Origin of the sequence: Natronosalvus amylolyticus (assembly GCF_024298845.1) — an archaeon.
GTDB classification, from domain to species: domain Archaea; phylum Halobacteriota; class Halobacteria; order Halobacteriales; family Natrialbaceae; genus Natronosalvus; species Natronosalvus amylolyticus.
In genome coordinates this window covers 2,108,924-2,165,647 of record NZ_CP101156.1, presented here as the reverse complement: position 1 = coordinate 2,165,647, position 56,724 = coordinate 2,108,924, and the positions used below count along the sequence as shown (strand labels likewise).

Sequence of the window (56,724 nt, the reverse complement as noted above, 5' to 3'; positions counted from 1 at the left end):
ATTGAAGCAAAACTATGGCTTGCCCTGCTAATCCCTATAGTTCTCTCCGTTGTCCAGTTCCTCGAGGTCCGCGGCAGTCGGATTCTCCGGCAGGGCCTCGATACATGGATAACAAAGCAGATGACTCGAGCCGTCCTCGAACTCGAGGGTCATCGCGGAGCCGTCGCTTCCGTCGCGGTCGCCGAACGTCCAGAGGTTGGCGATGCCGCCGGCGATCGAGACCGGTCGACCACAGCCGTCGCAGGTGCTTCGGCCCATACGGTACCGTTAGCAAGCGAGGCGGGTAAGTGTTGTACTCCCTTCTGGAACTGTCGAGACGGTCAGGGGAATCTGCTGGCTGTCTGAGTGCGTTCGACTGTTTGGAGGAAGTCACCGATGTCGGCCGCGGATTGATACCGATTGACGACGAAGCATCTGGTATGCGGGTGTCCTGTCAGGGCTGTGCCGGCTGTTGTATCGACTGGCGACCGTTGCTCGAGGGCACTTCTCAATCCGACACCGGCGACGCACACGACGAGACGACGCACAAACGGGAGCCCAGACGACGCGCGGCGCTCGATGACGTGTACAATCTCGTCCCGCTCAGTCGCGACGACGTCCGCGAGATGCTCGAGGCCGGGTACGGCGACGTGCTCGTGCCGCGACTCTGGGCGGCCGACTCGAGTGACGATTCGGTGAGTATCGACGGCTACGAACTCGCTGCTATCGGCGGCCGGCCGGTGTTTTTCGTCGGCCTCGCCAAACCGCCGAAGCCGGTAGCCCCGTTCGATCGCGCAGAGCCAGCGTGGCTCCCGAGTTGTGTCTTCCTCGATCCGACGACGCTGCAGTGTCGCATCCACGGTAAAGACCACTATCCCGAAGAATGTGCGGAGTACCCTGCTCACAACGTCGCCCTCGAGCACGAAACCGAGTGTGAGCGCGTCGAGTCGGCGTTTGGGGGGACACGTCTGCTTCGGGATGACGATGACTCGAGCGACGAAACGCCCTCGAGCGAGCCCAAATCGGGGGTTGATACACCGTTCCAGACGGTCGAGGTCGACGAGGGTGCCGTCGATGGCCTCTTACTGGGCCCGCAAGCTATTGGGCAGAAACTGTTCGTTCACCCGGGGCCCGACGAACTCGAGGGACGTATCGAACGCCTCGCTGCGGGCGAACCGACGGTCGAGGATCGGGCGACGTTCGTCGCCGTCGCGGCGGGGTCGGCTCCCGGCACGGTCGCGCTCTCAGAGCCACACCGCGAACGCGCCTACGAGTCGGTGCTGGCGGCTGACTCCTGGGCCGGAAAGGCAATCGACGAGTGGGGTCGGGTCGCGGCGGACGAGCCACCTGACCCGGCGCTGGCAGCCGCCCTCGAGAATGCACGCGGTGCACCGGAAACCTTCGGCTGGTAAGGGTGCGGTTTGCTCGCACGCAAAATGCACGCGACGCTCTCGGTCCGTTACTGGCTACCGAAAACCGTCGATACGCTAGTTGGATTTGATCTCACGGAACGTATCGAGCAGTGCGTCGGTCGAATCGCCCGAGTCGTACTCTATCTTTCCGTGGTGGATCGTTCGCTCGTCGTCGAAGTCAGCGTCGACTTTGGAGGCCTGTCGTTCGCGGCGCTCGTGTTCGTCTTCGTCATAGGCACCCATTGACATGGTAAGTACACACATCGTAGGCAGTTGTCGCTTATGAATGTAACGGTCGTTCACATTCTACGGTCCGAAAGAAAGGAACACGTATCACTGCTCGGGGCGTACTGGTACTCGTGGCACGGCCGCTTCGCTTTCGATACTCGCCCCAGTCCTGGAGCGAGCAACGGGTCAGACAGGAGATTTTCAAACCGCTCGATAGTAACCTCGGCGCTCGAGACGCCGGTCCATGGTACGCCATCGGCGGTTCGTGGGACACGCACCGCTTCGAAATGGCAAACGGTGACCTCGCGCTGTTCGCCCGCTCGGGCAACGAAGCCTACTGGATGGGCAACACCGAAACGCCGTCCTCGCTGTGGCGAACCGACAAGGTCGACTGGGAAACGGTTCCCTACCAGGTCTCGCGCTGGGCCCAGCGCGAACTGCTTGCGACGCTGCACGAGCGCGACCCGTGGCTCGCGGACTATCCGTACATCTCGTGGTTTTTCCTCCCGGTTTTCATGTCCAAAGATGGCCGCGAGTCCACCCGTGCGTTCTTCCGCGAACACGCAGCTGGATTCCCCGATGCGAGCCGTCGGGAGACGACCCGGTTCATCGAGAACATCCTTCAGACCGGTGCGCTGGACGACTACCGACACGTGATGGCGGGCAAGCTCGGGACGAGTTCCCACGTCGATCGCGTTCGGATGAGTGCAGCGATGGCGGAGTTCATCGCGGCCAAAATCCTGGTCGACGCCGACTACGAAATCACGCCAGAAATCGAGGTAGCGACGGGACACTCCCTCGACTACCGAGCCGTCGATCCGACCGCGAATACGAACGTCCTCGTCGAAGTTACCCGCCCGCAGCCGCCGGCAAACCGTGCGGCTGCTGGCCCGGTTGCGGCCGTCAGAGACACGGCCGAGACCAAAACGAGCGGGCAACTCGCCAACCACGGCGGTGGTGCGACGCTCTTCGTCGACTGCTCGAGTTTCCCCGACGACGCGTGGGCGATGGTTCGAGGCGAACAGCCCGACGTCAGACATCGCCCTGCTGTGGTCTATCGGACGCGGCCGAACGGGCACGTCGAGGGGTACCGAAAGGGATCGGTGCCGCTGGCGCTCGAGGACGTTATTTCGTTCGTCGGGTAGTACCCTCCCAAACCGGCACCTGTTGGTGAAACCGAACTGCACCGCATGACTTCACCCACAGGTGCCGGTTTGGGAAGCCACTAGTACTCCGTCAAGCGTCGACGTGTGGGCCGAACCTGACAACCGCTATCGGTTCGGGCCACACGTTCAGGCTTGACGAACCACTAGTTCGTTTTCACGAGCGTGTTCCCGCGCACATGGTTCACCCACTTTGCATGGAGGGCGAACCCGGAACAGTCGGCGGGTTCGGTCGTTTTCTCGATGCCTGACGGAGTCGGTGGAGACTCGAGCGGTGTCTATGGGGGACGGCGCGAGGATTTGGGTGTCCGCTGGTGACAACTGCGATGACAGTCGTGACTGTCCAGATGTTTGTTGTATGATAGCTTTATGCTCTGTTCCGTCGCCGGGACTGGCGGAGACATGCACACCAACGAGAGCGGCGCAACCAGCGGGACAGTTCGATTCGATCGACGGTCGGTCGTACAGGCTATAGGCGCAGGCGCGGTGCTTGCCACGCTCGGCACCGGCTCGGTACTGGCGGGTGACGACGAGGAGCGTGACGAAACAGACGGCACCGACGAATCGGAAAACGACTCGTGGGTCGATCGGTCGGGTGACGACGTCCATCCAGTATTCGGATTTTCGGCGTTGACCGGAGACGTCGAATTCCCGGTCGAACCCGATCATACGGTCGACGCATACATCGCACCTCGTGACGACCGCGAGATTCCGGAGTTTTACTTCGAACCGACGGGACTCGCCCTCGAGCCCGGGGAGACAGTGCAGTTTCAACTCGTCACGCCACACCACAGCGTGACGGCGTTTCACCCGGCACTCGGCATCCAACAACGGGTTCCCGACGGTGTCCCGCCGTTTTCCTCGCCGGTCCTGCCGGTCGGCGCGTCCTGGCTGTACACGTTCGAGGAACCGGGCGTGTACGACGTACACTGTGGCCCCCACGAACTGTTTGGACACGTTGCCAGACTCGTCGTCGGAGAGGCGAGCGGGCCGGGTGCCGAGCCGATTCCCGAAATGGCGAACGGACACGGGAACAGCAACGACGAGAACGGGAATAACGGGGGCGGCAACGATGAGAACGGGAATAACGGGGACGGCAACCACGAGAATGGAAACGATGAAAACGGGGCTGACGAAGACGAATCAGGGGAGGCCGAAAATGGCCCACCGGAACCCCGGCCACCGGTCGGTGCGGCGGTGACCGTGCTGAACGACCCTGCTCTCGAGCCGGACCGAATCCTCGAGGAGGGACAGGTGTCCTGGGACGAGATCGACGACGCGAACAAAGCGATCGAACTTTGACATCCACCCACGACTCAAGTCGTGGACTTTCTCCTTGACTTTCTGTAATATCCCAACCACGGTCGGGATTCCCGCGTCTTCAGGCGCGGGAGGATGTCAATTTAGAACGACATCGGCTCGGGTGCATACGGGCTCCCGAGCGGTGTCGGATCGCGATCGGAGTAGCCGACGCGGCCGACCGCCTTGTTACTCACCGCAGAGTAGACGGCCATTCGGGCGTCGTCCGCGGATTCGAACGTCTCGCTCTCGAGACGGCCGAGTACGTCTGCGATACGTTCGGAGCCGTTTGGCAGTTCGAGACGCTCTTCGCCGTAGGCCTCGATCAGTTCCGCCGTCGTCGCAGGGTACTGGTGGGCATCGATCCGCTCGCCGGTTCGGTTACGCAACATCACACCCAAACCAACCTGAACGATAATTATAAACATTGTCCATAAACAACCTACGAGGCGTCCCAATACCTTCGAGTCCTTATATGCCATTGTACAACACTCCTCGTTCTCGGTCACAATCGCTTTAGGAGCCCACAAACACCCTCGAGTATGCCGTACGCAGATTTGCACGTCCACACGACGCGCTCGGATGGCTCGCTCGCGCTTTCGGACGTGCCCGCCGTGGCCCGCCGTGCCGACGTTTCGGTCGTCGCGATCACCGACCACGACCGAATCCAGCCCTTCGATGGTCCATTGATCGAACGCGAGGGAGTGACCATCGTCCACGGTATCGAACTTCGGGTGGAAACCGAGACCGGTCAGCGAATCGACCTGCTCGGCTACGGCGTCCAGGCGACGGACGCACTCACGGCGGAAGTCGAACGCATTCAGCGAAACCGAATCGAGCGCGGGCGAGCCATCGTCGAAAACGTCGAATCCCGCCTCGAGATCGACCTGAATCTCGACGTCGAAACCGGATTCGGGCGACCACACGTCGCGCGCGCCATCGATGCCCATCCCGACACCGAGTACGACTACGAGGGAGCGTTCGATCACCTCATCGGCAACGACGGCCCGTGTTTCGTCCCCAGAGACGTGTGTCCGTTCGACGCAGGTCGCGAAATCCTCTCGGAGGCCTGTTCGGTCGTCTCGCTCGCCCACCCGCTCCGGTATCCCGATCCGGAACACGCCCTCGAGTTGACGGAAAAACTGGACGCTGTCGAACGCGAGTACGCCTACGGCGGCCCCGTCGACCTGACGCCCGTCGACCGCGCCATCGAGCGTCACGACCTGCTGGTCACCGGCGGCAGCGACGCCCACGACGACCGTCTCGGTCTCGCTGGTCTCTCTCGAAACGCCTATGACGCACTCGAGTTGCCATCGCCGTAATCGGGAAACCTCGAGTGAACGGACAACGAGTTTCGATTTTGGGTACCTCGAGTGTCGAGAACGCAGGGTTCAATGCAACTGACTACGTAGGGACGAACATGAACTGTCACTACTGCGACCAGGAGGCGGCGTTTGCCGCCGAATCTGACGGTCTCAGGGTCGGGCTCTGTGAGGAGCACTTCCGCGAGCGGTTGCAGGAACTCGCCGAGGCGGATGGCCTCGAGACGCTCAAAGAGCAGGTCAACGTCGACCGTGCGGAATAAGGGTCTTTTTCAGGCTGTTCGACCTGCGTCTACGTCGATTGCATCGACGGGACAGACGTCGACACACAGCATGCAGTCGATACACTGGGCCTCTTTCGTCGGTTCGGCTTTGCGCTCGCTTTCGGGGTGGCCGGGCGTGTCGACCCAGCTAAAGACGTCGACTGGGCAGTCCTCGAGACAGGCACCGTCGGCGATGCAGATGTCGTAGTCGACGGCAACGTGCGTGCCACGGATGCCCAGTTGCTCGGGTTCGTCGATCGGTCCCCAGACGGCAACACCGTTTTCCTCTCCGACTTTCTCTCGATTCTCGTTGAACTGCGGGTCTATGGCCATTGCTAGCAGACCCGTTGTCCGATGGATACTTAAGTATATCCCTCAGTTTCCCCTCGAGTGTCGACGCAGGGGGTGGGTTCTCTCTCGAGTCCGTGCTGGCTAGGACCACAAGAGATATACCAGCCGGTTTACACTCTGCAAGCAGATGCAGCGTGACGTTCGCTCGACGCTCTCGGCACTCGGGGCTCGAGCACGGGGCAACCTCGAGCGCTCGATAGGGATCGATACCCGGACCCTGGCAGTGTTTCGTGTCTTCGTCGGCGTACTGATCGTCGCCGACGTGCTCGCTCGCTCGCGAAACTTCTGGTATTTTTACACCGACGAGGGCGTCGTTCCTCGCTCGCACGCGATGGCCGTTACCTCGGATACCGCGTTCTCGTTCTACCACATTTCAACGGACCCGACCGTTATTGCGGGCCTTATGGTAGTGCAGGTACTGATCGCGATCCAGTTGATCGTCGGCTACCGGACCCGTATCGCGATGATCCTTTCGTTCCTGTTCGTGATCTCACTCGATTATCACAATCCCTTCATCACCAGTTACGCCGACGTTCTGTTTCGACTGCTCCTGTTCTGGGCGATCTTCTTGCCACTCGGTGAGCGTTGGTCGATAGATGCCGTTCATCGCGAACGCCGGCCGCGGGCAGCTATCGCGAGCATTGCTTCGGGGGCTATCCTGTTTCAGATGGTCTATATGTACTTCTTCAATGGCTATCACAAACTCCAGTCCGACGTCTGGGGCACCGGCGAGGCGGCCCCGCTGGTCCTCGGCCTCGACGATATGACGTTTTTCCTGGCTCCCGTCGTTCGACAGTTCCCGACGCTGCTCGGGATCGGTGGTCTCGTCTGGTTCGCCATCCTCGTCATCTCGCCGTTACTGATTATTCTCGTCGGGCGAAAGCGGATGGCACTCATCAGCATCTTCGCTATTGGCCACCTCTCGTTCGCTATCACCGTCCGTATCGGCGCGTTCGCCTACGTCGCGCTGGCGGGCTTGCTGTTGTTTTTGCAGGCGGAGTTCTGGGAGGATTCGAAGGCCGTTGCAGAGTATCTCGGCCTGGACTTGGAAGGGGTTTCACGACGAGCGGACAGACTCGAGGCGGTCGCGCGGTCGGTCCCCGACGTGCGGATCACCGACGAGAGCTACGTCCAGATGCGCAAACAGCTCTACTCGCTCTCGATTGCGGTTATCGTGCTCACCGTGCTTCTCTTTTCGGTCGGCCCGTATCTCCCGGCGGGCGCCCTGGTCGATAGCGATTCGCCGCACAAACAACAGATCGAGCAGACGGCGAACGATTACATGATCGACCAGCCGGACTGGACGGTGTTCGCGCCGAACCCACGGACCACGGATCGGTACTACGTGTTCGTCGCTCAGACCGAAGAAGGTGAACTGCTCGATGTCTATAACGACCGGCCATTGACGTTCGACCGGCCCGACGAGCCACTGCAAACGCAGTATGGGACCTATCGGGAACGGTTCTACATGAACAGCGTCCGGCGGGCGAGTTCGAGCAGTAATACGCCGACGTTGCTCGCCCATCATCTCTGTCAGACCTACGAGGACGAACACGGAATCACGATCACGAACATCGATATGTACGTGGTCACCGAGGACGTGACCATGGAGACGATGGACGACTTCGAGAACCGTGAACGAAACTCGAGGTTCCTGCACTCACACAGCTGTGACGGGGGCGAACCGGAACGGGTCCCACTTCCCGAGGGAATGCGGCCCTGACCGAGTGCCGATTAGTTTTCCTGTTCAACTCTGAGTAGCAACGCGATCACGTTGCCGTCGTGCTCGAGACAGGGGACTGTGTGGCTACGTGTTGCGTCACTCGCCGCTCTCGCCCCACGAACGTAAGCCTCGGGGACGCCGTCCGTGACGCCGGTGTCGTCCTCGAAAACCGACCGATAGGCGGTTGCTGCCTGCTCCCCCTCGTCTGTTTCCGGCCCGGTGGTCGCTGCTATCGCTTCCGCACCGGGTTCGGCACCGTCGTACCAGGTTTCGGGCGGGTTGTCCTCGAGATAGGCGAACGCCTCTCGAAAGAGGGTGACGTCGTCGAATCGCTCGTCGTCCATCGAGAGACAGTCGGTGTCGTCTCCGTCGTCCGGATCGACCCAGTATAACACAACGTCGAGATACTCGGTACCGCCTTCGGTGGTACTCATTGCGTCATCAGTCCCATCGTCCGTTTTGGCTCCGTCATCGGTTTCCTCCGTATCAGGGTCTCCCTCGAGGCACCCCGCAGCGACTGTCTGGAGAGCGAGACCGCTAGCCAGGAGGACTGCTCGACGTTTCATACTATCGACACATTGTTTGGTGTGAATAAGTTTTCTGGTGGCACTACTGGGAGAGATTCCAACGCGAGAGCAGTCTCCGTGAATCGCCTCGGGGCATTCTCCTTGCACTGCTGTAAACCTCTCTGTAGACGGGCGACGCACGAGTCATCCGACCCGGAGGTGTGTACGGCTTCGATCACTCGAGGTCGAGACCGACCGTTCGCCACCGCTCGAGGAGATAGTAGCTAGCGAGCAGCGGCTGAAAAACGGGGACGAAGAGACTCGCGAAGGCCAGACCGAGGTAGATTCCCGGGTTCGGTCGCCATCGTCGCCCCTTCCCTGTGACGTAGGCTGCGTCTTGATAGAGCGCGATTGGGAACGCACCCAACGCGACTGCGCCAGCCAACCCTGCGGCCGTGATGAGGAGGGTCGGGAGTTGGTACACGACGGCGATAATCACGGCAAAGAGACCAAAGAGTGTGGTTCCGAGCGACACGGCGACGACGAGCCACCAGTGTGGCCAGCCGGCTGGAGTCCCGTGAACTCGGTGTCGTCTCGAGAGGTAGACGACTCCGGCCAGAGGTGCCAGAAGCACCGCGAGAGCGAGGTATACGCCGGGATTCGGCTCCCACGTACCGCCCTTACGCTGGGTTCGAATATCGGCGTACAACGCGACAGCGAGCCCGAGGGTCAACAGTGTGTAGCCAAAGGAGGCCACGAGAAAGAGCGCCTCCTGTAGACCCGGCACTCCCGGACCGAGTTCGCCGACCACGCCGATTGCGCCCACGCCGATCACCGGCGGGTACAGAAAACACAGTCGCTCGAGCAGGACTCGCCACTCGAACGTGGCTGTTTGCGATCTATTCGCCCCGTCCTGACCGGCCATCTCGCGTGACCGTTCAACTGGCGTGGCAAAACGTGTGGCGTTCTCGTCGTCTCCGCTGGCGCTCGAGCGCTCGGACAAAGGCCTTAACCTCCCGGAAGCGCTAGGCCAGGGTATGCAACACGTGAAGATTCCGCAGGATCGAATTGGCGTTCTTATCGGCGAAGGTGGTGAGACCATGCGTCGGATCGAATCTGAAGCCGAGGTGCGACTCGACATCGATTCCGAGAACGGCTCGGTCGCGATCGAAACCGTCGGCGACCCGGTTCGTGGCCTCAAAGGCCCAGAAATCGTCCGTGCGATCGGTCGCGGATTCGCCCCCGAGGACGCACTTCGACTGCTCGCCGACGATATGATGCTGTTCGATCTGGTCGACATCGGCGCCGCTTCTCGGAACAAAAACGACCTCCAGCGACAGAAGGGTCGACTCATCGGCGAGAACGGACGCACTCGAGAACTCATGGAGGAACTGTCCGGCGCGTCGGTCGTCATCTACGGGTCGACGCTCGGTATCATCGGCACACCACCAGAAGTCGATGCGGCCCGAACGGCTACCGAAATGCTGCTCGAGGGTGCACCACACGGGGCGGTTTACTCGTTCCTCGAGGAACGACACAACGAGATGAAACACCAGGGAATGCAGTATCACCGGTACCCTGGGGGAACGGCCGGCGAAGACGCCTGATCGTTCTTCTTGGAATGTCGTGACACTCGAGGGGTATCGGGTTGCCTCGAGTAATCTCATTGTGGTTTGGTTATCGTAGCCAGTGAACTGATTTACATACCTACCGCGACGCCATCATTCGATAGGATGTGTACTGACTTTCACTGGCTACTATAGCTGCTCTCCGGCGAGAGGTTTTATCTCATTGAAGCCATTACATCGACAGGATGGAGGGGTCGACCGGGGTCCGTTTCTGTGCTGTCGTTCTCCTCGTCGTGCTCGCGGGCTGTAGTGGCGCATTTGGCGACGGTGTCGAGCGGGAGAACTACGGCGTCGAGACACCCATCGAGCCTGAGCAGTCGGTCGAAACGGACGTGCCTGGATTGACCACAGAAGGGGTAACCGACTGGACGGCGCTGTGGTTCGCCCACGTCGAATACGTCGGCGGATCGGCCTACGAACTGACTCGAGAGACGACCTACGTCGATTCGAACGGGAGCGTGCTTTACAACGAGACCGTGCGAGTGACGGTGGCCAGTGATGGCACCGAGCGGATCGTCCAGCGAATCGAAACGCCCGTTCATCACAACGAGTCGAACGGGAACGAAACGACTCGAATGGACCAGCGGACGCGAGAACAGTGGCGAACCGATGAGCGGACAGCCGTTCGGGAAACCATCTCCAACGAATCGACCGTTCACACTGATCGGCTACTCACTGAAACGGGAACGCAACTCCCCGTCAACCCGAACACACTGTTCCCGGCGGTCGACGACGTGCAGACTGTTACGACTGATGGGTCGACGCAGTATCTGTTAACAGGCTCGGGGACCTTGCTCTCCTATCAGGAGGCGACGTTCTGGGTTCTTATCGCCGAGGAAGGCTACATTCAGGCGTTTCACCTCGAAGGAACGACGACCCACGACGGCGAGCAAGTCACGGTTACCGTCACGTCGACAGTAGAGGGCGTCGGTGAACCGATCGATCTCGAAGCGCCCGAGTGGGTCGAGTCCAGCGGGGACTGATACCCTCCATCGTCCGCTCTTCGCGGAACTCGCTTTCGAGCGAGTATCGTTTCCTCACCACTTTCGCATATATACTCTCGAGTGAGTGATTGGCGAATCGCCACCCTCGAGCGGTGTGTTTTCCGTTCACACACGCAAGAGCAAAACGTTTATATAGAATAGCAAACAATCAATCCATGACTATGGCACAACAGATGGGCAACCAGCCGCTTATTGTACTTTCCGACGACAGCCAGCGAACGTCCGGAAAGGACGCACAGTCGATGAACATCTCGGCCGGGAAGGCCGTCGCCGAAGCGGTCCGCACGACGCTCGGACCGAAAGGCATGGACAAGATGCTCGTCGACTCCACAGGTAACGTCGTCGTCACGAACGACGGTGTGACCCTCCTGACGGAGATGGAGATCGATCACCCAGCCGCGAACATGATCGTCGAAGTCTCCGAAACCCAGGAAGAGGAGGTCGGCGACGGGACCACGTCCGCCGTCGTCGTCGCCGGTGAACTGCTCAAACGCGCCGAGGAACTCCTCGAGCAGGACATTCACGCGACCACCCTCGCACAGGGATACCGACAGGCGTCGACCAAAGCCAACGAGGTCCTCGACGAGATCGCTATCGACGTCGACGCGAGCGACGAGGAAGTCCTCCAGCAGATCGCTGCCACGGCGATGACCGGCAAAGGTGCAGAGAACGCGAAAGATCTGCTCTCCTCGCTGGTCGTCCAGGCCGTTCAGACCGTCGCTGACGATGACGGCATCGACACGGACAACGTCAAAGTCGAGAAGGTCGTCGGTGGCTCCATCGACAACTCCGAACTCGTCGAAGGCGTCATCGTCGACAAAGAGCGCGTCAACGACAACATGCCGTACTTCGCCGAGGAGGCCAACATCGCGCTCATCGACGGCGCCCTCGAGATCAAAGAGACCGAAATCGACGCCGAAGTCAACGTCACCGATCCCGACCAGCTTCAGCAGTTCCTCGAGCAGGAAGAAGCCCAGCTCAAGGAAATGGTCGACAAACTCGCCGAGGTCGGTGCTGACGTCGTCTTCGTCGATGGCGGTATCGACGACATGGCCCAGCACTACCTCGCCGAGGAAGGCATCATCGCCGTCCGCCGTGTCAAATCCAGCGACATGAGCCGACTGGCTCGCTCGACGGGTGCCCGCGCGGTCAACACCGTCGACGACCTCACCGAGGACCACCTCGGCTTCGCTGGCAGCGTCGCCCAGAAAGACATTGCCGGCGACCAGCGCATCTTCGTCGAGGACGTCGAAGACGCCAAAGCCGTCACCCTCATCCTCCGCGGTGGCACCGAGCACGTCATCGACGAAGTCGACCGTGCCATCGAGGACTCGCTCGGCGTCGTTCGCACGACCATCGAAGACGGCCAGGTCGTCGCCGGTGGCGGCGCGCCGGAAGTCGAACTCTCGCTTGCCCTGCGTGACTACGCTGACTCCGTCGGAGGCCGCGAACAGCTCGCCATCGAGGCCTTTGCCGACGCTCTCGAGGTAATCCCACGCACGCTCGCCGAGAACGCTGGACTCGACCCCATCGACTCGCTGGTCGAACTCCGTAGCGCTCACGACGGCGGCGACGTCGCGGCCGGACTGGACGCCTACACCGGAGCAACCATCGACATGGGCGAGGAAGGCGTCTACGAGCCACGCCGCGTCAAAGGTCAGGCTATCGAGTCGGCCACCGAGGCCGCTGTCATGTTGCTCCGTATCGACGACGTGATCGCAGCTGGCGAACTCAAAGGCGGCGGCAGCGACGACGGCGACGACGAGGAAATGCCACCAGGCGGCGGTATGGGTGGCATGGGCGGCATGGGCGGCATGGGTGGTATGGGCGGCGCGATGTGAGATAGGTCACATCCACTCACGCTCGCCGTACCCCGGTCACATACCAATCAGATTTTTATTAAAGGACGTCACGCTATCGTGCAGAACGGTTCCGGAGACGCTTCTCCAGTCTGGAACCTCGGTACGGTCTACCTCGAGCAGGTCGGCCCACACCCCGAAACGACGCTCGGATTGCTCCGACGACGGTACTCCACCATTCGCGGCTATAACGACGATGCCCTCGAACAATTGCAGGCGGCACCGTCGCTCGAGGTCACGGACGTTACATACGACGTCCACGGCGCGAATCCGTTGCATCCGCTGACGCGGATTCGATGGCGAGTCAGATAGTCGATTTGACGGCTTCACTCGAGTGCTGGCGCCTGCGCGCCCGCCGGCGTTCAGTATGAACTAAGTACGGTCCCGCAAAATTCGCGTCTATGCAAACGCTCCTATTGGATAGCGAAGACGTAGACGAGAACGCCCTGATGGAGGACGTCATCTGGGCCGTCGAGGACGCCTTTGCCGCCTACGAGTACGGCAACGCCCAGATGCCGGCCAAATCGTATATCGATCTGCCACAGTACAACGGCGACTTTCGCTCGATGCCGGCGTACATGGACGCGGGCGAGTGGGACGCTGCCGGCCTGAAGTGGGTCAACGTCCACCCAGACAATCCCGGCGAGTACGAGCTACCGACCGTCATGGGAACGATGATCTACTCGGATCCGGAGACGGCGTTTCCGCTGGCCATCATGGACGGCACCGAACTCACGATGAAACGAACGGGGGCGGCCGCGGCCGTGGCCACCGACTATCTGGCCGTCGAGGACGCGACCAGTCTGGGTATCGTCGGTGCCGGCGTTCAGTCGTACACCCAACTCGACGCCATCGCCGCCGTGCGCCCCATCGAGGAGGTCGTCGTCAGCGACCTCGACGACGGACGAGTCCAGCGATTTATCGACGCCTACGGCGACGACTTCGACGTTCGCTCAGGATCGATCAGCGAGGCCGGTCACTGTGACGTCCTCTCGACGGTGACGCCAGTGACCGACCCCATCGTGGGCCTCGAGGATGTCGGCGAACACACTCACATCAACGCGATGGGGGCAGACGCCGAAGGCAAACACGAACTGACCGACGACCTGCTCAAGGCGGCCCGCATCGTCATCGACGACCACAAGCAGTGTACCCACTCGGGTGAGATCAACGTCCCGTACAACGCGGGCGTCCTCACGGACGAGGACATCTACGGCGAAATCGGTCAGATCGTCGTCGGCGACAAATCGGGCCGAGACGCGGATACCGGCGTCTCCGTCTTCGATTCGACCGGCCTCGCGATTCAGGATGTCGCGGCCGCCCACGTCGTCTACGAACAGGCCTCGAGTGCCGACAACGGTTCGCCGTTCGACCTGGTCGGCGTCCACGACGGGAACTGACCGGCGAGTCGGCGGCTCACACGAGAGGGAGTTCACTGCAGTGGTCCCCGGGTTCCGGGACGTTGCTCTGGTTCCAGGGAAATCGGTTTTGCTAAGGCTTCAGTAGCAAATAACTCAAATTATACTATCGTATGCTATCGATTCTGTATAAAAAACTATTGTGGGAATAGCAAGGCTCGAGGCAATCAAAACTGTCGATAGCCAAAAACGTCTCGACGGCTACTGAATGTGGCCTTCTCGACGGAGCTGGTCGGCTTCTGCCTTCTCGTAGCGCCAGGTGATGTCGGCCTTCTCGTCTTGCCAGTCCCAGGGCTCGACGAGGACGACGTCGTCCTCGCGGATCCAGATTCGCTTTTGCATCTTGCCGGGAATACGAGCGGTTCGTTCCTCGCCGTCGGCACATCTGACCGTGACCCGGTTTGCACCGAGCATGTTCGTGACGGTCGCGAAGACCTCGTCATCGTCGGGCATGCGAAGGTTCTTCCGACCACCCTCGTCGTCGCTCATATCTCGGCGTTGGCTCTCGGACGGGTTAAGCTTTTATTGCTGGCTTCGCGTCGGCGACCGATTTGCACACTGCCTCGAGTCACCTGACGACGAAACACCCTTAACCCTCTCGGCGAGACTGTCCGGATATGCGACCCAATCTCAGCCCCCTCGGTATCTTCGGTATCCTGCTCGTCGGTGCTGGTATCGCGTTGATCGCGTCCCAGAACGTACTTATCGCCGCCGGTCTCGCACTGCTGCTCGCAGGTGTGGCACTGGTCGTCAAATCGATTATCTCGGGAATGCTCTCGTCGTGGGGGATGATGTAAGCGGTCGAACTCTGTCTTCCACCATCTGAAGGGACTGTACGTGGCCTTGCGAGGACGAACTCGCCCGATACGGTTTGCTGTACTTTTTCGGGTGATTGCCCACTCGAGTGTGGCCTCCGGATCGAGGCGTGCCTCGAGTGTCGAACTAAGCCTCGTTGTCCCCGGCGCGATGCTCGCTGATGAGGCGGTCGACCATCTGGGCTTTCTGGTCGCGTTCTCGATCCTGGGCGCGCTCGCGCCAGTCGTCGATCACGGCTTCGACGTCGGCCTCTCGAGCGACGGCCAACTCGTCGACTTCCTGCATTGCTACGTCTTCGGCGGGGCCGACCGGGATGTCCCGGTCGAACAGGATCGACCTCGCGATATCCGACAGCCCGCCGTCTTTGAGGACCACCCGTGGCTCGAAACTCGCGAGGAGTTCGGCCGTCGAGCGTCCGGCCCCGCTGGCGTCACGCACGTAGACGACGTCGTCGGTCGCGATGCCGTAGGCCTCGTCAGCTTCCTGAATCGCCCCTCTGGTGAACTGTTCGACGACTTTGACGGGGACGAGTCCCGCCTGCTTCTCCGAGACGTCCGCAAAGTTCGAGTGGTCGAGTTTCCAGAGGGCTTTCATCCGCTCGACTTTCTGCTCGAGGCCCTCGATCGTGTCCCGTGCCTCGTCGCGTTCGTTTTCGAGGCGTTCGGCTTTGCGCTCGAGGCGGCTGACCTCTCGGTCTTTACGGACCTTTCGACGCTCTTCGCGCCGGGTCACGGCGAGTTCGGCCTCGAGGTCTTCGATCTCCTCGTCGCGGTCCTCGATTCGACCTTCGAGGGTGTCGACGTGGTCCTCGAGGCGCTCGACCTGTCGCTCGAGGTCCCGGATTCGTCGTTCTTCGGGGGTTAGCTCGCGTGGCTCGTGTTCGGTTTCGTCCTCGTCGGGTTCGTCGTCCTCGCTCAGGTCCTCGAGAACGGTTTCGACAGTTTCGCCGTCGGTGACGACGCGGGCGGTTACCTCCCCGCGGTCGATACCGGCAGGCAGTTTGCGGGCGATGCGCTCGAACTGGTCGGTGTGATCGTCGACAGCGTACAGCGCTGCCGCCAGGGCGTCTCGCTGGTGGTCGTCTTCGTAGGGAAACTCCCGGGTGCGGTGTTGTTTCTCGTCGATCGGGAGGTCACGCTCGGGTGTCCAACCGGCGGCGTCGAAACTTCGGCGGAACTTTTCGACGGTTTCGGGCATCGGCGTCACGTCGGCGGCGACGATGATCGGGCGACCACGCTCGACGATCCACTCGATCACGTCGGCGGTCGTCGACATTCGGGAACTCCAGACGTCGAGGACGTCGCCCTCGAGGCCCACGATGGCGACGGCGGTGGTCGTCCCCGGGTCGATGCCGACGACGACGTGATCGCGACGTTTGGCGAGCGGGCGAAACTCGATACCGTCGCGGCGCTCACGTTCGATCTCGACGCGGACGTCACCCGACCGCGATCGTGAAACGGGGATGTCAGCCGGTTGTGCCTCGACGGTGAAGACCGCGTTGGCAAAGCCGCCGTAGGCCTCTCGTACCTCGCGTTCGAACTCGAGATCGGCGTCTTCGAGCGCGCTTTCGACCTCTCGAGCGCGGCGTTTGACTGAACCGTGAATGCGTCGCGTAAACCGGTCGGCGCTCCACCCGCCTTTCCCGGTCGAACGGCCGCGCGAGACTTTGACTTCGGTGGTGTCGGTGAACGCAGAGACTTCGTGACCGACGTTGTGTGCGGCGAGTCTGGCGGCGGCTTCGGCCTCTTGCATCGGCTCTTTGCCGTAGGGGATGCCGTGTCGTTTGGCGACTCGAGAGAGCGTTTCGGGCTGTTCGTCGCCAGTCACCTGGACCAGTTTGGTGTTCGAGGGGAGCGAGCCCAGAAAGTGAATCAACTGGTCTTTGTCCGCGGCCAGTTCGTACATGTTGTCCGTCGCGATGATCGCCGGTTCGACGTCGGCGATCAGTCGCTGGAGCTTTCGATGGGAGACCACGTCTCGCTCGAGGTTCTCGTCATCGCCGTCGTAGACGACCAGGGCGTAGGAGGGGGCATCGCCACGAATGTCACCAGACTGGATGTCGACCCCGAAAACGACTGCATCGAGCGCACTCGTTCGCGTACTCACGCGAGAGGCTAGGGGATATCTGAATATAAATCCACGGCGGGATTTCACCGTGCTCGAGCGGCGTCACCGTCTCGAAATCGACCGTTGGTGAACGGGAGAAATCGCTCTCGTCTCGCTGTGTTCTCCTTATGATACGAAGAGTTGCGACACTCGAGCCGTGACGAAAATCGGTGGGTTTGGGCATGTACGTGCCTGTCCCGGCAACTCCCCACCGACCAATTGCTACGATTCCAGACTGACAGGTAATCCAGTATTATTAATACGGAGTCATGAGGAGAGGAGGTATGGCAGAAGATACCACCGCTGATGAAACTACGGACGAAGTACAGGAAACCGAACCTGAGCCAGAAGCGGTCACACCGGCTGTCGAGGATGACGGCGACTCGGTCGTCGATCTCGCTCAACAACCGATCGTGGTGGACTGGATCAAATATGTTTCCTCGCTGTTTGCGTTCCTCGCTGTCGGTTTAGGGCTGTTTACCCTCCTGATGGATGTCGTTGACCCGGACACGATCGGGATCAGCGAGGGCGGTCCGGACTTTGCTGATACGATTGTCAGTCAACTGATTCTCCTTACGCCCGTGCTCGCTATTACGATTGCCGTCTTCCTCGGTGCATTCCTCGGTTGGAAACTCGAGACTGACGACACGACGACGTTCCTCGCTGCTGGGCTAAGCGCACTCGTCGGACTGGTGGTCTTCTGGGTACTCGGGACGATCCTCGGGACGGTCTTTTCGAACTTCTCGCTCGAGTTCGGCGACCTGTTGATCAACTCGATCGTCGCCGGTATCGCCGCTGCGGTTACCGCAATCGGTGGCGTCTGGGCGAGCCGTAACCTCGCGCCAGCGACGCTCGGTTCGTCGTCGGATATCACCGGTGAAAGCGCCGCCACTCCAGCGGACGACTGATCACAAACCCTTTTTACCGACTCAGTCCTCGAGCAGTGGCAACTCGAGGCTGTCGCCATCGCTCGGCACAAAGACATCTTCGTCGTCACCCGAAAACGCTTCGCGGGCTTGCTCGAGGTGATCACCTGATTGTCCGGCATACCGCGAGGAGAGGTGGACCAGTGCGAGTCGTTTTGCCCCCATCTTGCTTGCGATCGACCCGGCCTGTCTGGCTGTCGAGTGGGCGGTGTCGGCGGCGCGCTCGACCCGGTCGTCGGCGAATGTGGCGTCGTGAATCAACAGGTCGGGTTCGTCGACGACCTCGAGCGTTCGGTCGCTCGGTCGCGTATCGCCGGTGTAGACGAGCGAGCGGCCGGGACGGGGTTCGCCGACGACTTCTGCGGGGTCGACGACCGTGCCGTCCTCGAGTTCGACGGCTTCGCCAGCGTGGAGTTTCGAGAACGCGGGGCCGACGGGGACGCCGAGTTCCTCGGCACGCTCGCGGTCGAACCGACCCTTGCGGTCGTCCTCGACCAGCGCGTAGCCGACCGAGCGAGTGTCGTGGTCGGTCTCGAACGCGCGTACCTCGTACTCCTCGCCACGGGAGGCAACGTCGCCGTCACCGACCTCGTTGATCGTGACGGGGAAGGTTGGATGGTTGCCGAGGAGGGTGACCAGCGACCGCAGGTCCCGTCTGGTGCCGCGTGGACAGTGAATCGTCAGCGGGGCCTCGCGGTCGTTGAAGTCCATCGTCTGGAGTAAGCCGGGAATTCCGAGCACGTGGTCGCCGTGTGTGTGCGTGATGAAGATGTGCGAGATGGAAAAGCCGGTGCTGTAGCGCATCATCTGGCGCTGGGTGCCTTCGCCGGCGTCGAACAGGAGTTGTTCGCCCTCTCGAGCGACGAACAGGCTGCTCGGATTCCGTTGCGTCGTCGGAATCGCCCCACTCGTCCCCAGAAAGGTCACAGACAGCTGCATTACCTCCCTTTGTGTGCCGGTCGACTAAACCCGCTTCGACTTCCCCCGTCGGTCGTGGGTTGCGTTGCGAACCGGGTTGGCTCCCGGCCACCTCGAGGCCACTGGCGGACCAAAAACTGTTCAGCGCCACGAACGAAATCGGTCGCCGAACGTTTCAGTAGCAATGACTGATAAACGACGAGAACAGTCAATAAACGCTATAAACTGTTCTGGGGTCGTAAAAACGAACGTCAACCGTTCCCAACTGCTGACGGGGTTTATACATCATCTGCCCAGTGGTGGAGGTGTAGATGAAACGCCACACACTTGTCGCAGCGATGTTGGCTGCGGCCATGATCCTCTCGGCGCTGGCGCCGCTCGGTGCGGCTGCCGCGGCGACAGACAACGGGGAATCGGACTTCACGATTGACGTCGAACAGAACGGCGAAATCGTGGTTACGGTCGAACAGAACGATAGCGCACTCGAGAACGCGACCCTCGAGGTGAGCGTCGATGACGAAAACGCCTCGTATGCGGACGCGGGCAATCACACGACCGACGAGAACGGTACGGTAACGCTCGACACGCCGGAAGAATCGGTCAACGTGACCCTTTCCGTTGACAACGTAACGGAAGATAAAGAAGTTCTCCTCGAGGCCGCCGATGACGGTGAGGAAGACGACGAGGAGAAAACCGACTCCTTCGGTACGTTGATCTCACAGTTCGTCCAGAGCCACCAGGGTGAAACTGACGGACCGCTTGGCATCGCCGTGGCGAACTTCGCGGTAGAGAACAACCCAGGTAACGCGCCGGACCACGCGGGTCCACCGTCACACGCGGGCCCATCCGATGATGGCGAGCAGGGTCCACCAGCCCACGCTGGCCCGGGCGGTGACGACGAGGATAGCGACGAGGGAGACGACGATGACGACCGTGGTCCACCAGCCCACGCCGGTCCGGGCGGTGACGACGAGGAAAGCGATGACGGAGACGAGACTGAGGAGGAAGAGGAAAGCGATGACGGAGACGAGACTGAGGAGGAAGAGGAAAGCGATGACGGAGACGAGACTGAGGAGGAAGAGGAAAGCGATGAAGAGGAAGGCGACGATGAAGACAGCGATGACGAGGAAGGCGACGATGAAGACAGCGATGAAGAGGAAGGCGACGATGAAGACAGCGATGAAGAGGAAGGCGACGATGACGACAGCGACGAAGAGAATGGCGACGATGACGACAGCGACGAAGAGAATGGCGACGATGACGACGGCGATGACGAGGATGGCGACGATGACGAAACCGACGATGACGCTGACGCCTGATCACTCGAGCAGTTAGCACACAACCGTATTCCCGACTGACGGGGCCTCCCGTTTTCGCTGACGTGACCAGCTTACCCAGTTGACTCGAGGGTGACGTCCTCGAGTCTGGGTAAATTCGTTGGCGACCCGGCGAGCATCCGGGTGTTGTCAGAGGCACGTACGCGCTCGCCGCTTGCCGACACTTTTGTTTTACAAACTGGCGTGTCCAGTAGCGCTGACTGGACGACGTCCGCACGGTCTTCGGTAGGGTTTTGACTGCCCTCGCCTTCTATCGAGCCATGACCGAGTATCCGCCGATCAGCGAACAGCTTTCGGGCGACGACCTCGAGTCGGCTCGCACGGAGGGCCGACGCAAGATGGACTGGGCCGACCAGCACATGCCGATCATGAACGCGCTTCGTGAGACCTTCGAAGTCGACCAGGTCCTCGAGGGCGAGCGAATCGCGATGGCGATGCACGTCGAAGCGAAAACCGCGATTCTCGTCGAGGTGCTCGCCGACGCGGGAGCAGAAGTCGCTGTCACCGGCTGTAACCCGCTTTCGACCCACGACGACGTGAGTGCAGCACTCGACACGCACGAGCGCATCACGAGTTACGCCAAACGCGGCGTCGACGACGAGGAGTACTACGACGCCATCCACGCGACCCTCGACCTCGAGCCGACGATTACCGTCGACGACGGGATGGACCTCGTCGCTGCGGTGCACGAGGACTACCCCGAACTCATCGACGGCATCGTCGGTGGGGCCGAAGAAACGACCACGGGCGTCCACCGCCTGCGCGCGATGGACGACGACGGCGCACTCGAATACCCCGTCTTCGCGGTCAACGATACGCCGATGAAACGGTTGTTCGACAACATCCACGGCACCGGCGAATCCTCGCTGGCGTCTATCGCGATGACGACGAACCTCTCGTGGGCCAGCAAGAACGTCGTCGTCGCCGGCTTCGGCTACTGCGGCAAAGGCGTCGCCCGCAAGGCGTCGGGCCAGAACGCGAACGTCATCGTCACCGAAGTCGAGCCACGCCGAGCGCTCGAGGCACACATGGAAGGCTACGACGTGTTGCCGATGGCTGAAGCCGCCGAAATCGGGGACGTGTTCATCACGACGACGGGCAACCGGGACGTCATCGTCGAGGAACACTTCGAGGACATGAAAGACGGTGTGTTGCTCGCGAACGCGGGCCACTTCGACATCGAAATCGACCTCGAGGCGCTTTCGGACCTCGCCGTCGACACCTACGAAGCGCGCGACGGCGTCGAGGCCTACGAACTCGAGGATGGGCGACGGCTGAACGTGATCGCCGAAGGCCGCCTCGTGAACCTCGCGGCTCCGGTCTCGCTCGGACACCCGGTCGAAGTGATGGACCAGAGCTTCGGCGTCCAGGCCGCCTGTGTGCGAGAGATGGTCGAAAACGGCGACGAGTACGGCCCCGGCGTCCACGACGTCCCCGACGAACTCGACAAAGAAATCGCCGAAATCAAACTCGAGGCCGAAGGCGTCGAGTTCGATTCGCTGACCGACACCCAGCGCGAGTACATGGGCTCGTGGGACCACGGGACGTAACTGTCGAGTGAATCCCCTGACGAGCGGTTACGTGACTGCTTCTCTTCCGAGCTGATCGAATCCCTCTCTTCGACTCTTACTCTTCGCTCGAGTACGTCCCAGCCACGCTCTCGTCGGCATCGACTACGAACACGAGTGCCCCGTCCTCGAGTGCGGTAATCGTCGTCGTCACCGACACCGGCTCATCGCCGGCAGTCGTCCCCTGGCAGGTTCCTTTCCACCGCCAGCCGTCGGTCGCCGCGGGGATGGCGGTCGACTCGAGATGGCGAACGGTTTCGCGTTCGTACTGGTCGTGCCAGTGACGACCCAGTACCGACTCGAGGCCGACCCCGAACTTCCTGGCGTAAGCGGGGGTCGCTATTTGGACCGTTCCCGTGGGATCGGTAATCGCCACGCCACGATCGATACCGTCGAAACTCGCGAGCAAGCGTTTGGTATGCGTTTGGTACCGGTATCGCTCGACGAGCCGGTTGATCCGTGTAGCCAGTAGTGTCGTGGCTGACTCAGGAATTCGAGTGAGGGCTTCGGGAACGCGGAACCACTCGAGCCACTGGTCTGTGGCGACTGACTCGGCGACGGATTCGGTTGGTTCGTCGATGCAAGTGACGACTGGGATCGTGACGTCCTGCCTGATGGATTCGTAGACGGCCCGCCCGGCTGCGGGTATCGAGGGTGTTACAATCACGACACAGTCTGCGTCCTCGTACTCAGCCGACAACTCGGTATCGAGAGAGGGCCTGGGTACGGTTTCTTTCGGCCGCTCGTCGGGGCGACCGTCGCTCGCGGTTCCGAAGGTACCATCGGCGACCGTGACGGTGCTGACGGTGAACCCGTCTTTCGAGGCGAGTTCACCGCTGACGGTGTCAGCAGGTCCACTGACGGTAACGATCTCGAGTGGCTGTACGTCGAGAACCGTCTCGTACGCAGCCGATGTTTTGGACATCCAATACTCACCACCGTCTCTCCCTGCGAACGGATGGTTGTTGACCGGGAACGCTATCCATCGGCACTCTTACGGTCGATACGTCGATCCGTCGACCGTGACGGTCCCGTCGTTCGAAACGGTGATTTCGTACTCGTCGTAGTCGAAGGTTACCCTGCAGTTGACCTCGTCTCTAAACAGTCGGTCGAGGGCTTCCGGATTGACGGCCTCGAACAACGGTGTATCGAGTTCGAGCGGATCGACCCCTGCTTCGGCTGCAATCGCGTCGATAACGCGCATACTCATCGAACCGGTGGGATTCCCAGTGTCCATTTGTGGCATTGACTCTGCATATGCGAACCGACCCTATTCGACTGGCTGTTTTATGTGTATCCCGGTTGTAGAATGGACACTATATGTGTAAGGGCTGGCTACTGTTTGGGCTCACGGCTTTTGGGGGCGGCGTCTGGACTTCGATAGCCTCGACGTGGGGTACGACCATTGAGGGGATGAACGTCTCGCTCGCTACTCTGTTCGGACTCGTCTCGATGCTCGGCACCCCTGTCTCGGGTGATGTCTTGCTCTCGCTGGTCGGTATCGCTCTTCTCGGTCTTGCCAGTGGTGGCGGTCGTGATTCCTCGATCGAGCGACTGCAAGAGGCGATTGCACGAATCGAAACCGCTGTCGGCGTTTCCTCACCGACCGAAACCGGCGAAGATAGTGATGTATCGTCGCTCGCAGAGCGAATCGAGTCGGTCGAGGAACCGCTTGTGAACCAGGTGCGACCTGGGACATACGACGACTACCTTCGGATGCTCGTCGAAGCCGTGGATGACGTGTTCTTCGTGATCGACTCGGCAGGGGAGCTCCAACACTGGAACCAAAGTATGGTCGAGGCGATGGGGTATTCGAACGAGGAACTCGCCTCGATGCATGCGTTCGACTTCTTCGAGGATGACGTCGAAAAAGCCGAAGCAGCTCTCATCGCGGGTCTCGAGGAGGGGAGCGTTCGCTACGAAGCCGAATCCGTCCGAAAAGACGGTGAGTTAGTCCCCTTCGAGTACGTCGTTTCACGGGTAACAGGTCCCGACGGGGAACCATTGCTCGCAGGGATCGCTCGAGATATCAGCGCCCGACGCGAGAGCGAGAAGCGTCTCCGCGAGCGAGAACGACAGCTATCGACGTTGATGCACAACATTCCGGGGATGGTGTATCGCTGTCAGAACGAACCGGAGTGGCCGATGGAGTTCGTCAGCGATGGCTGTCGGGAGTTGACCGGCTACGATCCAGAGGCACTCGTTGACGGAGAGATTACGTGGGGTGAAGATATCCTCGACGGCGACAACGAGAAAATGTGGGGAATCGTCCAGGATAAACTCGAACTCGGCGAACCGTTCACCGTCTCGTTCCCGATTCGAACGGCCGACGGGCAGCGACGCTGGGTCGAAGAGCAGGGGCGTGGCATCTACGCCGAAGATGGCACACTCGAGGCGCTCGAGGGCGTTATCATCGACATCACCGAACGCGTCGAGAACGAACGCGAACTCGAGCGAACGAGAGACCTACTTCAGCACGCCCAGCGGTTGTCGAACGTCGGGGGCTGGGAACTCGACCTGGCCGATGAGCGGCCGTATAACGGCGTCCTCACCGAGGAACTGTACCGGATTTACGAACTCTCACCGGATGAACAGATGGATCTCGAACGTGGGCTCGCGTACTACGTTCCCGAAGACAGGCCACGGGTGCGCGAAGCAGTCGAAAACGCTATCGAACACGGGCAGCCGTACGAACTCGAGGCACGGATCAGAACCGAGTCGGGAGCGCTTCGTTGGGTGCGAACGATCGGCGATCCGATCGAAAGAAACGGCGAGATCGTACTTCTCAGAGGGTCGCTGCAGGATATCACGGAGCGCAAAGAGCGTGAACAGATCCTCGAGCGAACCCGAGAGATGCTCGAACAGAGTCAAGAAATCGCCGACCTCGGTGGGTGGGTGATCGATCTTGAAGACGGCCCACCGTACGAGGGTTCCTGGACGGAGAAATTTACCGAAATTCTCGGCTTCGAGGGCGTCGGTTCGATGTCGTTCGAAGAGAGCCTCGAGGTGTTTCACCCCGAGGACCGACCGACAGTCGAACGGACGGTCGAGCGGGCGATCGAAACGGGTAGCGAGTTCGAACTCGAGGCACGAATTCGTCGGCCGGACGGTGAACAACGATGGATTCGGTCCATCGGCGAAATGGTTGACGCTGGCGGTGAGCGGCCCAGGATTCGCGGGTCGATACAGGACATTACCGGCCACAAAGAACGCGAACTGGCACTCGAGTCGTTACACGAAACGACGCGCGGCCTCCTCCAGATCGAGACGAAGACTGAGGCTGCAGAACTCATCGTCGAGACTGCCGAACAGGTGCTCGACGTGACGGGCGTTGCGATGTTTTTGCTCGACCCGGACACCAATACGCTGACACCGAACGCAACCACTCCCGGGTTCGACGAGTGCTGTGATAGCGAGACCCCGATCGGAGCCGGCGAACGTGGATCGATCCTCTGGGAAACGTTCCTGGCGGGAACCCAGACCGTCATCGATGGCCCCGAGATGACCGCTCAATCGTCGTTGTTCGATGGGGGCGTCGAAGCCGGCCTGGTGGTTCCCGTTGGCAACCACGGCGTCTTTGTCGTCGCAAACCGTGACCCTATCGACCAGGGGGACCGGCGGCTGGTCGAAACGCTCGTTGCAACGACGGAAGCCGCCTTCGACCGACTCGAGAGCGAGGCCAGTCTGCGCGACCGGGATGCCGAACTCGAGGCACAAAACGAGCGTCTCAGCCGGCAGATACAGATCAACGATATTATTCGTCGCGTGGACACCTCCCTCATCGGGACGACGACCCAGGAGGAAATCGAGCAAACGGTGTGTGACCGCCTCAGCGAGAGCGAACACGTCACGTTCGCCTGGATCGGTTCTCTGAACGTTGCGGAAACGGAAGTCGTCCCACGAACCTGGGCGGGTTCGGGTCAATCGTATCTCGATTCGGTCTCGTTGGCTGTCGATGATGCTCCAGCGGGTGCGGACCCCGCTGTCTCGACTGCGCTCACGAATGCGTCTGCGGGGGCCGAAAACGTGGCCGACGGGTTACAGCGCGAACCCTGGCGAAAAACGGCTCTCGCACACGATTTCTCCTCGTGTCTGGCCGTCCCCCTACAGATCGACGAGTACACCTACGGGGTTCTCGCGGTATACACGGACGAACCCAACGCGTTCGGCGACCTCGAACGAACCGTTTTCACTGAACTTGGTACCGGCATCGCGGACGCGATCAACTCCGTGGAGGCCCGCTCGGCCCTCTATGCCGAAGCACACATTGAACTCCGACTTCGGCTCGAGGACGACGACGAGTTCCTCTCCAGGCTGGCACGGACGGCCGGGTGTACCGTCACCTACGAAGGGCTCGGCGCGTACGACAGCGACGAAACCCAGCTATTCGTCCACACGAGCGGCGCCGAAGCGGACGTGGTTACCGACGCCCTCGAGACGCTCGTCACCGTTACCAGCTATCGGGAGATCACGGCCGAAGCTACCGACTGTGTCTTCGAAATAACTGTTTCCGGCAGCGTCCTGCCCGCGAAGCTGGTTCGTCACGGCGCCAGCCCGCAGTCTATCACTGCCGAAGCGACACACATTCGAGCCGTCGTCGACGTGCCGACGACGACTGACGTTCGAGAGTTCATCGAGATGCTCGGTGATACCTACGACAGCGTCGAACTCGAGGGCCGTGAACACGTCGACCGGTCGATGCACACCAGACAACAACTCGTTACTGACCTCTTCGAGGAACTGACCGATCGCCAACTCGAGGTGCTCCGAACCGCATACTTCGCGGGCTTTTTCGACTGGCCACGCGAGAGCACCGGTGAGGACGTCGCCGCGATGCTCGAGGTGAGTCAACCGACGGTCAATCGACATCTTCGACTGGGCCAACAACGGCTTCTCGAGCAGCTATTCGAACGAAGTCTGGGCGAAGAACCGGCTTCGGATCTCCGGTAACTCCTCGGAATTGGTACCCGAGTCCGTCGCTCGAGTGAACAGGCTGACACCGAGAGAGGAACGCCCAAGGTCTTTGACACCCAAATCGGGCTATGGAAACAGCTGACCGCTCTGGGACACCGATACGGTCGGTATTCGTCGCAATCGGGTTGACGATTGCTGGCATCTTCACTGCAGAACTCCTGACCCTTCCAACGATTCTCGTCGATTCGAACCTGATGGATGCACCAACCGAGACCTCTCGAGCGCTTCGGACGGTGTTTTTCACGCTGAACTTCCTCGGCTTTTTCGTCGCCGGGGCGGTTTATCTCTGGTGGACCGAACGCGACTGGTCGTTCGTCAACCTCAAGGCTCCCTCCACCCGCGGCATCGGAATCGCTATCGCTGGCGTCGGCATCAGCCTGGTGTTCCTGTTTGCGATGAACGCGGTGTCGATCGTCCTGGAGATCCCGTCCTCGGAAAATTCGGTGATGAATTTTATCGGCACTGACCCGACGATGGTGTTGATCATGATCGCTATCGTCTTTCTCTTCAACGCGCCCGCCGAGGAGTTCCTGTTCCGTGGTGTGATACAGACGCGACTGTACGCGGCCTTCTCGAAAAGCCAGGCAGTCGTTATCACGAGCGTGATCTTTGCCGTCGTCCACCTTCCAGCGTATGCACTCGCCGCTGACGGCTCTCTCGAACCGACGACGGCCATCGCCTTCTCGCTCGTCGTCGTCTTCGGTGGCTCGATAATCTTCGGCTATCTGTACGCCGTCACCGATAACCTGTTCGTCCCAACGATCGCTCACGCCGGATTCAACGCCTTCCAGTTCGGCATGCTCTATCTCGTGCTCCGGTTCGGTGACGAGGAGGACGTCGACGCCATCACGTCGAGCACGCTCGACGGCCTCACGACGATTCTCGAGACCGTCCCGACCGTCCTCGAGGTGTCTCGCGCCATGGTCCTCTCGGTTCCTGTGTAACGCTCGAGTGGGAATCAACTGTACCGCTCGAGTGTAAAAACGCTCTCGGCGACGTTCGTGTCCGCCTTGGAAACTACCTGTCGTTGAACCCCGTCACGTACGTCTGTTCGTGGGCTGGGAAGAGCGAACCGATCGATTCTTCGCCGTCGGCTTCGGCGATGAGTGCCCGCAGTTCGGCTTCGTAATCCGCTCGCGTGATCTCCTCGCTCGGACCGACGGTCACGTCGAGCGTCGACTCGACCAGCCGGTCGACCGCTCGCCGACCGAACCCGGACAACGGGGCGATGTAATCGACGTCGTGTCGGTCCTCGAGGCTCTGGGCCTGTGCGCGCGACACCGTGGGGACTCGGTCGTCACGTCGCGTCCCGTCTGCGATGGCATCGAACCCGGAGTCGGCCAGGCGCTCGAGGGCGTGCTGGTGGACTCGCTGAATCCCGTTACGAGGAAAGCCATCGTTGCGGATGGTGTCGACGGCGTCTTCGGCAACCTGCCGGTCGAGTTCGAGCCGTTCGAACTCGAAGCCCATGGATTGGGCCGTTTCCCTGGCGTATTTCCAGTCGTCAGTAATCTCGAACGTGGCCGTCATGACGGTGACGTCGTAAAACTCGTCGAGCAACATGGCGGCTAACGTCGAGTCTTTGCCGCCGCTATACAGCAAGCCGAGACGCAGAGGGCCTGACATCGACACCGACTCACCGTCGCTGGATGTCAAAGCTCTTTTTCTCGGGTTTGAGTTCCTTCAACAGCTGTTGCATCTTCTGATCGTCGATCTTGCCCTGAATGCGCCCGCTCTGGGCCAGCGCGACGATCTGTTGTTCGACCTGTTCGCCAAACTGCTGTTTGCTCATCTTGACCGTGTTGAGACGCTTGCGGGCGTCGTCGGTCAGATATTGTCGCAACAGCGCCTGGCGCTTGGCTTCGGCCTGTTGCTGTGCAGCTTCTTGAGCCTCGGCGTTTGCCTGCCCCTGGCCGCCACCGCTTTCGGCCTGCTCTTGCAACTGCTCGAGTTTCTTGCGGCGCAGTTCCTCGAGGTCGTCTTCCGATCGTCCACCGTTCATACAAACGTGTTATCCGCGGACGGAGAAAATGATTACGGAGACGGACGCAGCGCTCGAGAGTGGGTGGGTAAAACGGACGCTTCGAGCGACGAAACGAGTTACGCGTAGCGCTCGAGTTCCGGGCGGTCGAGATCGGCGAGCACCTCGCCAGCGGTGTCGTCGAGCAGGCTGCGGCCCTCGGCTGTGATGCGTCGGCCTTCACCGTCTGCGGTTTCGACGAGGTCGAGTTCCTCGAGTTGCTGGAGAATCGTTCGGATGACGTTACGGGAGCCATCGGCGCGTTTGGCCGGGGCGACCTGATATCGGTTCGAGCCGCGTTTTGCGCCGCCGTACTCGGTGGCGAGTCGCTCGATACCGACGGGTCCGTCGTCGGCGACTTTCCGCAGGAGGCTGGCCGCACGAACCGACCAGAAGTTCTCCTGTTCCGGGGGCAGTTCTCGGTTGGCACCGTTCTTGACGTACGGGGCCCATTCGGGCTCCTCGAGGTCATCAGCGAGGTCCTCGGCGAGCGCTTCGATGAGCGCGTCCGCCGGAACGTCGTACATTGTAGCCATTGGGGTTTCGTTCCCTCTCGCGCCATTTAAGCACATCGTTGTCCAGCCGCCCGCCTCGGTGTGATTCTCTCTCATGGCTGTGCGTGCATGGGTTCGAGCCTGTTTGGATGGGCCAGCCCGACCCGGTTCGTTTTTCGTTTGGGGCACGAAACGCTTCCTATGGACGAACGGGCTGCTCTCGCGTTGCTCGAGGATCGTCTCGAGCCGGTTGGTGACGACGCCGCCGTGGTCGACGACCTGGTGGTGACGACGGATATGCTGCACGAGAAGACGGATTTCCCGGCAGGGACGACGCGCTATACGGCAGGCTGGCGCTCGGTCGGCGCTTCCCTCTCGGACGTCGCCGCGATGGGCGCACGCGCGAAAGCGGCCGTCGCCGCATACGCAGCTCCGACGTTCGACGCCGACGAACTCGAGGCCTACGTCCGGGGCGCTCGAGACGTCTGTGCGGCCGTCGGCGGTGAATACGTCGGTGGCGACCTCGATACCCACGAGGAGTTCACTGTCGCCACGACGGCCGTCGGGGAGACGAGCGATCCGGTGTTTCGCTCGGGTGCCCAACCGGGAAACGTCGTCTGCGTTACTGGCACGCTCGGGCGGAGCGCGGCCGCTCTCGACCGATTCGAAGCGGGTGACCACGAACGAGCGAACGAACTCTTTCGATTCGAGCCACGGATACGGGCCGGTCGCCGACTCGCACCCGAAGCGACGGCGATGATGGACTCGAGCGATGGCCTCGCCCGGTCGCTCCACCAGCTGGCTGCCGCGTCGGACTGTGGCTTTGCCATCGAGCGCGACCCGATTCCGATCGACCCGGCGCTCGAGGCCGCGATGGAGACGACCCCCGAAACCGAGGATGGAACGTTTCGAGACGCCGTCCTGAAGCGAGGGATCACCTTCGGAGAGGACTTCGAACTCGTCTGTACGATGCCAGAAGACGCCGTTTCGCGGGTCCGTGCGTCACTCGAGTGCTCGCTATCGGTCGTCGGTCGAGTCCTCGAGGCAGATGCGGGCATCACGCTCGATGGTGAGGACCTTCCGGACCAGGGGTACACCCACGGCGAGTGATAGATATTATCCTAGATACGCATCAATCCGTCCTTGGAGGCCGAAAACGGTGCCTGCACCGATGACGAAACATTCGGATGGCTGCGATAATCCCTATGAGTTCACACTGACCGTTCGCGCTGTCTCCGAGTGGCTAACTGGTAACTACAACCTCCCACGAGAAGCGCCAGGAGTAAGGAATATGTGGGAATCAGGAGTAACCAAAGAAGGTTCCCTCCACCAAGTATCGATGTGGTCCAGACCGAGAGAAAGGGGCTGATTTGAAAGAGATTAACGAGAAAAAACGTGAGTATGGCTGGGAGTGCAAACCACTTTAGCACCGATTGGTCATTTCCAGATCCAGACATCGTGTCCGACACATTAAATCTAATTGATAAAATCTTTCTGATGACGGATTACGCTATTTACACATTTGCGCAACTGCTGGCCCACTTGAACCGCTCGAGGGAATCGATTTCTTTTAGCTCGAGTGTTCTCCACGAGTCGCGATCAATTGACGATCACGATGGGTGTCGGCATGAAACAGAGGAGGCCTAAGCCGAAGGTGAAGACACCGAGAGCGAACCGTTTCCGGTCGAGTCGCTGGTCGTCGACCGGGACGGCAGGGCCGACGGCGGCGAGCAACCCCGCAAAGAGCCCCCAGAACACCCAGATGAACACCGTGTTGCCGCTGTAGCCGCCCAGGTAATAGAGGTAGCCTGCCAGGGCAAACAGGACGCCAGGGACCAGCGCTGCAATCGTTTCCTGTAAGTCGCCGGCCATCGCGCGCAGGATGTGTCCGCCATCGAGTTGCCCCACTGGGATCAGGTTCAAGAACGTGACGAACATGCCGACCCAGCCGCCGATGACGACCGGATTCACGTTCTGCCGGGGATCATCGGTATACAACGGCTGGTCGATAACGGCTGCGATCAACTCGAGGAGGGGCGGAAAGCCTAGCCGAATCTGGGTGGCGCTGGGATCGGTAGCTCCTTCGGGGACGGGAACCGGCGGCAGGTAGAGGCCGACGACGGTGACGACGACGGTAGCGACGAGGCCGGCGAGCGGGCCGGCGACGCCAATGTCGAACAGAGCCTTGCGGTCGGGCATCTGGCCTTTCATTTTGATTACCGCGCCCATGGTCCCGATGAGGGTCGGGACGGGGAGGAAGTACGGCAGTGATGCGTTCACCCGATGGTACCGACTCAGGACGTAGTGGCCCATCTCGTGGACGCCGAGGACGCCCAGAATAGCGACGGTAAACGGCCAGGCACGCCAGACCTGCGTTGGCTCTCCGATCGGGTCGATGCCGTACCACATTGCGCCTGCAAACAGTGTCGAAAAGACGGTAGCGACGAACAGCAGGATGTTCGTCCAGGGGATGGTATCGATGCCCAGTGATAGCGGTTCGGCGACGAGAACGTACTCGCCGTGACGAACGGTCAACTGGACGTCGTAGCCGTGTTTTCGAAAGACGCCCCAGAGTTCTCGCATCATCGGCTCGGGGGCCTGTAACGGCGTTCCGTAATAATGAATCTCCTCGCCGTCGGTGGCGATTTCGTAGACCGAAAATACCGACTCGATCGTCTCGAGTGGCGGCCCATCGACCGACTCAACCGTCTCCATTGCTCGCTCTCGGGTTTGGGCTCCGTCGGTATAAACGCCGCGCCGGCGCGTAGATATCGTCGACTCGAGCGAGACGAGCGGACGATTGTGTCACGTACGAACAAACATACTCAACATCGAACAGAGCTGTGTGTCTCGAGCGGACACGACCGCGCCTTCTTTTTACCTGTCGACCGACTAGCCATCCGATATGACTGACTCGTCGGCAGCAACCGTGACGGTGTACTCCGATTACGTGTGTCCGTTCTGTTATCTCGGTCGCGAATCCCTCGAGCGGTATCAGGAGACGCGGGACGAGCCTCTCGAGATCGAGTGGCACCCGTTCGATTTGCGGGCGGGAAAGCGAAACCCCGACGGGAGCATCGATAGCTCGGTCGATGACGGGAAAGACGACGACTACTACGCACAGGCCAAAGCGAACGTCGAGCGGTTGTCCGAACAGTACGACCTCGAGATGCACCAGACGCTCGCGACCGAGGTCGACTCGTTGCCCGCACAGGTCGTCTCGTACTACATCAACGGCCACTATCCCTACGAGACGTGGCTATCGTTCGAGGAAGCGGTTTTCGAGGCACTCTGGCAAGCGGGCCGCGATATCGGCGACCCGGACGTACTCGTCGCCCTCGCGACTGACCTCGAGGTCCCCGAGGCCGAAATCCGTGCTGCACTCGAGGACGAGTCGCTCCGCGATGACCTCGAGGCGCAGTTTCGTGCGGCCCAGGAGGCGGGCGTCCGTGGTGTCCCGACGTTCGTTTACGGCGAGCACGCCGCTCGCGGGGCAGTTCCCCCGGCACAGCTATCGCGTTTGATCGAGGGTGCGTAGCTCGCTCGAAGGCGTATAATTCTGCGGTAAAAAGGCGGACGTGCGTCCGCCCGGTGATCGGCATGGCGGAGCGATCGATTCCCGTGCTCGAGCGAGTAACCGAGAGGGTTTGTAGTCGTCCCTTCCGGCCAGTGACGGACGGGGGCCGGCCACTGTCCGGTACGTAGTGACGACAATCCCTATGACGCCTCGAGGAGTGTGCGCTCGTTCGAAGCGTATGGGGTCACTCGAAGGGTGCAAGCGACGGGTGGGTGGTCGGTGAGCGGTGCGTGTGATACAGGTTGGGTGTACGGTCGGTGAGCGGTGCGTGTGATACAGGTTGGGTGTACGGTCGGTGAGCGGTGCGTGTGATTCGAGAGCGTGTGCAGATGTGGAGGGCACACGCCCGGGAAGTCAGTTCAGGGCGACGGTGGCGATGACACGATCAGGCGGGGGCGACACGCCACGTGGTCGCACTCGTGTACGACCACTTCTCGATCTCGAGGTCCGTCGCGGACTCCGAGAGCTTGACCATTAGGGCGCCAATCTCTTTCGGGGAGAGCCCGACGTCGTCAGCGATGAACTTCCCTTTGAAGTACATTTCACCTTCTGCGGCGCGATCGCGAAGGTACTGCTTCAGGCGCAGTTCTTTGCTTTCCGTGGAGGGTTGGGCTGTCGTGCTCATCGGCACCTGTCCCTACCGGTGGGATGGTGTTATAAAGGGAGGTTACTTCGAGCAGTTTCAGGTAACTTCAGCTGACTGCCGGGTAACAGACGTTTCACGACAACTGATTTAACATTTTATAACTGGCTGAGAAGGCTTTAGATGTTTTAAAACTCTCTCTGAAGCTGTAATATGCTATTACTCGTGACCTTCGTCATTTCGTGACTGTTTATCTATTTAGCTCATTCTATTCGCGTAAAATACGATAATTCCGGTCGCATTAGGGCGAACACATCTCACTCGCTCGAGTCGTGAACCCAGAATTCGTCGTCAACCGTGATCTCTTTTTTAAATAGGGGTACCTCGTCCTTGAGGCGGTTGATCCCGTCTTCGACCGTCCGGAACGCTTCGGTTCGGTGGCCGGCCAGGACGACGACGTGGACGATGTCGTCACCATCTGCAACGATGCCAGTTCGGTGATATAGCAGTACGCCGTACACCCCGTCTCTGGCCTCGAGTTCTGCCTCGAGTGCGGCCATTCGCTCGTCGGCGACACCCTCGTATTTCTCGAACTCGAGGTACTCCGTTCGGGGATCATCGTCGTCGTCTTTTGCCCGGACGCGGCCGGTGAAGGTGGCGATCGCGCCCGCACGCTCGGCCGCAGGGGAGCGCTTGATCCGGGCGACGAGTGAGTCGAGCGTTTCGTACGGTTCGGTGGCTTCGAGGTCACTCACGACCGCCTCGATGTCCAGTTCGCCCGGACTTTCGACGGCTGCGATCACCGAGCCAGACAGGTCGTGGTCCGCCTCATCTCCGACGACGACCGAGGGATAGGAGGCTAACTCGTGCCCGATAACGACGGCGTACGAACACTCGAGGGCGAGCGAATCGAGCACGTCTTCCATGGACCGTTCGGTACCCGTGGCGCTCCAGTCGCCGTCGGCGCCGAGGGCGTAGGTGACGTCGCCGCCGGGGGTCAGCCCCGAGGCCCGCAAGTCGGCGGTTCCGTCGGCGATCGTGGCGTCGTACCGGAGGACGCCGACGCGGCCCGCACGCGAGAGTCGGTCGACGATCATATCTGCCGTTCGCTCGAGGGGGGCGTCGCCTGCGCCGCTATCGGTAACGCCGAGTACGTACATACCGAATAGGTGGATGCCTGGCGTTTTGTAGCTATCGTCGCGGTCGATCCTCGTTCGCGGCTCGACCGCTAATCGGGCTTAACAACCCTTAAGACGATTTCCCGGTTACACCGCGGTAGTATGAAAGTGGTCGTCTCCATTGGTGGCAGCGTGTTGGTTCCCGAACCGGGTGCAGCTCGGGTGGAATCTCACGCAGCCGTCGTCGAAGATCTCGTTTCTGAGGGCTGTCGAGTCGGTGCCGTCGTCGGGGGTGGCGGTGTCGCCCGCGAATACATCGGCGCTGCTCGAGAGCTGGGTGCAAACGAGATCGAACTCGATCAACTCGGTATCGACGTTACCCGCCTGAACGCACGGCTGCTCATCGCCGCCCTCGGCGAGGATGTGATTACCGCCCCAGCCCGTGATTACGAAACGGCTGGCGACGCGCTCCGGTCGGGCGACATCTGTGTGATGGGCGGAGTTGCCCCGGCACAGACGACTGACGCGGTCGGGGCTGCTCTCGCCGAGTACGTCGATGCCGACTTGCTCGTCTACGCGACGAGCGTTCCCGGCGTCTACTCCGCGGATCCAAACGAAGACGAGTCGGCGACGAAGTACGACGAACTCTCTGCAGCCGATCTCGTCGACGTGATCGCCGGCCTCGAGATGAACGCTGGTGCGTCTGCGCCGGTCGACCTGCTCGCAGCGAAGATCATTCAGCGCTCGGGAATGCGAACCATCGTGCTCGACGGCACCGACCCCGAGCGCATCGCTCGAGCGGTGAGACACGGCGACCACGAAGGAACTGACGTTATCCCCGAATCGGCTGGTGAAGCACCGACTTACTGGGCGAGCGATGCCAATGAGCACTGAGGAGACACGCGAAGCCGACGCCAGCAGTCCCTACACGCTCCAGCGCGAGACCGAGGAGACGGCCGACGACGACTATCACGCCTTCTGGGCCGACGAGGTCGCCGACCGCGTCGAGGCTCGAGATCCCGAGGAACCGGTCGTGATCAAAGGCGGTATCTCCCCGTCCGGGGTGCCCCACCTGGGGAATATGAACGAGATCATGCGCGGCTACTACGTGGCCGCGGTGTTGCGCGAACGCGGTCACGAGGTGCGGCAGGTGTTCACTGCCGACGACCGTGATCCACTACGGAAACTCCCACGGACGCTCTGTGATCTGGAGGGAAACCTGGTCGACCTGGGTGCGGTCAACGCGGGCGCACTCGGACGGAACCTCGGATCGCCGTACACCGACATCCCGGACCCCTTTGGCTGTTGTGACTCCTATGGCGAGCACTTCTCGACGATTATCCAGCGGAGTGCCGACGCCCTCGAGGTACCGATCGACCTCGTCTCGACGACCGAGCTGTACGAATCAGGCGAGTTCGACCCGGTGGTCGAGCACGTTCTCGAGAACCGCGACCAGGCGGCTGCCGTGCTGTCGAACTACCAGGACAAAGTCGACGGCGAGTACGTTCCGTTCAACCCGATCTGTGCCGAGTGTGGCAAGGTGACCGAAACCGTCACTGGGGTCGACCTCGAGGCGGGCACCGTCGAGTATACGTGTACGGATATGGAAGCAGGCGACCGGACGATCAGTGGTTGTGGCCACGAGGGGGCGGCCACGTTCCGCGAGGGGAAGATGCCCTGGCGATTCGAGTGGCCCGGCCAGTGGCAGGTGCTGGGCGTCGATTTCGAACCGTTCGGCAAAGACCACGCCGAGGGCTCCTGGCCCAGCGGCGAGGACATCGCTCGAAACGTCCTCGGCATCGACCCACCCGTACCGATGGTCTACGAGTGGTTCACCCTCGATGGCGAACCGTTCTCTTCATCACAGGGGAACGTCATCCTCGTCTCGGACGTGCTCGAGGTCCTCGAGCCGGAAGTCCTCCGGTATTTCTTCGCCAAAGACCCGGCGAAGGCACGCGATTTCAGCATCGAGCGTCTCGACTTGCTGGTCGACGAGTTCGACCGCTTCGAGGCGACGTACTTCGGCGAGGTCGACGCCAGTGAGGACGAACGGGCCTTTGCCGACCGGGTGTATCCGCTCGTGATGGACGGCGTCTCGACGGCAGGCGAGGGTTCGGAACTGTCCCTCGAGGAGCGCGCCGAACGAATTCGTCTCCCCTACACCTTCGCGGCCGTCCTCGGGATGACCGACGATCCCGAGCTGCGGGAGGAAATCGCCCGAAGAGAGGGTCACATCCCCGATGACGCGCCAGACTGGGCGGTCGAAGATGCCCTCGCTCGCGTCGAACGCGCTCGAAACTGGGCGCGTCGCACCGAAAACGAGTTCGACTACGAACTCAAACGCGAGACGATTCCAGACCACGAATTCGACGCGGCGACCGAGGTTGCCCTCGAGGACCTCGCTGACTTCATCGAGGAGGGCCACGACGGCGAGGCGATCCAGGGTGAGATTTACGAGGCTGCGAGACGCCACGACGTCGATGTCGGCGACTTTTTTGGCGCCGGCTACCGGCTCTTTTTCGACGAGTCACAGGGGCCAAAACTCGGTCCGTTCCTCGGAAAAGTCGACCAGACGTTCGTCGTCGACCGACTGCGTCGCGAGCGCTAACGCGTTCTTTGAATCTCTCTCGAGTGAGGTTGCCAGCGCCATTTCGAGGTACGAACGCGAACTCGAGTGAGGCTGCCAGAACTATCTCGAGTGACCTCCCACCAAATTCGCTTCGAGCAAGCAGACAAAACGCCTTTGGCCGCGCCTCCCTGAGAGGGTACCAATGCAGCTGTCCGCGCTCCTCTCTATGCCCTCGCTCCCGGTTTCGGACACGGTACTCTGGATACTCCTCGGCATCGGTTTGTACTGGCTGGCCATCGTGTCGCTGCGCAATCGCGGCCTGCTCCCCGACTACGTGAGCGCACAGGGCCCTATCCTGACCGTCCACACCAAGCGTGGCCGTGCGTTCCTCGACCGACTTTCCCGGCCCAAGCGGTTCTGGCGAGCGTGGGCCAACATCGGGGTCGGTATCTCGATCGTCGTCATGGGTGCCATGTTCTTTTTCTTGCTCTCGGCGGCTATTCTCTCGAGTCAGGCACCACAGGCCTCGAGCGTCCAGCAGCCGACGAACGTCCTCGTGATTCCGGGTGTCAACGAGTTCCTGCCGTTGTCGGCGACTCCCGGTATCGTTTTCGGTCTACTTGTCGGCCTCGTCGTCCACGAGGGCGGTCACGGCCTGCTCTGCCGGGTCGAGGACATCGATATCAACTCGATGGGGGTCGCCCTCTTTGCGTTGTTGCCAATCGGTGCGTTCGTCGAACCTGATCAAAAGAGCAGTCGCAAAGCCTCTCGAGGCGGCCAGACGCGGATGTTCGCAGCCGGGGTTACGTTTAATTTCGTCGTGACGATCATCGCCTTCGCCATCCTCTTCGGCCCGGTGGCCGGCGCCATCGCCGTCGCACCAGGTGCCGCCGTCGGTGGCGTTGCACCCGGTTCGCCAGCAGACAGCGCCGGTATCGCCCCTAACGATCGGATTACGGCGATCAACGGGCAGGCCATCGAGGGCAACGACGACCTGACCGACCGCCTCGAGGCCGAAGGCGGGGACTCGGTACAAGTCGAGATCAACGGCGAGGAGACGGCCGAGATGCAACAGGCGTTGCCGGTGACGGCAGTGACCGACGGCAACCCGCTCGGCCTCGAGAAGGGTGACCTGATTCTCGCGGTTAACGGCGAATCTGTCGTCACCGAGGCCGGCTTCCTCGAGGCCGTCGGGGACGACGAAACGGTCACGCTGACAATCGAGCGCGATGGCGAGCGCCAGACACTCGAGTCGGTCCCCGTCGGGAGCTACGTCGACATAACCGAGGACGGCCCGCTCGCTGATGCTGGCGCGCCGCCGGGCGAACGGTTCGTCATCACCTCGTTCGACGGCGAACGAACGCCATCTTACGAGTCGCTGTCTTCGCATCTTGGTTCGACCGATCCCGGCGACACCGTCGAGGTGGGCGGTTATCTCGACGGCGAACCGGTCAGTTACACGGTCGAACTGGGCGAGCGCAGTCAGCTGACCGGCGGTGGCACGGTCGGCTTCTTCGGCATTCAGGGTATTTCGGGGGTCATCGTCAACGATGGCGGTATCGAGCTGTATCCGGCCGACGAGTACCTCGCGATTCTCGGCGGTGACGCCGACGGCAGTTACGGGGGCGTGACCGACAGCTTCCTCGGCAAGATCGCGTTCGTGCTCTTTTTGCCCATCGTCTCGGTGATCGAACTGCTCCCGTACAACTTCGCGGGCTTTACCGGCGGTATCGAGAACTTCTATGAAGCACAGGGCGCGCTTGCAATCTTCGGTGACTGGACCGTCTTCGCCGTCGCAAACATGCTCTTTTGGACCGGCTGGATCAACGTTCAACTGGGCTTTTTCAACTGCATTCCGGCGTTCCCGCTCGACGGCGGCCACATCCTTCGAAACAGCACGGAAGCGGTCCTCTCGAGGCTCCCCTTCGATGCAACTCGAGGCATGGTTCGGCTCGTCACGACCACCGTCGGGGTGACGATGCTCTTTAGCTTCCTGTTCATGCTGTTTGGCCCGCAGTTGCTATCGGGCTGACAGCGACCTCACACCGAAAGGTCACCCCACCGCAGCAGAACGGAACGTTTACCGCCGTCCTCGGCAAGACACGATAAATGCGCGAGTCCTTCGAAATCCGGGCGACGGACGCCGGCGGCCGACTCGGCGAACTCACGGTCCCGCGAGCCGACGTCACGGTCGAAACCCCGGCGCTCTTACCGGTCATCAACCCCCACCTCGACACGGTCGAACCCCGACAGCTCGAGACCGAGTTCGGGGCGGAGATTCTGATTACGAACGCCTACATCGTCTACAACAGCGAGGACGTTCGCGAACGCGCCCTCGAGGACGGTCTCCACGACTTGCTCGACTTCGACGGTGCGATCATGACCGATTCGGGCTCGTTTCAGCTCTCGGAGTACGGCGAGATCACCGTCACCACCGAGGAAATCCTCGAGTTCCAGCACGATATCGGCTCAGACATCGCGACCCCGGTCGACATTCCGACGCCGCCGGACGTCTCCCGAGAACGGGCCGAGGCGGAACTCGAGACGACACAGAAGCGACTCGAAATCGCCGAGGGCGTCGATACGGGTGAGATGCTTGTCAACGCCCCGGTGCAAGGGTCTACGTATCCGGATTTGCGCGAGCGAGCGGGCGAGCACGCCGACGGAACCGACCTCGACGTGTTCCCAATCGGTGCTGTCGTCCCGCTGATGAACGACTATCGCTACGACGACATGGTCGACGCTATCGCCGGGGCAAAGCGGGGTCTCGGTGCCGACGCGCCCGTCCACCTCTTCGGGGCCGGACACCCGATGATGTTCGCGCTGGCGGTCGCCATGGGCTGTGATCTGTTCGACTCGGCGGCGTACGCGCTGTATGCCAGAGACGACCGCTACCTGACCGTCAGCGGAACCCGTCACCTCGAGGACCTGTCGTACCTGCCGTGTTCGTGTCCGGTCTGTACCGACAACGACCCCGACTCGCTGGCCGCCCTCCCGGACGCCGAACGCGAGACGGCGCTGGCTCGACACAACTTGCACGTCAGCTTCGCCGAGATTCGACGCATCAAGCAGGCGATTCGAGCCGGGCGCTTGCTCGAACTCGTCGAACAGCGGGCGCGCTCCCACCCGACGATGCTCGACGGCTACCGGGCACTGCTGGCTCACGCCGGCCAACTCGAGCGGACCGACCCCGTTTCGAAAGGGCCCTTTTTCTACACCTCACACGAGAGTGCCCGTCGCCCCGAGGTTGTGCGCCATCACCGACGTCTCGAGCGCCTCGAGGTGCCCGATTCGGTGTTTCTCACCGAGGGAGAGGCTTCGAGCGACGAGCGTTTCGACGCCTCCTGGCGGGTGAAACCGCCCTTCGGGCCGTTCCCGCGCGCGCTCTCGCGAACGTACCCGCTAACGGCTGAAGTGCCCGACCGCCGTGACCGGGCGGCCCTCGAGGCCGCAGCAAGCGGCGTCACTCGCCTCGTCGAAGCGAACCCCGACACCGCGTTCACGCTGGGTCACCGTGGCTGGCCCACCTCGGTCCTCGAGACGCTCCCAGCGTCGGTAGCGACCCTCGACCTGACGACCGAATTCGCTCCAGAAGACCGGTAACGAGTTGCGCCTCGAGTCGCCGTGATTATGACGGTTCGGTCCGCACTTCCGGACGATGGCTCTCTGGCGTGACGTACTCGGGTGGAGCGGGCTGGCGGCAGTAGTTGGAATCACGCTGCTAGCTCCTGCGCTATTGCTCGATTTTGGGTACACTCACGATCGGTTTCTGTTGCTGTCGGCACTGGTGCTTTCGGGCTGGGTGGGTGCACTCGGCATCGTTCGTAACGAGGCGAAGTGGGGCTATCTCGGCGCCCTCGGATTAGTCGTTTTTTCGTTCTGGGATGTCCTCTTGCAGACGGCAGCGATTCCGGCGGCGATGTTGCTTGCGCTGGGCGCCCTCGCGACTCGAGGGACGGACGCCGAGACCCAAGAGATGGAGTGAATCGAGCGGGTCCATCATTGTCCTCGAGCGATAGTTCGACACCCTTTACCAGTTTCGTTCCAAAACATCTCGCATGAGTTCCGTTCCCACGCGGTCGGAGATCGACGAGGAATATACCTGGGACCTCGAGAGCATCTACGCGAGCGACGAAGACTGGGAGTCAGCCTACGAGGATGCGGCCGACCGTATCGAGGAGGTGGCGAGTTACGAGGGGCAGACGACCGAGGACGCTGAAACGCTGCTTTCGATTCTCGAGTTGCGCGACAGCCTGATGCGCGAGATTTCCACCATCGCGGCCTACGCGCGGATGCGAAGCGACGAGGATACGACGAATCAGGAGTACCAGGCGCTGAGTGCTCGCGCCCAGTCGCTGGCTGCTGAGGCGAGTTCGGCCGCCTCGTTTATCGAACCCGAACTGCAGCAGTTGACGGCAGGCGAGTTCGAGGCTATGCTCGAGGCAGAATCGGGGCTCGAGACCTACGAGCACTACGTCGACGACGTGTTACGAATGAAACCGCACACCCGTTCGGCCGAAGTCGAGGCGCTCTTGGCCGACCTGAGCGAGGTCACGGGTGCCCCTGGCGAGGTCTACAACATGCTCTCGAACGCGGATATGACCTTCCCGACGGTGGCGGAGAGCGAGGCCAAGCGCGCTGCGGAACCGTCGAGCGACGAGGGGCCGCGAGACGACGATGGTGAGGGAATCGAGATCACCCAGAGCAACTTCGTCAACCTGCTCAAACGCCCCGACCGCGACTTCCGCCAGCGCGTCTACGAGGCTTACTTCGATGAGTGGGAATCGGTCCGCAATACCGTTGCCGCCTCGTACAAAAACAGCGTCAAAACTGACGTCAAACTTGCGCAGGCGAGAAACTACGAGACGGCCCGCGAGGCCGCCCTGGACGGCCCCAACGTCCCGGTCGAGGTGTACGACACCCTCGTCGAGAGCGTCCACGACAACCTCGAGCACCTGCACCGACACGCCGAACTGAAACGCGAGGCGCTGGGTGTCGACGAACTGCAAATGTGGGACCTCTACATGCCTCTGACCGGTGACGAGGGGCCGGACGTCGAGTACGACGACGCGGCGCAGTACGTCGTCGACGCCGTCGCCCCGCTGGGCGAGGAATATCAGTCTCGGGTCGCCGAGGGGCTCGACTCGCGGTGGGTCGACGTTTACGAAAACGATGGCAAACGTTCGGGAGCCTACTCCGGAGGCACCTACGACACCCAGCCGTTCATCCTGATGAACTACCAGGACGACGTCGCCTCGATGTACACGCTGGCCCACGAACTCGGGCACTCGATGCACTCCGAACTCACCAAAGACGAACAGCCCTACGTCTACTCCGGCTACGAAATCTTCGTGGCCGAGGTTGCGAGTACGGTCAACGAGGCTCTGCTCACCCACCACCTGCTCGAGACCGTCGAAGACCCCGAGTTCCGGAAGGCGATTCTCAACGAGTTCCTCGAGCGCGTCCGCTCGACGCTGTACCGACAGACGCTGTTCGCGGAGTTCGAACACGAAGCACACGCTCTCGAGGAGGCCGGCGAACCGCTGACCGCCGACCGGCTGGACGAGCTGTTCGGCGACCTCAAAAGCCAGTACTACGAGCCGGCCGCTATCGACGACCGTATCCACCGCGAGTGGATGCGCATCCCACACTTCTATCGGGCGTTTTACGTCTACCAGTACGCGACCGGCATCTCGGCGGCGCTGGCCATCTCCGAAGATATCCTCGAGCGAGGCGAGGACGCCGCGGCGGACTATCGCGCATTCCTCGAGCGCGGGTCCCGAGAGTACCCACTCGAGCTACTCGAGATCGCCGGTGTCGACATGAGTTCTCCCGAGCCGATCGACCGTGCGCTGTCGACGTATCGGGACCGACTCGAGGAACTCGATTCGTTGCTCGAGTAACAGGCAACGCGTTGGTTACCGTCCCGGCGTTGGCGGCGATGTGGTGGTGACGGCGTCGACGCCCGTAATTTCGAAGCGAGCGCCACCGTCCATTCCCTCAGTAGCCCGAATCGCCCAGTCGTGGGCGTCGACGATTTCGGCGACGATAGCCAGTCCCAGTCCAGTTCCGTCCGGGTTCGTCGTGTAGCCCGAATCGAACACCGTCTCGCGGTCCTCGGCCGGAATGCCGACTCCGTCGTCTTCGACGTAAAAGCCGCCGTCCTCGAGTGCGCCGACGGTGACGGTGAACGATGCCATCGCGGCCGAATCCTCTGCACCGTCAGGGATAGGGGTGTCGGGGGATTCGGGCACACCGTGCTCGATGGCGTTTCGGAACAGGTTTTCTAGCAGCTGTTGCAGGCGGTCGGGGTCCGCACGTACCCACCTGTCTTCCAGGCCGTCTGCCAGGCGCAGCCTCGCACCGTGGGTGTGCACCATCTCCCAGGCTGCGGGGGCGAGGGCTCCCACCTCGACGGGCTCGAGTTCGTCTATCGGATTCCCTTGCCGGGCCAGTGTGAGGACGTCCTGAATGAGGGCTTCCATCCGGTCGTGTGACTCTTCGACGATGGCGAGGTGTTCGGCGGGCTCGTCGCTTTCTCTGGCCATCTCGAGGTGACCGTTGGCGACCGAGAGGGGATTGCGCAGGTCGTGGCTTATCATGCTCGCGAAGGACTCGAGGCGCTCGTTCTGTCGCTCGAGTTCCTGTCGGTAGCGCTCCTGTTCGGTCACGTCGGCGATGGTCAAGATGCGCCCGAGATCAGTGTTTCCGGCCCCGAAGGGGCTTTCGCCGAGACGGTACCAGCGGGTGTCGTCTCCCCGTTCGCGCCTGAAGAGGGGTTGATCGTGCTCGAGGGCTTCGGTCAGTGCTGGGACCACGGCGTCGATGTGCTCGCCGATGGCGTCCGTTTGGTCCAGTTCGGGGAACAACCCGCGGGCGTTTTCGTTGTAATCACGGATGTGGTCGTCGGCGTCGAGAATCACGATGGGTTCGTCGTGTTTACCCGCGAGTTGTATCGTCTGAAACTTCTCGACGTAGACGTACAGCATGCCGACGGCGAAGATGGCGACGCCGATTGGAGAGTACGTCGTGCCGATCAGCGCCGTGCGGAACGCGCCGAGGATGTCGAGGATGATGGGTGCACCGGTCAACGCTAACAACACGACGATGGGCGTCGTATCGTGGTTCAGGCGTTCGAACAGTTCGAGGAGCATGAAAAACCCGACGAACGAGAGGGCGTAGGCGAGCCCCATGACGACCCAGTGGAGTGGCTGGTGGTGGATCAACAGATGGTTGAACGGCGATGTGGTCCACTCGGCCGTAAAGTAGAGCCCGTGTAGCCCGTTGGTGAGTTTGACGCCGACGATAGCGAGGTAGGTCCCCACGGCGAGGCGTCGGTAGGTCGGGTTACGGTGGAGCGTTCGGCCCGTGTATGCCGAACAGAAGTGGAGCCAGGGGCCGACGGCACCGATACCGATCACCAGGCCAATGTAATAAAAACCCAGGGTGAGTCCGTCCGTCGGGGCGAGCAGATACCCGACGTGGGCGGCTGCCCAGCCCCCACTCAGTACGAGCAACCAGGTCAGCCCGACTCGAGTGTCTTTGTGTTGGATTGCCCGTGCGCGAGGGACGCTACTAAAACACGCGAGTGAACTGAGGCCGAATATGAGGGCATACAACAAAAAGAGCGAACTTGTCACAGATACCCGGAATTTGGAGCCAAACCGTATTTATCTATCGGCAATACTGTTTTTCGGCGAGATGCGTCCGGGACCCAAAGGCAGATGTATCGTCGGCAGTTATCCACGGTCGTCACGATGTCTCGAAGCCCGTCACTTCCCGACACACCAACGCGGGATATCGATCCCGATCTCCCCGATAGCGAGCGGCTCGAGGCGCTTCGCGAGCACTTCGAGCAGTTGGTCGAAGCCAACGAACAGCTCGCCACCCAGCTCGAGGCTGCCCGCGAGCGTCAGTCGTCGCTCAAAGCACAGGCCGATCGGACGCAGCGCGAAAACGAGACGCTCAAGAGCTCGTCGCTGTACCTCGCAACGGTCGAGGACCTCATGGAAAATGAGGTTATCGTCAAACAACACGGCAACAATCAGGAGGTGCTGACGGAAGTATCGCCACAGTTTGCCGACCGACTCGACCCCGGCGACCGGGTCGCAGTCAACGACTCGTTCGGTATCCAGCGGATTCTGTCGGCCGAAACCGACGCCCGCGCACAAACGATGGAGATTACGGCCAAGCCTGCGGTCACCTACGCCGACATCGGCGGCATCGACGAACAGGTCCGTGAGGTTCGCGAAGCCGTCGAACAGCCGTTGACCCAGCCCGAACTGTTCGATTCGGTCGGCATCGAGCCCCCGGCTGGCGTCCTCCTCTACGGGCCACCCGGAACCGGGAAAACGATGCTCGCGAAGGCGGTCGCCAACGAGACCGACGCGACGTTCATCAAGATGGCCGGCTCGGAACTCGTCCGCAAGTTCATCGGCGAGGGGTCCCGACTCGTTCGAGACCTGTTCGAGATGGCTCGAGAGCGCGAACCGGCGGTCATCTTCATCGACGAAATCGACGCCATCGCTGCACGTCGAACGGAGTCGAAAACCTCCGGCGACGCCGAAGTTCAGCGGACCATGATGCAACTGCTCTCGGAGATGGACGGGTTCGACGAACGCGGCGACATCCGTATTATTGCCGCGACGAACCGGTTCGACATGCTCGACGACGCCATCTTGCGCCCCGGCCGATTCGACCGCCTCATCGAGGTGCCAGAACCCGACGAGGAAGGTCGGAAACAGATTCTCGAGATCCACACTCGCCGGATGAACGTCGACGACGACGTCGACTTCGCGGCGCTGGCTGAGGCGACCGAAGGCTTCTCCGGAGCCGAAATCGAATCGCTGTCGACCGAAGCCGGGATGTTCGCTATCCGCAACGAGCGGACGAACGTCACCCACGAGGATTTCGAGGCCGCCCTCGAGAAGATCGAGGCCGGCGAGAGCGAAATCGTCACCTCGGCGAACTACTTCTTCGACTGATCGGTGCCCTGGCGGGCTTTCGTTGTACGAGCGCGTTCGAGTCCTCGAGGCCGAATCGCAAGTCCTTACGCCGGCGGTCCCCGACAGGTGGCTATGAGCACAATTCGCGTCGTCTGGGGGTCGGCAACCGCGCCGACGAAGATGGCCTCCTACGACGGGGCACTCGCCGATGCGGGTATCGAAAACTACAATCTCGTCACGGTCTCGTCGGTGATTCCGGCCGATACCGAGGTCGAAGCCGTCGGCACGGCACCGGATCTCGGTCCGGCTGGTAACCGCCTGACGGTGGTTCAGGCTCGAGCGACGACGGCCGGTCCGGGACGAGTCAGCGCGGCGCTGGCGTGGGCCCAGTCGGAGCCGGCGTCGAGGGACAGCGAGGCGACCGAAACCGGTCCGGGGCTGTTCTACGAAACCTCGGGCGAGACCGAACGGGAAGACGTCGAACGTCGGGTGCTCGAGGGACTCGAGGCCGGGCAGGGTCTCCGAGACTGGTCGTTTACCGAACCAGGGATTCGGTCGGAGACAGCGGTTGCGGACTCCGGCACCTACACGACGGCTATCGTCGTCGCGGTTTACGGGCAAAGCGAACCGATCTGTTGAGGGGACACTCGCAACATCATTACTTTCGTTATAGTGGTGTACATTAGTTTAATTGAACCATTCACTATGATTAGTGTAGTTCAACCAAGCACATCTCTAGCTGTTTGCTTCGTCCCAGTGTGGACGCTTGTGCTTCAGGCGCAGGTACCGCTCGAGCCGGGAACACAGCCCTCGAGTACGGCACTCGCGCACCGCACTCGAACCGGCGGCCGGGGACCCGTGACGACGCCCGTTCTCGAACAATATCAATTTTGTGCGTGAGAATGACTGCCGTAAGGAGAACGCTTTTGGCCTCCCGTCCCTTTGATTGGCGTAGCGAATTCTCATGAATGGAAATACGCCGTATGCGGGGCTGCCGGGGGTAACACAGGCCGGCCAGCGGGCCGCGGCGGACGTTCCCGAACTCTCGCTCGAGCAAAAGCGCACGCTCCAGCGCAACGTCTCACAGATTGCCGCGCGAACTCGCGAATTCCTGCCTAACGAGTACATCGTCGATTCGGACGTGGCAGACGGTGTCGCGGGACCACAGGCGCTGGTCGCCGTCCAGCCACCGATCGGCCATCCAGTGAGTGCGAACTTCACGCCGAACCTCGAGGCCGCTCCCGAGGACGTCATCGAGAGCGACGAACGGAACGAGGTCGCTCGCGGGCTGGCCGCGAGTGCAGCGTTGCAGGTGAAACAGGCCGTGAAAAACGGCGTGACGCCGACGGCACGATAACTGTCGACTCGATCGATACCATTTCGCGTTTTCTCGTCGTCCAGTCGTCGGTACTCGAGCGGTCACCGGTGTTGGCGAGTACTCACAACGGCTGATAGTACGGAATCGGTGGATGTGGTAACGGGATGCCGATTGCGGCCAGTCCGTGCTGAAGCGGAATGTAGCCGAGCAGAATAAACGCGACACCGAGCAATCGGTGTAATCGCATTCTGGTCTCGAGCGAGACCGACTGGAACACCGTCGCGTACAGAAACAGCGCCGGTATCGTGCCGAGACCGAGCGCTGCTAGCGAGACCATTCCGCCGACTGGCGAGCCCTGCACCAGCGCGTACAGAAACGCCGGGTACAGCAGCGGGCACGGGAGCAGGCCGTGTGCACCACCAAGTCCAACGATTCGAACGTCGCCCACCCACGCGTCGACTCGAGCCCCCAACCATCGCTGGAGACGGCCGAGCGGTCCTCGAGCCAGTCTCGCACCGAGGCTCGCACCCAGGGTTCCCTGGCCCAGCAGAAACGTCACCCCGGCGGCGATGATCACGACGCCGACCAGCAGGCCGCTCACGGCGTGTATCTCACCAAGCATGCCCGCGGCAACTCGCGGGCTGAGAAAGAGTCCGGCACCGACGAGCCCGAACAACCCGCCGAGCAGGGCGTAACTGACCGTGCGACCCAGATTCCAGAGGGCGTGCTGGCGAACGGCACGGAGGGTGAGCGTATCCCGGCGACTCGAGCGGCCGGCTTTCGCGCTCGAGACGGCCTCCGCCTCCCGCAGGCGGTCTGCGTAGGTCGTTACCAGCGGGCCACACATGCCGAGACAGTGTGCACCGCCGAGCAACCCGACCAGAAAGAACAGTAGCGGTCCGGCGGCTTCGGTGCCGAAGCCGGCCGCGTCGGGTGCTGCACAACTCGCGGCTGGTGCGGTGAATTGGGTCACGGTTTCGGATGCTAGCAGCGTCACACCGATCATTCGTACGCAGCCAGCACGCTGTCGAGGTCCTCGAGAATCCCGTCGACCGGCAGGTTCTCGCCTCGATAGGCGCGTTCGACGTAGCCGTCGGGGTTGACGAGGTACGAGATGACGGCGTGGTTGAAGTCGTAGCCTGCAGTGCCGTCGGTCGGTTCGAAGGCGATGCCCAGTTTTTCATCGACGACTTCGCTCGCGCGCTCGTCGTCTTCCGGGCGCAGGTAGTGCCAGTTGTCGGCCGCGTAGTCGATCCCCATCATGTCGGCGTGTTCCTCGAGTGCCGGCACCGTATCGCGTTCCGGGTCGAAACTGATCGCGAGAATCGTGGCGTCGGCTTCGCGGCCGGCATCGAGGAGTTCGGCCTGCACGCCGGCGAAGGTACTCATTAGCGGGATGCACTCGGCAGGACAGAACGTGTAAAAGGCCGTCACGAGGAGGCAGCTATCTATTTCGGTGGTATCGACGCGTTCGTCGGTAAACGGGTCGGGTAGCGAAAAGTCGGGAAAGGCCTCGCCGTAGGCCGGATATGCGAGATTAGCGCTGTCAGCAATCTGATCGTCCTGCGGGCCGAGGACGGCGTGTTCGGCTCCCTCGTCACCGAGCAGCGAGCCGAGGCAGCCGGCGGTTGCGACCACGGCTCCGAGGGCACCACTGCGAAGCAACGCGCGTCGGTTCATACCGTATCCAGGGACTGCCGAGGGACGTCAGTTCTGGTGCATTCTTCGAAAACAGTCGGGACATTCGGAGATTGTACCAGACGCCCTTTGGCTGTCCCCGACGTAGCAACCGTATGGACCCGACAGCCCCCTTCGGAGCTGACCGAAACCAACCCACGAGACGACAGCTACTGGTCGCCACCGGCGCAGGAACAGTCGGCGCACTCGCCGGCTGTCTCGGTGGCGACGATGGCGAGCTCCCAGCGGCTTCGGCTATCGAAGCCGACGACAGCTGCGAGCAGTGTGGCATGGTGCTCACCGAACACCCCGGCCCGGTCGGGCAGGCGTTCTACGACGACCACCCCGACCTCGAGGACGACCGGGCGACGTTTTGCAGTGGCACCTGTACCTACGGCTGGACGCTCGACGAAGCCGAGGAGGGATACGACCCGCTGGTCACCTACCTCACGGACTACTCGAGTGCCGATTGGGAAACACTCGATGAGGGCGGCGAAGCCTTCATTTCGGCCCATTTCGACGCCGAAGACCAGGCCGACGTGACAGCGCTCTCGCTGGTCGCCGGCAGCGACCTCCGCGGGGCGATGGGCCAGGAAATCATCGGATTCAGTGAAGTGGCAGATGCACAGACGTTTCTGGATACCTACGGCGGGCAACGCCTCGAGCACGAGGACGTCACTCGAGAGCTGGTCGACAGTCTCGGCGGGATGTGAAGGAAATCGTGATGGGGATGTGACTTACCCGGAACAGTCCGTCACTTTTGTTTTCACTCGAGGTGTTCGACACCGAGCGTCGCGACGACCAGTGAGCCGACGGTCCAGGCCGCCAGTCCGAACAGGCTTGCAATCGGGGAGGCGGCACGAGGGCCGGTACCGGCAGCGGTGACGATGACCGTCTCGAGGACCAGCCCCCGGAAGGCACTCAGCGGACTGAGCGGGAGCGCGTAGATGAGGCTGGCCTCGCCGAGCGGGCCGGCGACGAAGCCGTAGATAATGGCTAAATCGAGACCGAACAGGACGACGAGCAACGCGAGCGCGGCCGCGACCAGACCGGTTCGTGCACTCGAGACGAGTGCCGAGACGGCGATAGCGATGGCGAGGACGACCAGGGCGAAGACGACTGCCAGGACGATCAGTCTGGCAAAGAGTACGGGTGAATCCGCGCCGGCGTGGGTGGCGTAGACGCGGAGGCGTTCGGTTTCGGTGAACACGACGCCGATGAACAGCAAGGTGAGTGGCACCGTCACCGCGAGGACGACGCCAATCGCGCGCCCGAGATACGTCCCCAGCACCAGTTGCCAGGCCGAAATCGGATACGTTCGAAACACCTCGAGTTCCCCACGCTCCCGGTCACCGAGGATCGCCCGGTAGCCGAACACGACGGCGACGACGGGCACGAGCACCTCGAGTGGCGTGAGGACGTCGACGACCGTCGGGACGTAGCCCGATTCCATACCGCCGCCGGCCCAGCCGATGCCGAGCAGGATGGCAGCCAGGGCCGCGGTCAACAGGGCGAACGTCCGCGTTCGGGCGACGGTGCGGAGCTCTCGACGGACGATAGCCGAGATTAGGCCTCTAGCGCCCGGCGTGGCATAAGCGTGGCCTGTTTCGGTCGTTTCAGTGCCCGTCACCCCCTCCGTCTCTTTCGCGACGTCTCCGTCAGTCATTTTCCATCACCTCGAACGCGAACGCGGTCGGCGTCGCCCGAAATCGCTGCCCTGTACACCTCGAGTAGCGAGTCGGCCTCGTGGGCTGCATACAGCGAGTTCGGTGGTCCGTGGGCGACGAACTCGCCAGAATCGAGCATGAAAACAGTATCGGCGTGGGTTTCGACCAACTCGAGGTCGTGTGAACTCACGATGACGGCCGTGCCGGCCTCTGCGAGGTCGGTCGCGACGTCGAACACGCGCAGCCCCATTCCGGGGTCGAGACCGCTCGCGGGTTCGTCGAACACGACGACCGGCGGGTCACCGATCGTTGCCTGGGCGATACCGAGCAGTCGCGTCATCCCGCCCGAGAGGGCTTCGACCGGTCGATCTGCCGCTGCTTCCAGCCCCACTCGCTCGAGGGCATCGGTCGCCGTTTCCGTCGCGTGTTCGCGGTCGCCGCTGACGAGACGCGCGTAAAACGAGAGGGTTTCTCGGACGGAGAAACCGGGGCGAAAGCGGGGTTGCTGTGGCAGGTAGCCGATCGGACGGGGAACGGACGGCCCGTGGTACTGGACTCGGCCCGAAGTGGGCCGATACAGCTTCGCGAGAGCGCGAAGGAGGGTCGTCTTCCCCGAGCCGTTCGGTCCGATCAGTGCCGTGACGCTGGCGGGTTCGATCTCGACTTCGAGGTCTTCGAAGACGGGAACCGCGCCGTAGCGCTGGGTGAGCGACTCCGCCGTGAGGATCGGTTCTGTGCCTTCGCCACTCGAGTCCTTCTGGGCTCGTGACTCGCTGGTTGCTTCGTCGTTTTGCGGTTGTGGCGTCGCTGCCTCGCCGTTTTGCGGTTGTGACGTCGTCGCTTCGCCGTCCTGGTGGTGTGTCGCCGGAGCCGATTCGTCGTTGTGCTGTTTTGCAGTTGCTGATTCGTCACTCATGTCTGTGCCTCACAGGTGTCTCGGTCCGGGTCGATGCCCGCCGCCTCGAGCAGTTCCGGCTGGGGTGGTTCACACAGCGGATGCTGGTCGACGATGCTTCCACCGCGCATACCTGGGACGGTTCCCTGGAGGCCGGCGATGGCGTCGCGGACGGGTGCACGGGTGAGCGTCGGTGTCCCGTCCACGCGGTGGAGACTCCGGTCGATGGGGTCCGTCGGCGTGTACGACCGTTCGAGGGTGACGCCGTCGTCGCTCGAGCCGACGGCACCTTCCCAGTAGTTGCCGCGGTCGTCGTGGCTCCAGAACCGGAGGGAACCGATGGCGGTCTCAGCGTGGACGTCGTTGCCGATGAAGGCGTTACCGACGACCCGGTTGGAGGGGACGAGTGCGGCTGCACGGACGCCGACCTCGTTGTCGACGATGACGTTGTCCTCGTAGATCGAGGTCTCCGCGTTGGTGGTCAATCCGAGTTCGTTGTCGGCGAGGACGTTTCGGGCGACGTAGCTGTCGGACCCGCTGGTTCTGATGCCGCCGGGGGTGTGGCGAACGTCGTTGTCGACGATGGCGGTTCGCTGGGGGGCAGTCATCACCATCAATCCGGCGAGTTCCTGTTCACGGACGACGTTATCGGCGAGCAGCGTATCTGAGGCGTGCATGATGTGGACGCCGAATCGACCGCCGTACATCCCGTTGTTTCTGATGACGACGCCGTCCGACCGGTGTGTGTAGACGTTGTCCCGACCGCCGTAGAACGTCGACTCCTCGATGACGCCGGGCGAGCGCATCGTCATGACACCCATGAACCCCTCTATCCACTCCTCGCTGCCATAGACCGTCACGTTTCGGACGACGTTCTCGGGGCTATCACGGACCAGGACGCCGTTGGCTCGCGTTTCGATGGTCACGTCTTCGACCAGGACACCACTCGAGTTGATCACGCGAACCGCAGCGTCACCGTGGCCGTAGCCCTGTTCGACGTTGGCGTCCCACTCGTCCTCGTCGATGGCTGCGTCCCTGTCCGTCAACGTATCGCCGGTGCCGGTCACCTCGAGGCCCACGACAGCTACGTCGTCGTGTTCGACGGTGATCACCGAGCCGTTGCCACCGCCGTCTATGGTCGCGTTCCCGCCGTCTGCTCCCGGGCCCGCGAGCGTGATCGGTCGGTCGATCACGATCCGTTCCTCGTAGGTTCCGTTCGGGACGAACACGGTCGTTTCGTCGGGGGCGGCGTCGACAGCCTTCTGGATGGTTCCTCCCTCGTCGACGGTGACGGACACGGGTCGATCGCGAAGCGGTGCCACCGACTCGACCAGTTCGTCAGCCTCGGCGTGCTGGTCGTCGACGCGGTCGCGGGCGGTTTCGGCGTCGTCGCGGGTCACCGGTCGCTCGAGAACGGCATCCCAGTCGACGACCGTGCCGCCGTATTCCGCGGCGAACGCGGCTGCATCCTCGCGATTTGCGAAGGAAAGTGCGGCTTCGCCGGCGGGCGTCCGTGCCTCGCTGTCGACGACGAAATGGGCGTCGGTGGCGTCGACCCAGCCGCCAAAGCCGTCCGTTCGGGGATAGCCGTCGTCGTCGAGTTCGAGGTCGGCCCCGCTGTAATCGGTGACGTAGAGCGCAAGCGGGTAGCCAAACAGCTGTTCGTGGCCGTCCTGGGCTCGCGTCGCGGTGAACGCCTCGATGCCGTAGTAGCCGACGACGTACTCGTACTGGGAGTAAAACACCTGGACGCGCGGCAGGTCGACGTCGTCGGGGAGTGCGCGCTCGTCCTCGAGCGTAAGCCCCATCGTGACCGTGTCGTCGAAGCGAACGGGGTCTGGCTGGCTCGAGCCAGCGTCGATGAGAAAGAGGCCGACTGCTCCGGCCACGAGGACGACGGCGAGAAGCGTAATCGTCACCAGTTGCGAACGGTCGTTCACACTCGAGCTAGGACGAGAGCGGCCAAATAGGGTCTGGTTCAGGCCTCGAAACGAGTGTTGCTCGAGGACCATCTTCCTTCGTGATTGCCGGCTTCGTAGCCCCCATTTGCGCGCTCGTCACTTGCCCCAGAACGGGTCGCGCTTGCGGTGTTTCTCGAGGTACATGTTCAGCGCCTCGAGTTCGTCGGTTGGGATGTCGCTTTTCAGTTCCTGCTCGAGAATCTTGGCGTGTTTCTCGGGGAGGTCGGTCCAGAGGACGTCGCCCTCTTTGACCTGTCGGCCGATGGTCGGGCCGTCGATGGCGACGGAGACGCGTTCGCCGGCGCGGGCTTCGTCCACGTCTTCACCCTGCTCTTGAATCCCTTTGACCTGGCCGACGCGTGTCGTCTCGTTGCCGTCCCACTTGACGACGTAGGTATTGTTCTGGAGGGTGCCCGCGTAGATTTCGACGCCGACGACGGCGGGGTCGTTCTGGCGGAAGACGTGGTCTTTGAGTACGCGAAACCGCGAGGGGCGGGTGATGTTGTCGAGGATTGTTTCCTGCTGGGCGCGCTCGATAGACTCGACGTGGTCCGTGTATTCTTCGATGAGTTGGTAGATCACGTCGTCGGTAAACAGCTGGACATCGTCGATTTCGGCTCGGCGTTCGGCATCGGAGAGTACGTCGACGCTGAACCCGAGTACGGCTTGCTGTTTGGGGTCCTCAGCCGTCGATGCAACGGAGATATCGCGCGGAGCGACGTCGCCGACTTCCGCACGAACGATGGGGATTTCGGCCTCGCTCAGCGCGTTCCCCATCGCCTCGAGGCTACCCAGCGTGTCAGCTTTGACGACGACTCCTTCTTCGGCCGTGTCGACGGCGACGTCGGCCAACTCGGCCTGGACTTCCGCGATGACGTCCTCGAGACTCCGGTCACGAACGACGCGAACGGGTGCGCCGGCCATGGCGTCCTCGAGGTCGGGTGCGGCGATCTTGATCCCGGCTGCAGCCCCGACTTCGTCGACGTTCTCGAATCGGTTTTCCGTTCGAATCTCGGCCAGCGGACGGGGCTGGAGCAGGGCACGAACGTCGGTGACGATGGGCTCGTTCAGTCCGCCGACGACGATCGTGTCGTCTTTTTTCACGGTGCCGTCGTAGAGGACCGTGTCGATGGTGGTGCCGAACCCTTTCTCCTCTTTGACCTCGAGGACGGTGCCGACGCCGGGGCCGGCGACGTCGATCTCCATTTCCTCTTTCATGTAGCGCTGGGAGAGCCCCATCATGACTGCGAGCAGGTCGGGGACGCCCTCGCCGGTCATCGCGCTCACGGGGACGACGCCGACGTTGCGCTGGAAGTTCTGGACGCGCCAGTAGAGGTCGGCCGAAAAGCCCTGGTCGGAGAGGTTACCGATGATCTTGTACAGGCTCTCGTCGAGGCGCTGGCGGGTACGGTCGGATTGGGACTCGTAGGTCTGGGTGATCGGGGCGTCTTCCTGTGGGTTCCAGCCCGGAACGGTGTCGATCTTGTTCGCCGCGACGATAAACGGCGTCTGTGACCGTTTGAGGATGTCGAGCGCCTCGAGCGTCTGTGGCTGGAAGCCATCGTTCACGTCGACGACGAGGATGGCGATGTCGGCGAGTGCGCCGCCGCGAGAGCGAAGGGTAGTAAAGGAGTGGTGGCCGGGGGTGTCGATAAAGAGGAGGCCGGGAAGGTCGAAATCGTCCGGGTTGACGAGTTCGCCGGCCATCGAAGAGATGATGTCAAGCGGCACGGCCGTCGCACCGATGTGCTGGGTAATCGCGCCTGCTTCGCCCTCGATGACCGCCGAACCGCGGACTTTATCGAGGAGACTGGTCTTTCCGTGATCGACGTGTCCGAGGACGGCGACGATCGGCGTTCTGAGAGCCGAGGGATCGTGCGTATCCGAGTCAGTGTCCGACATGGTGAACCACCCGAGAAGGTCTTATCCGTATCGTCCGTTGCGCGATAGTTAAACCCATCGTCACGCCCGCATGGACTCGAGCACGTGCCCGAACGCTCGAGCGGCCACGGCGGGTGCCATCAGTACCCGAGTCGGAACACGTAATTGCCAACCAGTGCCACCAGCACGAGCGCCAGAAACCCGGCGAGGATGGTAAACGAAACGGCCCAGCCGAACTGGTCGGCGAAAAATCCGGTGCCGACCGAGCCGAGCGCCCCGACGACGCCGTAGACGGTCCGGACCAGGCCGAAGCCGGCACCGCGCTCGGCTTCCGAGAGGTTGTCCATGACGCGGGGCAACAGTGCTGCCCCCCAGCCGAGTCCAGTTCCCACGAGCACCACGCCGAGGCCGATGGCGAGCCAGCCGGAAACGAACACGAACAGGAGCAACCCGCTCGAGCCACAGATCATACAGCCGGCGGCGGCGATGTCACGGCCGTAGCGGTCGGAGACGGCCCCGACGCCGACCTGCGTGATCGTCTGGACGACGAAGTAGGCCGAAAAGACGATCCCCGCGAGGGTCTGTGAGTGGTTGCGATGGTCCATCAGAAACGTCGGCATGAACGACGCCAACCCCTGCCAGACGAACGCACAGCAGATGGCGAGCCCGACGGTAAAGGCGATTGGCGGCCGAGAGAGCACTTCGAGCAGGGGCTCGAGTTCGAGGCGTTCGCGCATGGGCTGGTCGGGCCGCTGTGGCTCGGTGGGTTCGACCCGCCAGGCGAAGAGGACGAAGATGGGGACGGCGACGATGACGCCGAGCGCGACGGCGGGTCGCCAACCGTATCGGACCGCGATTGCGGCCACGAGGACGGGGGCGATCAGTCCGGCGAGTGGCCCGCCACCGTTGTGGATGCCGATGGCCGACCCGATGTTGTCGTAGGTTCGGGTGAGCAGCGTCGTGGCGACGCTATAGTGCAATCCGGCGAGTGCACCCAGCGCAAGCGTGGCAAACAGGAACACCCAGAACGTCGGTGCGAGCGCGATGAGCAGCGTCGTCACCGCGGTGCCGCCGACGGCGAGCAGGATGATCGGTCGTTCGCCAAACCGGTCGGCCAGGATACCGCTCGGAAACTGCACCAGAAAGTAGGTCATCCACAGGCCCGAGAGCGCGATTCCGACGACGCTGTTCGAGACTTCGAACGTCTCCATGACGTCGG

The 56,724-nt window shown here is 61.9% G+C and carries 54 protein-coding genes (1 of these 54 running past the window's edge); 29 read left to right on the top strand and 25 right to left on the bottom strand.

The annotated features are described in order from the left end of the window. Positions 1–27: 27 nt before the first annotated feature. Entirely contained in the window at positions 28–258 is a 231-nt protein-coding gene (locus tag NLK60_RS10295; protein WP_254807704.1) for a DUF7561 family protein, read from the bottom strand. Between the two features lie 161 nt (positions 259–419). Between NLK60_RS10295 and NLK60_RS10290 the strand changes: the two genes are divergently transcribed. Further along, entirely contained in the window at positions 420–1,391 is a 972-nt protein-coding gene (locus NLK60_RS10290; RefSeq protein WP_254810467.1) for a YkgJ family cysteine cluster protein, read from the top strand. A gap of 75 nt (positions 1,392–1,466) precedes the next feature. Here NLK60_RS10290 and NLK60_RS10285 read toward each other — a convergent pair whose 3' ends face one another. After that, a complete protein-coding gene (locus NLK60_RS10285) occupies positions 1,467–1,640 on the bottom strand; it encodes a DUF5786 family protein (RefSeq protein WP_254807703.1) in 174 nt (57 codons plus the stop codon). A gap of 110 nt (positions 1,641–1,750) precedes the next feature. Between NLK60_RS10285 and NLK60_RS10280 the strand changes: the two genes are divergently transcribed. Next, entirely contained in the window at positions 1,751–2,764 is a 1,014-nt protein-coding gene (locus tag NLK60_RS10280) for a DUF5784 family protein (RefSeq protein ID WP_254807702.1), read from the top strand. Positions 2,765–3,184: 420 nt separating this feature from the next. After that, positions 3,185–4,084: a cupredoxin domain-containing protein gene (locus NLK60_RS10275; protein ID WP_254807701.1), complete on the top strand. Its 900-nt coding sequence runs from the start codon at positions 3,185–3,187 to the stop codon at positions 4,082–4,084. Positions 4,085–4,185: 101 nt separating this feature from the next. Here NLK60_RS10275 and NLK60_RS10270 read toward each other — a convergent pair whose 3' ends face one another. After that, positions 4,186–4,473, bottom strand: a complete 288-nt coding sequence (locus NLK60_RS10270; RefSeq protein WP_254810466.1) for a DUF5789 family protein — start codon at positions 4,471–4,473, stop codon at positions 4,186–4,188. 150 nt (positions 4,474–4,623) lie between these two features. Between NLK60_RS10270 and NLK60_RS10265 the strand changes: the two genes are divergently transcribed. Both NLK60_RS10265 and NLK60_RS10260 read left to right on the top strand, forming a co-directional pair. Next, on the top strand, positions 4,624–5,403 hold the full coding sequence (locus tag NLK60_RS10265; protein ID WP_254807700.1) for a PHP domain-containing protein: 780 nt from the start codon (positions 4,624–4,626) through the stop codon (positions 5,401–5,403). A 98-nt stretch (positions 5,404–5,501) separates the two neighbouring features. After that, on the top strand, positions 5,502–5,666 hold the full coding sequence (locus tag NLK60_RS10260) for a DUF6757 family protein (protein ID WP_252701266.1): 165 nt from the start codon (positions 5,502–5,504) through the stop codon (positions 5,664–5,666). 9 nt (positions 5,667–5,675) lie between these two features. On the opposite strand, the gene NLK60_RS10255 is transcribed toward NLK60_RS10260, so the two are convergent. Beyond that, positions 5,676–5,999: a 4Fe-4S dicluster domain-containing protein gene (locus NLK60_RS10255; protein ID WP_254807699.1), complete on the bottom strand. Its 324-nt coding sequence runs from the start codon at positions 5,997–5,999 to the stop codon at positions 5,676–5,678. Between the two features lie 145 nt (positions 6,000–6,144). Between NLK60_RS10255 and NLK60_RS10250 the strand changes: the two genes are divergently transcribed. Then, on the top strand, positions 6,145–7,740 hold the full coding sequence (locus NLK60_RS10250) for an HTTM domain-containing protein (RefSeq protein ID WP_254807698.1): 1,596 nt from the start codon (positions 6,145–6,147) through the stop codon (positions 7,738–7,740). A gap of 11 nt (positions 7,741–7,751) precedes the next feature. On the opposite strand, the gene NLK60_RS10245 is transcribed toward NLK60_RS10250, so the two are convergent. Both NLK60_RS10245 and NLK60_RS10240 read right to left on the bottom strand, forming a co-directional pair. Further along, the gene (locus tag NLK60_RS10245) at positions 7,752–8,306 is read right to left on the bottom strand and encodes a hypothetical protein (RefSeq protein WP_254807697.1); all 555 of its coding nucleotides are present in this window, start codon (positions 8,304–8,306) and stop codon (positions 7,752–7,754) included. 175 nt (positions 8,307–8,481) lie between these two features. Continuing rightward, positions 8,482–9,249, bottom strand: coding sequence for a hypothetical protein (locus NLK60_RS10240; protein WP_425499044.1), 768 nt, complete (start codon positions 9,247–9,249; stop codon positions 8,482–8,484). A gap of 34 nt (positions 9,250–9,283) precedes the next feature. On the opposite strand from NLK60_RS10240, the gene NLK60_RS10235 reads away from it, so the two are divergent. The 5 genes from NLK60_RS10235 to NLK60_RS10215 all read left to right on the top strand — a co-directional run bounded on the left by NLK60_RS10235 (position 9,284) and on the right by NLK60_RS10215 (position 14,137). Beyond that, positions 9,284–9,853 carry a KH domain-containing protein gene (locus NLK60_RS10235; protein WP_254807696.1) on the top strand — a complete coding sequence of 190 codons (570 nt, stop codon included), beginning with the start codon at positions 9,284–9,286 and terminating at the stop codon, positions 9,851–9,853. Between the two features lie 206 nt (positions 9,854–10,059). After that, entirely contained in the window at positions 10,060–10,857 is a 798-nt protein-coding gene (locus NLK60_RS10230; RefSeq protein ID WP_254807695.1) for a hypothetical protein, read from the top strand. A 194-nt stretch (positions 10,858–11,051) separates the two neighbouring features. After that, a complete protein-coding gene (thsA, locus tag NLK60_RS10225; protein WP_254810464.1) occupies positions 11,052–12,719 on the top strand; it encodes a thermosome subunit alpha in 1,668 nt (555 codons plus the stop codon). A 78-nt stretch (positions 12,720–12,797) separates the two neighbouring features. Continuing rightward, positions 12,798–13,049, top strand: a complete 252-nt coding sequence (locus tag NLK60_RS10220) for a hypothetical protein (RefSeq protein WP_254807694.1) — start codon at positions 12,798–12,800, stop codon at positions 13,047–13,049. 89 nt (positions 13,050–13,138) lie between these two features. Further along, positions 13,139–14,137, top strand: coding sequence for an ornithine cyclodeaminase family protein (locus NLK60_RS10215; RefSeq protein ID WP_254807693.1), 999 nt, complete (start codon positions 13,139–13,141; stop codon positions 14,135–14,137). 219 nt (positions 14,138–14,356) lie between these two features. Here NLK60_RS10215 and eif1A read toward each other — a convergent pair whose 3' ends face one another. After that, positions 14,357–14,644 (bottom strand): translation initiation factor eIF-1A, encoded by a 288-nt coding sequence (gene eif1A, locus NLK60_RS10210; protein WP_254807692.1) that lies wholly within the window; start codon positions 14,642–14,644, stop codon positions 14,357–14,359. 128 nt (positions 14,645–14,772) lie between these two features. Here eif1A and NLK60_RS10205 point away from each other — a divergent pair, with 128 nt between their 5' ends. After that, positions 14,773–14,952 (top strand): DUF7470 family protein, encoded by a 180-nt coding sequence (locus NLK60_RS10205; RefSeq protein ID WP_254807691.1) that lies wholly within the window; start codon positions 14,773–14,775, stop codon positions 14,950–14,952. Positions 14,953–15,097: 145 nt separating this feature from the next. Here NLK60_RS10205 and NLK60_RS10200 read toward each other — a convergent pair whose 3' ends face one another. Then, positions 15,098–17,077, bottom strand: coding sequence for a DUF460 domain-containing protein (locus NLK60_RS10200; protein WP_254807690.1), 1,980 nt, complete (start codon positions 17,075–17,077; stop codon positions 15,098–15,100). A gap of 284 nt (positions 17,078–17,361) precedes the next feature. Between NLK60_RS10200 and NLK60_RS10195 the strand changes: the two genes are divergently transcribed. After that, positions 17,362–17,985 carry a hypothetical protein gene (locus NLK60_RS10195; protein ID WP_254807689.1) on the top strand — a complete coding sequence of 208 codons (624 nt, stop codon included), beginning with the start codon at positions 17,362–17,364 and terminating at the stop codon, positions 17,983–17,985. Between the two features lie 21 nt (positions 17,986–18,006). Here NLK60_RS10195 and rnz read toward each other — a convergent pair whose 3' ends face one another. Continuing rightward, positions 18,007–18,942, bottom strand: coding sequence for a ribonuclease Z (rnz, locus tag NLK60_RS10190; RefSeq protein WP_254807688.1), 936 nt, complete (start codon positions 18,940–18,942; stop codon positions 18,007–18,009). A gap of 290 nt (positions 18,943–19,232) precedes the next feature. Here rnz and NLK60_RS10185 point away from each other — a divergent pair, with 290 nt between their 5' ends. Then, the gene (locus NLK60_RS10185; RefSeq protein ID WP_254807687.1) at positions 19,233–20,240 is read left to right on the top strand and encodes a hypothetical protein; all 1,008 of its coding nucleotides are present in this window, start codon (positions 19,233–19,235) and stop codon (positions 20,238–20,240) included. Positions 20,241–20,518: 278 nt separating this feature from the next. Continuing rightward, complete coding sequence (locus tag NLK60_RS10180; protein WP_254807686.1) at positions 20,519–21,808, top strand: adenosylhomocysteinase; 1,290 nt, start codon at positions 20,519–20,521, stop codon at positions 21,806–21,808. Between the two features lie 76 nt (positions 21,809–21,884). Here the strand turns inward: NLK60_RS10180 and NLK60_RS10175 are convergent, their stop codons facing one another. Beyond that, entirely contained in the window at positions 21,885–22,751 is an 867-nt protein-coding gene (locus NLK60_RS10175) for a PAS domain-containing protein (RefSeq protein ID WP_254807685.1), read from the bottom strand. 69 nt (positions 22,752–22,820) lie between these two features. Next, positions 22,821–23,072, bottom strand: coding sequence for a HalOD1 output domain-containing protein (locus NLK60_RS10170; RefSeq protein WP_254807684.1), 252 nt, complete (start codon positions 23,070–23,072; stop codon positions 22,821–22,823). A 74-nt stretch (positions 23,073–23,146) separates the two neighbouring features. Between NLK60_RS10170 and NLK60_RS10165 the strand changes: the two genes are divergently transcribed. Both NLK60_RS10165 and NLK60_RS10160 read left to right on the top strand, forming a co-directional pair. Further along, the gene (locus tag NLK60_RS10165) at positions 23,147–26,776 is read left to right on the top strand and encodes a PAS domain-containing protein (protein WP_254807683.1); all 3,630 of its coding nucleotides are present in this window, start codon (positions 23,147–23,149) and stop codon (positions 26,774–26,776) included. Positions 26,777–26,868: 92 nt separating this feature from the next. Beyond that, on the top strand, positions 26,869–27,744 hold the full coding sequence (locus NLK60_RS10160; protein ID WP_254807682.1) for a CPBP family intramembrane glutamic endopeptidase: 876 nt from the start codon (positions 26,869–26,871) through the stop codon (positions 27,742–27,744). Positions 27,745–27,817: 73 nt separating this feature from the next. Here the strand turns inward: NLK60_RS10160 and NLK60_RS10155 are convergent, their stop codons facing one another. The 3 genes from NLK60_RS10155 to NLK60_RS10145 form a co-directional block, all read right to left on the bottom strand. After that, positions 27,818–28,414 carry a DUF7411 family protein gene (locus tag NLK60_RS10155; RefSeq protein WP_254810463.1) on the bottom strand — a complete coding sequence of 199 codons (597 nt, stop codon included), beginning with the start codon at positions 28,412–28,414 and terminating at the stop codon, positions 27,818–27,820. 22 nt (positions 28,415–28,436) lie between these two features. Beyond that, the gene (locus NLK60_RS10150; RefSeq protein ID WP_254807681.1) at positions 28,437–28,802 is read right to left on the bottom strand and encodes a DNA-binding protein; all 366 of its coding nucleotides are present in this window, start codon (positions 28,800–28,802) and stop codon (positions 28,437–28,439) included. Between the two features lie 98 nt (positions 28,803–28,900). Continuing rightward, positions 28,901–29,356, bottom strand: a complete 456-nt coding sequence (locus NLK60_RS10145; RefSeq protein ID WP_254807680.1) for a 30S ribosomal protein S19e — start codon at positions 29,354–29,356, stop codon at positions 28,901–28,903. A 159-nt stretch (positions 29,357–29,515) separates the two neighbouring features. On the opposite strand from NLK60_RS10145, the gene thiL reads away from it, so the two are divergent. After that, entirely contained in the window at positions 29,516–30,424 is a 909-nt protein-coding gene (thiL, locus tag NLK60_RS10140; protein WP_254807679.1) for a thiamine-phosphate kinase, read from the top strand. 489 nt (positions 30,425–30,913) lie between these two features. Here the strand turns inward: thiL and NLK60_RS10135 are convergent, their stop codons facing one another. Next, the gene (locus tag NLK60_RS10135) at positions 30,914–32,029 is read right to left on the bottom strand and encodes a site-2 protease family protein (protein ID WP_254807678.1); all 1,116 of its coding nucleotides are present in this window, start codon (positions 32,027–32,029) and stop codon (positions 30,914–30,916) included. 190 nt (positions 32,030–32,219) lie between these two features. On the opposite strand from NLK60_RS10135, the gene NLK60_RS10130 reads away from it, so the two are divergent. Continuing rightward, a complete protein-coding gene (locus tag NLK60_RS10130; protein ID WP_254807677.1) occupies positions 32,220–32,852 on the top strand; it encodes a DsbA family oxidoreductase in 633 nt (210 codons plus the stop codon). A gap of 424 nt (positions 32,853–33,276) precedes the next feature. Here NLK60_RS10130 and NLK60_RS10125 read toward each other — a convergent pair whose 3' ends face one another. Together NLK60_RS10125 and NLK60_RS10120 are read right to left on the bottom strand one after the other, a co-directional pair. Next, on the bottom strand, positions 33,277–33,516 hold the full coding sequence (locus NLK60_RS10125; RefSeq protein WP_254807676.1) for a DUF7123 family protein: 240 nt from the start codon (positions 33,514–33,516) through the stop codon (positions 33,277–33,279). Between the two features lie 275 nt (positions 33,517–33,791). Further along, positions 33,792–34,634 carry a molybdopterin synthase gene (locus NLK60_RS10120; RefSeq protein ID WP_254807675.1) on the bottom strand — a complete coding sequence of 281 codons (843 nt, stop codon included), beginning with the start codon at positions 34,632–34,634 and terminating at the stop codon, positions 33,792–33,794. A gap of 120 nt (positions 34,635–34,754) precedes the next feature. Here NLK60_RS10120 and pyrH point away from each other — a divergent pair, with 120 nt between their 5' ends. The 6 genes from pyrH to pepF all read left to right on the top strand — a co-directional run bounded on the left by pyrH (position 34,755) and on the right by pepF (position 43,064). Beyond that, a complete protein-coding gene (gene pyrH, locus NLK60_RS10115; protein WP_254807674.1) occupies positions 34,755–35,486 on the top strand; it encodes a UMP kinase in 732 nt (243 codons plus the stop codon). After that, positions 35,476–37,200 (top strand): lysine--tRNA ligase, encoded by a 1,725-nt coding sequence (gene lysS, locus NLK60_RS10110; protein ID WP_254807673.1) that lies wholly within the window; start codon positions 35,476–35,478, stop codon positions 37,198–37,200. Before pyrH ends, lysS begins: the two co-directional genes overlap by 11 nt. A 163-nt stretch (positions 37,201–37,363) precedes the next feature. Further along, positions 37,364–39,193 carry a site-2 protease family protein gene (locus NLK60_RS10105; RefSeq protein ID WP_254807672.1) on the top strand — a complete coding sequence of 610 codons (1,830 nt, stop codon included), beginning with the start codon at positions 37,364–37,366 and terminating at the stop codon, positions 39,191–39,193. 77 nt (positions 39,194–39,270) lie between these two features. Then, positions 39,271–40,764, top strand: coding sequence for a tRNA guanosine(15) transglycosylase TgtA (gene tgtA / locus NLK60_RS10100; RefSeq protein WP_254807671.1), 1,494 nt, complete (start codon positions 39,271–39,273; stop codon positions 40,762–40,764). Positions 40,765–40,819: 55 nt separating this feature from the next. Continuing rightward, on the top strand, positions 40,820–41,146 hold the full coding sequence (locus NLK60_RS10095) for a hypothetical protein (protein ID WP_254807670.1): 327 nt from the start codon (positions 40,820–40,822) through the stop codon (positions 41,144–41,146). Between the two features lie 73 nt (positions 41,147–41,219). Then, positions 41,220–43,064 carry an oligoendopeptidase F gene (gene pepF / locus NLK60_RS10090; protein ID WP_254807669.1) on the top strand — a complete coding sequence of 615 codons (1,845 nt, stop codon included), beginning with the start codon at positions 41,220–41,222 and terminating at the stop codon, positions 43,062–43,064. Positions 43,065–43,079: 15 nt separating this feature from the next. Here the strand turns inward: pepF and NLK60_RS10085 are convergent, their stop codons facing one another. Further along, positions 43,080–44,801: a sensor histidine kinase gene (locus NLK60_RS10085; protein WP_254807668.1), complete on the bottom strand. Its 1,722-nt coding sequence runs from the start codon at positions 44,799–44,801 to the stop codon at positions 43,080–43,082. A gap of 117 nt (positions 44,802–44,918) precedes the next feature. Between NLK60_RS10085 and pan2 the strand changes: the two genes are divergently transcribed. The 3 genes from pan2 (at position 44,919) to NLK60_RS10070 (ending at position 47,463) form a co-directional block, all read left to right on the top strand. After that, complete coding sequence (pan2, locus tag NLK60_RS10080; RefSeq protein WP_254807667.1) at positions 44,919–46,145, top strand: proteasome-activating nucleotidase Pan2; 1,227 nt, start codon at positions 44,919–44,921, stop codon at positions 46,143–46,145. A 93-nt stretch (positions 46,146–46,238) separates the two neighbouring features. Then, positions 46,239–46,745, top strand: a complete 507-nt coding sequence (locus tag NLK60_RS10075) for a pyruvoyl-dependent arginine decarboxylase (RefSeq protein WP_254807666.1) — start codon at positions 46,239–46,241, stop codon at positions 46,743–46,745. A gap of 325 nt (positions 46,746–47,070) precedes the next feature. Continuing rightward, the gene (locus tag NLK60_RS10070) at positions 47,071–47,463 is read left to right on the top strand and encodes a DUF5811 family protein (RefSeq protein WP_254807665.1); all 393 of its coding nucleotides are present in this window, start codon (positions 47,071–47,073) and stop codon (positions 47,461–47,463) included. An 82-nt stretch (positions 47,464–47,545) separates the two neighbouring features. On the opposite strand, the gene NLK60_RS10065 is transcribed toward NLK60_RS10070, so the two are convergent. Together NLK60_RS10065 and NLK60_RS10060 are read right to left on the bottom strand one after the other, a co-directional pair. Next, positions 47,546–48,430, bottom strand: a complete 885-nt coding sequence (locus NLK60_RS10065) for a sulfite exporter TauE/SafE family protein (protein ID WP_256530370.1) — start codon at positions 48,428–48,430, stop codon at positions 47,546–47,548. Further along, entirely contained in the window at positions 48,427–49,104 is a 678-nt protein-coding gene (locus NLK60_RS10060; RefSeq protein WP_254807664.1) for an SCO family protein, read from the bottom strand. The genes NLK60_RS10065 and NLK60_RS10060 overlap by 4 nt, the downstream gene beginning before the upstream one ends. Before the next feature lie 113 nt (positions 49,105–49,217). Between NLK60_RS10060 and NLK60_RS10055 the strand changes: the two genes are divergently transcribed. Beyond that, entirely contained in the window at positions 49,218–49,814 is a 597-nt protein-coding gene (locus NLK60_RS10055; protein WP_254807663.1) for a nitrous oxide reductase accessory protein NosL, read from the top strand. A 53-nt stretch (positions 49,815–49,867) separates the two neighbouring features. Here the strand turns inward: NLK60_RS10055 and NLK60_RS10050 are convergent, their stop codons facing one another. The 5 genes from NLK60_RS10050 to NLK60_RS10030 all read right to left on the bottom strand — a co-directional run. Continuing rightward, positions 49,868–50,767, bottom strand: a complete 900-nt coding sequence (locus tag NLK60_RS10050) for an ABC transporter permease subunit (protein ID WP_254807662.1) — start codon at positions 50,765–50,767, stop codon at positions 49,868–49,870. Beyond that, on the bottom strand, positions 50,764–51,684 hold the full coding sequence (locus tag NLK60_RS10045; protein ID WP_254807661.1) for an ABC transporter ATP-binding protein: 921 nt from the start codon (positions 51,682–51,684) through the stop codon (positions 50,764–50,766). Before NLK60_RS10045 ends, NLK60_RS10050 begins: the two co-directional genes overlap by 4 nt. Then, on the bottom strand, positions 51,681–53,603 hold the full coding sequence (locus NLK60_RS10040; protein ID WP_254807660.1) for a NosD domain-containing protein: 1,923 nt from the start codon (positions 53,601–53,603) through the stop codon (positions 51,681–51,683). The genes NLK60_RS10045 and NLK60_RS10040 overlap by 4 nt, the downstream gene beginning before the upstream one ends. A 117-nt stretch (positions 53,604–53,720) precedes the next feature. Next, positions 53,721–55,526 (bottom strand): translation initiation factor IF-2, encoded by a 1,806-nt coding sequence (gene infB, locus NLK60_RS10035; RefSeq protein WP_254807659.1) that lies wholly within the window; start codon positions 55,524–55,526, stop codon positions 53,721–53,723. A gap of 119 nt (positions 55,527–55,645) precedes the next feature. Continuing rightward, positions 55,646–56,724 carry the 3' portion of an MFS transporter gene (locus NLK60_RS10030; protein WP_254807658.1) on the bottom strand. The gene runs 106 nt beyond the window's last position, so only the last 1,079 of its 1,185 coding nucleotides appear in the window; the start codon falls outside the window, past its right edge; it ends in the stop codon at positions 55,646–55,648.

What these genes read in the sequence shown, in the direction of transcription:
- NLK60_RS10295 (WP_254807704.1), bottom strand. Translation starts at nt 258, where the DNA reads ATGGGCCGAAGCACCTGCGACGGCTGTGGTCGACCGGTCTCGATCGCC.
- NLK60_RS10290 (WP_254810467.1), top strand. Translation starts at nt 420, where the DNA reads ATGCGGGTGTCCTGTCAGGGCTGTGCCGGCTGTTGTATCGACTGGCGA.
- NLK60_RS10285 (WP_254807703.1), bottom strand. Translation starts at nt 1,640, where the DNA reads ATGTCAATGGGTGCCTATGACGAAGACGAACACGAGCGCCGCGAACGA.
- NLK60_RS10275 (WP_254807701.1), top strand. Translation starts at nt 3,185, where the DNA reads ATGCACACCAACGAGAGCGGCGCAACCAGCGGGACAGTTCGATTCGAT.
- NLK60_RS10270 (WP_254810466.1), bottom strand. Translation starts at nt 4,473, where the DNA reads ATGTTGCGTAACCGAACCGGCGAGCGGATCGATGCCCACCAGTACCCT.
- NLK60_RS10265 (WP_254807700.1), top strand. Translation starts at nt 4,624, where the DNA reads ATGCCGTACGCAGATTTGCACGTCCACACGACGCGCTCGGATGGCTCG.
- NLK60_RS10260 (WP_252701266.1), top strand. Translation starts at nt 5,502, where the DNA reads ATGAACTGTCACTACTGCGACCAGGAGGCGGCGTTTGCCGCCGAATCT.
- NLK60_RS10255 (WP_254807699.1), bottom strand. Translation starts at nt 5,999, where the DNA reads ATGGCCATAGACCCGCAGTTCAACGAGAATCGAGAGAAAGTCGGAGAG.
- NLK60_RS10250 (WP_254807698.1), top strand. Translation starts at nt 6,145, where the DNA reads ATGCAGCGTGACGTTCGCTCGACGCTCTCGGCACTCGGGGCTCGAGCA.
- NLK60_RS10245 (WP_254807697.1), bottom strand. Translation starts at nt 8,306, where the DNA reads ATGAAACGTCGAGCAGTCCTCCTGGCTAGCGGTCTCGCTCTCCAGACA.
- NLK60_RS10235 (WP_254807696.1), top strand. Translation starts at nt 9,284, where the DNA reads ATGCAACACGTGAAGATTCCGCAGGATCGAATTGGCGTTCTTATCGGC.
- NLK60_RS10230 (WP_254807695.1), top strand. Translation starts at nt 10,060, where the DNA reads ATGGAGGGGTCGACCGGGGTCCGTTTCTGTGCTGTCGTTCTCCTCGTC.
- thsA (WP_254810464.1), top strand. Translation starts at nt 11,052, where the DNA reads ATGGGCAACCAGCCGCTTATTGTACTTTCCGACGACAGCCAGCGAACG.
- NLK60_RS10215 (WP_254807693.1), top strand. Translation starts at nt 13,139, where the DNA reads ATGCAAACGCTCCTATTGGATAGCGAAGACGTAGACGAGAACGCCCTG.
- eif1A (WP_254807692.1), bottom strand. Translation starts at nt 14,644, where the DNA reads ATGAGCGACGACGAGGGTGGTCGGAAGAACCTTCGCATGCCCGACGAT.
- NLK60_RS10205 (WP_254807691.1), top strand. Translation starts at nt 14,773, where the DNA reads ATGCGACCCAATCTCAGCCCCCTCGGTATCTTCGGTATCCTGCTCGTC.
- NLK60_RS10195 (WP_254807689.1), top strand. Translation starts at nt 17,362, where the DNA reads ATGGCAGAAGATACCACCGCTGATGAAACTACGGACGAAGTACAGGAA.
- rnz (WP_254807688.1), bottom strand. Translation starts at nt 18,942, where the DNA reads ATGCAGCTGTCTGTGACCTTTCTGGGGACGAGTGGGGCGATTCCGACG.
- NLK60_RS10185 (WP_254807687.1), top strand. Translation starts at nt 19,233, where the DNA reads ATGAAACGCCACACACTTGTCGCAGCGATGTTGGCTGCGGCCATGATC.
- NLK60_RS10180 (WP_254807686.1), top strand. Translation starts at nt 20,519, where the DNA reads ATGACCGAGTATCCGCCGATCAGCGAACAGCTTTCGGGCGACGACCTC.
- NLK60_RS10175 (WP_254807685.1), bottom strand. Translation starts at nt 22,751, where the DNA reads ATGTCCAAAACATCGGCTGCGTACGAGACGGTTCTCGACGTACAGCCA.
- NLK60_RS10170 (WP_254807684.1), bottom strand. Translation starts at nt 23,072, where the DNA reads ATGCCACAAATGGACACTGGGAATCCCACCGGTTCGATGAGTATGCGC.
- NLK60_RS10165 (WP_254807683.1), top strand. Translation starts at nt 23,147, where the DNA reads ATGTGTAAGGGCTGGCTACTGTTTGGGCTCACGGCTTTTGGGGGCGGC.
- NLK60_RS10160 (WP_254807682.1), top strand. Translation starts at nt 26,869, where the DNA reads ATGGAAACAGCTGACCGCTCTGGGACACCGATACGGTCGGTATTCGTC.
- NLK60_RS10150 (WP_254807681.1), bottom strand. Translation starts at nt 28,802, where the DNA reads ATGAACGGTGGACGATCGGAAGACGACCTCGAGGAACTGCGCCGCAAG.
- NLK60_RS10145 (WP_254807680.1), bottom strand. Translation starts at nt 29,356, where the DNA reads ATGGCTACAATGTACGACGTTCCGGCGGACGCGCTCATCGAAGCGCTC.
- thiL (WP_254807679.1), top strand. Translation starts at nt 29,516, where the DNA reads ATGGACGAACGGGCTGCTCTCGCGTTGCTCGAGGATCGTCTCGAGCCG.
- NLK60_RS10135 (WP_254807678.1), bottom strand. Translation starts at nt 32,029, where the DNA reads ATGGAGACGGTTGAGTCGGTCGATGGGCCGCCACTCGAGACGATCGAG.
- NLK60_RS10130 (WP_254807677.1), top strand. Translation starts at nt 32,220, where the DNA reads ATGACTGACTCGTCGGCAGCAACCGTGACGGTGTACTCCGATTACGTG.
- NLK60_RS10125 (WP_254807676.1), bottom strand. Translation starts at nt 33,516, where the DNA reads ATGAGCACGACAGCCCAACCCTCCACGGAAAGCAAAGAACTGCGCCTG.
- NLK60_RS10120 (WP_254807675.1), bottom strand. Translation starts at nt 34,634, where the DNA reads ATGTACGTACTCGGCGTTACCGATAGCGGCGCAGGCGACGCCCCCCTC.
- pyrH (WP_254807674.1), top strand. Translation starts at nt 34,755, where the DNA reads ATGAAAGTGGTCGTCTCCATTGGTGGCAGCGTGTTGGTTCCCGAACCG.
- lysS (WP_254807673.1), top strand. Translation starts at nt 35,476, where the DNA reads ATGAGCACTGAGGAGACACGCGAAGCCGACGCCAGCAGTCCCTACACG.
- NLK60_RS10105 (WP_254807672.1), top strand. Translation starts at nt 37,364, where the DNA reads ATGCAGCTGTCCGCGCTCCTCTCTATGCCCTCGCTCCCGGTTTCGGAC.
- tgtA (WP_254807671.1), top strand. Translation starts at nt 39,271, where the DNA reads ATGCGCGAGTCCTTCGAAATCCGGGCGACGGACGCCGGCGGCCGACTC.
- NLK60_RS10095 (WP_254807670.1), top strand. Translation starts at nt 40,820, where the DNA reads ATGGCTCTCTGGCGTGACGTACTCGGGTGGAGCGGGCTGGCGGCAGTA.
- pepF (WP_254807669.1), top strand. Translation starts at nt 41,220, where the DNA reads ATGAGTTCCGTTCCCACGCGGTCGGAGATCGACGAGGAATATACCTGG.
- pan2 (WP_254807667.1), top strand. Translation starts at nt 44,919, where the DNA reads ATGTCTCGAAGCCCGTCACTTCCCGACACACCAACGCGGGATATCGAT.
- NLK60_RS10075 (WP_254807666.1), top strand. Translation starts at nt 46,239, where the DNA reads ATGAGCACAATTCGCGTCGTCTGGGGGTCGGCAACCGCGCCGACGAAG.
- NLK60_RS10070 (WP_254807665.1), top strand. Translation starts at nt 47,071, where the DNA reads ATGAATGGAAATACGCCGTATGCGGGGCTGCCGGGGGTAACACAGGCC.
- NLK60_RS10065 (WP_256530370.1), bottom strand. Translation starts at nt 48,430, where the DNA reads ATGATCGGTGTGACGCTGCTAGCATCCGAAACCGTGACCCAATTCACC.
- NLK60_RS10060 (WP_254807664.1), bottom strand. Translation starts at nt 49,104, where the DNA reads ATGAACCGACGCGCGTTGCTTCGCAGTGGTGCCCTCGGAGCCGTGGTC.
- NLK60_RS10055 (WP_254807663.1), top strand. Translation starts at nt 49,218, where the DNA reads ATGGACCCGACAGCCCCCTTCGGAGCTGACCGAAACCAACCCACGAGA.
- NLK60_RS10050 (WP_254807662.1), bottom strand. Translation starts at nt 50,767, where the DNA reads ATGACTGACGGAGACGTCGCGAAAGAGACGGAGGGGGTGACGGGCACT.
- NLK60_RS10045 (WP_254807661.1), bottom strand. Translation starts at nt 51,684, where the DNA reads ATGAGTGACGAATCAGCAACTGCAAAACAGCACAACGACGAATCGGCT.
- infB (WP_254807659.1), bottom strand. Translation starts at nt 55,526, where the DNA reads ATGTCGGACACTGACTCGGATACGCACGATCCCTCGGCTCTCAGAACG.